This window comes from Streptococcus parasuis (genome assembly GCF_021654455.1).
GTDB lineage: Bacteria > Bacillota > Bacilli > Lactobacillales > Streptococcaceae > Streptococcus > Streptococcus parasuis.
Map to the genome: position 1 here is coordinate 1,730,147 of NZ_AP024276.1, position 57,671 is coordinate 1,787,817.

A 57,671-nucleotide genomic window follows, 5' to 3' on the forward strand; every position below is an offset into this window, starting at 1 on the left:
GTACATTTTCCATCCATTGCAGGAAGGTATCGTTGAAACGTGGTGGGTAAAATTCTACCTTGTCAGCTGTGTCTTGGTTGGCAATGGCATTCTTAGCTAGTTGGTCCATCTTAACAAACCACTGGGTTGACAAGCGTGGCTCAACTACCACACCTGTACGCTCCGAGTGACCAACGGAATGCACACGGTTTTCGATTTCAACAAGGGCACCCAGTTCTTGTAACTTAGCAACCGTTGCCTTACGAGCTTCAAAGCGGTCCATACCTGCAAATTCACCTGCCAACTCGTTCATCGTACCGTCGTCGTTCATGACATTGACTTGTGGCAAATTGTGGCGTTGACCTACGAGGAAGTCATTTGGATCGTGAGCAGGCGTGATTTTCACAACCCCTGTACCAAATTCAGGATCGGCGTGTTCATCCGCAACGATTGGGATTGGCTTGTTTACGATTGGCAGGATAACGTTTTTACCAATCAAGTCCTTGTAACGTGGATCTTCTGGATTAACCGCCACCGCAACGTCACCGAACATGGTTTCAGGACGGGTGGTCGCAACTTGAAGGGCACGAGAACCATCTTCCAACATGTAATTCATGTGGTAGAAGGCACCTTCGACGTCCTTGTGAATAACCTCGATGTCAGAAAGGGCTGTGCGAGCCGCTGGATCCCAGTTGATGATAAATTCGCCACGGTAGATCCAGCCTTTTTTGTAGAGTTCTACAAAGACCTTGCGAACAGCTTTTGACAAACCTTCATCAAGTGTGAAACGTTCACGTGAATAATCCACAGATAAACCTAGTTTACCCCATTGCTCCTTGATGGTTGTAGCATATTCATCTTTCCATTCCCAGACTTTGTCGAGGAATTTTTCACGACCAAGATCATAGCGTGTGATACCTTGCTCCCGCAAGCGTTCCTCAACTTTAGCCTGTGTGGCAATCCCCGCATGGTCCATACCTGGAAGCCAGAGGGTATCAAAGCCCTGCATGCGTTTCTGGCGGATAATGATGTCTTGAAGGGTGGTATCCCAAGCGTGTCCCAAGTGCAATTTACCTGTTACATTTGGTGGCGGAATGACGATAGAATAAGGCTTCGCCTCCGCATCGCCTGACGGCTTAAAGACATCTTGGTCCAACCAAGTTTGGTAACGACCAGCCTCAACCTCGGCTGGATTGTATTTTGGTGATAATTCTTTTGACATTAATTTTTCTCCTGATGTAAATAATTCAAAATCTTAAAAATTTGTTCTAGTTCTTGCTTTTGCATGTACGATTTCATATAGTCATAATCTGGTAGTCCAGCCTCAGTAACTGGTAACATAATCTTCTGGCGCTTCATCCGTTCACCATTAAATTTATAACCATAGGCATATTTGATTTTTTGAGATAAAATCATCTGTTTTAAGAAAAGATAGGTATATTTATTGCCAATTGTCCCATCTTTCCAATTTAAGCGTTTGACATCGTCTGAAAAAATAGCTTGGTAAGGGTGATAGAAATTTTCGACAACACTGCCATTATAATTAACACCGAGTACATTTTCATCAAGACTTTTATTCGTATTAGATACAAATGCCGTCACTCCGTTGTCGCTATCACTGGCACCAATGAAAGGGCGTTCCCCAGCCTCTTGATTACCTTTGGTCAGACGAACACCAGATTTAACGTCACAAATATATTCAATCCAGAAATCTTTCCAAGAAATTTCACAAACTTTTTCTTCAAGTATCGTCTTCATTTTAATATATATATATATATATTCAAGCACTTCTTGAACTTTATCAAGTTCTAATTTTTTCACAAAGTCCGACATATATTGGAAATCAGGATTGCCGTTTTTGTCAGCGGGTAGTGTTAGAGTCTCTCGTTTCAATCTTTCTTGATTTCGTTTATATCCAAAATTATATTTTCCCCTAACTTGATCAGCTACTGTGGTTATAAATTTAGCATTATATTCATTCAGATTTTCATTATATCCAACTGTTATATCCTGTGATGCAACGAAGTCTTCTTTTTTATAGACGCTATATCCCATTGAACCTTCTCCGTTCCGAATAAAGGCAATAGCATTTCCGGAGTATATCAGGCTTTCTTTTTGTTCAACAAAATCCAAAACGCCATTATTACGATTGGTTGCTCCTACATAACTGATTCCGTCGGATATCCCTTTTTCTAAATGATTAAGACCTTTACTACCTTTTGTAATTAAATCAAATACTTCTCCTAAGCAAAACGTTTTCCACTCAACCTTATCCAAGCCCACCACTTCGCCAGCTAAATCAACCAGTTTACGCTCATAATAGTCAATGACTTGCTGAGCTTGTTGCTGCTGCTCCTGTTTGATATAGTCTTCCATAAATTGCCAGTTAGGTTGACCATGAGAATCAATAGGAAGCATGAGTTTATTTTTTATTACTCTATTCAGTCCAACGGGGTAACCATAACCAAATCCTTTTGAAGTCAAATAATTATCAATAATTGAAATTAAAAACTTGCTAATATCTTTATTCAAGAAGTCATTTCGTAAAACTAAAATATTTTGACTACAAGTAAAGTCATAAGGTTGATAAAACGATCTCGGCTCTCCAACCATACTTACTGTAATACAATTTTTCTTAACAATTTTATCTTTGGAAACATAATAAAGACCTTGGAATCCATTATTAACTGAACTTCTTCCAATGAATGGCACTTCTCCTTCGCTGAGAGCATTTGAGTCAGATGATTTTGCTATAAAGATCTCTGGAAAAATATCTGGAAATAAAAACTCTTTCCACTCCACATCTGTCAACTTTAACTTACTCATCTTTCTCACCTGCCATCAGTTTCTGGATTTGCTTATCAAAATCTGACACAATTTTCTGGATGCGATTGAATTTTTCATACTCTTGATTAGCTTTTTCATCTGCCTGTTTTTTAGAAATGGTACCTTTGCCTTCTAGAATTTGGTATTCATTGAAAGATAGGAAGCGGTCAATACTTTCTGCCAAGGCCTGCATGGTAAAAGTATTTCGGCGTTCAACCAAGCCTTCAATATAGTCAAAATAAGCGGTTACGGTCCGTTCAAGCTGACGAATTTCTGCTTCTTGTAGATAATTTTTAGCCACAATCACATCCGATTTCAGCACGCGACCATCTGGAGCATTCTTCCAAGTTGTCAGCCCCATCTGCTCCTTATCAGCATCTGCCTTATGATAAATAATTTCCGCAGCGGTATTGCCCGTAATAGCAAAATGAAATTTATTTTGCACCATAGCATAGAAATTCTTAGTGATTTCTGAATTTCTGTCATAATCAATCGCACATTCTGCAAAAATATCAGTCACCTGCTGATAAATGCGGCGCTCACTAGCACGGATAGATCGGATACGCTCTAAGAGTTCACGGAAATAGTCCTGTCCAAAGACTGTCTGCCCTTGTTTCAAGCGTTCATCATCAAGCACAAAACCTTTGATAATAAACTCTTTCAAAGTATCAGTCGCCCAAATCCGAAATTGTGTTGCCTTTGATGAGTTGACACGATAGCCAACTGAGATAATAGCGTCAAGACTGTAGTATTCTAGTTCACGTCGAACTGCTCTATTACCTTCTTGTTGAACTATTCGGAATTTCCGAACAGTTGCTAGTTTGACCAGTTCTCCATCATTATAAATGTTTTTTAAATGTTCACTTACTGTTGATTTTGCAACACCAAACAACTCTGCAATCCCTTTTTGCGTCAGCCAGAGATTCTCATCCTGTAAAAGAATATCCAGATGTACCTCACCATTAGGTGTTGTGTAAAGGATAAAATTAGAAATTTCATTCATACTTATCACCTTCTTCCGCTACCATCTGAAATTCATCAGTGTCACTCATTTCTTGATAATTCTCTTTATCTTCTATCCCAAAAAGATATCCGCGTCCATGTGTAATCATATTTACTTCAAAAGTGAGGTAATCTGCAATGGTTTTTTGGAAATCTTCTTCAGTTGGGATCTCATCATTGAAATAGTAGAAAGAATGGAGCCACTCATCATCGGCTTCAATTGTCGTACTAACACAGAATTTCGTTTCCGCATCTGTACGATTAAACCAAACATCCAGCAAATGCTGTTTTTTATCTTTAGCAGTAGCCGTTTCAACGAGACCAATATGCTTAGAAACCTCAAACCCATCATTTTCAAAATTGATAAACTTACATTCCTTTTCTGGACGATGGGGAATGCCAGCTGTAAACACTGCAATACAAGGGTTTGTCCCCACTCCGTAAAAGGTATTTTTATTGAGGGTAATAACACCTTCCAAAGTGTGATATTTTAAGATATTTTGTTTCGCTTCTTTTTCAAACTTTGTTTTTCCTGTAAAGGTTGACTGAGGTACAATAACAGCAGCCTTAGCCCCTTCAACTAAGGAATTTAACAAGTGTTCTGTAAAGTTAATTTCATATAATTCAGTATTTGTTTTTGAGCCCATTGAATAGGGTGGGTTCATCATACCAACATTACATTGCTTTAATTGTAGTTTACTAGGATTTTGGCGCAGAAAGTCTTGATTTTCAAGATTACTCTTCCCATCACCTCGTAGGATCATATTGGTGGTTGCAATGGTAAACATATAAGATTGCTCTTCAATACCAAAAAGCTGGTGCTTACGAATCTGCTCACGTTGGTAATCACTCTCTGCTTTTGTCAGCATATCATGCATAGCAGCAATCAAGAAACCAGCCGTTCCGCAAGTTGGGTCAAAGACCTTATCCGTTGGCTTCAAATCAACTAAATCACAAAACAGCTCAGTAATATGCTTTGGTGTCAAAACAATCCCTAAGTTCTGTCCATCTCCGCCAGAATAAGACATAAATTCGCCATAAAAGCGACCAAGATAATCTTCCGCAGAGCTATTGTATCTTAGGCTTTGATATATACTTTTATAAAGAAATTCTGTAAAGTGCTTAATTGGTGTTTTCCCTAACGTGCTATTGTTCTCATTAATTTTAACATCATCTCTGATGATCGCAAACTGGCTAAGTAGTTTGTCTTTTTTCACCTCAGGCGAAACATTAGCACGCTGAAGATTAGCTTTAATAGCAGCATAAATCTTTGAACCATCCGTTTTTACAGTATCACCTGTTAAACTTTCCAGTGAAAAATTCCCGTGTTCTGTCTCTCTCAAAGCTAAGAGAATTCCTGAAACAATTAACGGTTTGTTCTTCTCTTCAATATTACCATAATTTCTAAGGTCATTATGCAAAGTCGCCGCATCTTTTAAAATTTCAGCAGTTTCTTTTTCAAAATTGGTTTTTTCTTGCAGAATTTCTTTAACATAATACTCATCAATATTATCAACTGAAAATGAGATTAAAGTTTCAATATCAGCTAATTCAAAGTACTCCCCGCGTTCATTTACAAAAACTGGTGTAATACGATGCTTTTTTTCATTACCACTAATTCCTAGTGCGATAATTTTTTTATAACTAACTTGACCTGCCAAGTGCTTAGCATAAAAGACAGCACCATTTACTGCATAGTCTGTATTTGATTTGACATCATCTGCAATTAGGTCATTATCGGTATAGTTTATGTGTTTTGATAATTCTGGCTTGTCCTCAATAATTATCAAGAAATCTTTAACAACTCCTACATATTCTGGAAAGCCTGGTTTACCAGTTCCTTTTTTAGAAGCCGTTTTTAGGGAATCGTCTAATTCCTTGATATTACTTCCTTGAGCATCAAATTTATCCCGGATACCAGCTTCTTTTAAAAGTTCATGTACCCATAGATCAGTATTTACTTCTTTTTTTGCCATATTCCTATTCCTTTAGTATTCTTTAAGAAAATTGTTTTATACTATCTTCAAGCTAGAAATAGCCCAATTCTTTTTCATATAATCTCCTAGAAAACAGTCGATTTGGTTGGCTGTTTTCGTTTTTAGATTCTCTCATTACGAATCGTATATTTCTCCACTTAGATGGATTATGCTTTCAGATTCATTTAAGTTTGAAGAGATATACTAACTATATAGCTAAGAATAGCAAATAAATTCTCTTTGAAATAGTCAGTCCTCTGGGCTGGCTATTTCGTTTTTTCTTGCTCAAGTTTTCTCATTATTTGGATAATCAATAGAGCAACCTCATTGGCAGTAAGTTGGGTATTATTAATTTTATGATAATGGTAGAGTTGCTTAGGAGCAAATTCTGGATTAAAGTTTGCAAACTTCATAGTATCTAGAATATCTTTTTCAGACCACTCAATATTTCTTTTCCAAGGTTTATGTTGCAAACGATTTTCGGTCACATTTCTTCTTAAACGTTCTTGCAGCTCTGTTTCCAATTCAATAAACAGAACAGCTTGATTCCTACTGTGATAAATCTCTTGAATATTCTCTAAAAAAGAAATATCTGCTGGATCATTAAAGTCAATAACAACTGTAAAAATCAAACCCAAATCAGTTTTCGCAGAGGTTTCAAAAAACTTCATACGAATATCATTAATAAGTTCTCTCGCTTCGTCAGACATTGGAAAAAATTTTGTTACGAAATCGATTGATTCATGATTATGAAACAAAACCAAATCTGTTAATCTTTCAACCTCCTGCCCAATGGTCATCTTGCCAGAAGCTTGTGCTCCAATAATAATTAGATTCATCTTGCCTCCCCCACCAACTCTATCTTGATCCCATCTGGGTCTTCCAAATAGAGAGCATAGTGATCTGGTCCTCCAGCGTGGGGATAGCGGTCATCGTAGAGCAGTTTGACTCGTCTGGTCAAAAATTTCTTCCGCCATTGGTCAACATCATCAGGTGTTCCTGCATGAAAGGCTAGATGATTGAGACCTATACGGCACCGGTGATAGCCTGCTCCTAGGAAGTCCTGTGGCGTTTGGACAAAGACCAGGTACTGCTCTGCTTTTTTATAAGATAGCCCGTCCTCCCACTCCTGATAGAGCGAGTAGCCCAGCTTGGTCAGGAGAAAGTCGTAGAATGCCCGTGAGGTTTCCAAGTCTGAAACATATATTTCAACATGATGTAACATACCTTCTCCTTTCCAAATAAAAATCCCTGCCTAGACTTGCTAGACAGGGACGAAGTTATTCCGCGGTACCACCCTTGTTCAGATAATTTATCTGCACTTTGCTTATTCGATTCACATCATCAGCAACCAGTTTTGACATTTGTGCGGATTTCTCAGTACCACCGCTTCCTGTGACAAATGGGGCTCAAAACACCTCTGAATGGCTTTATTGTAACAAATTGCACCTTGAAAAGCAAGGGATTTAAGCTTTCAACTCAATCCCTTTTTCTTTCAACTGCTTGATAGTTGCAGGACCGATGCCTTTAAGAGCCAAGAGATCCTTTTCTGTATGGTTTGCAAAATCAGCTACAGATTGAATTCCTGCTTCGTAGAAGGTTTCCAAACGTGCTGCCGCAATGCCTTCCAACTCAGGAAGTGCCAAAAAGTCTTCCAATGAAGCCGCTGAAGAAGTCACCTCTGCTACAACTTCTTTCACTTGTTCCACAGCATGTTCTACGAAAGTTTCAGCCTGATGTGCGACTGTCTCAACAGCTCCGCGAGCAGTTTCAAGACCGACACGCCCTGCTCGTCTCAAGTCTGCTAGTTGTTTTTTCAATTGTTTTTTACGATTTGCTTTTTTCTTTGACAATGCTAAATCCTCTCCTTAATAATTCCGTTGACCAAGCAATTCATCTGGTAAATCATGAAATCCTTTACCAGCATGGTAGTTGGCAAATTTTCCTTGAATAAAGCGATAAGCATCCAGCTTGCTCTCGTAACGAATATATGCATCCGCAGCACGCTCATCCTTATCTTCTTCCAAGACACGGCGACTTTCTTCAACAGCCATTTCATTGACCATGACTTGTGTATTCACCCAAGCTTCAAATTCTTTTAAAAATTCTTGTTCTTTTGTCATTTTTTCCTCTTTCGTCTGTTCAATAATAAACACACCGACATATTATACCATAAAATCACCATTTGGAAAGCACAAATATTCTGTCATTTTTTACACAAATATAATTATACTCTTATCAATTGGTGATGAGATAGCATCTAATTGAAAAAATAGGAAAGAGGAATCCACTGAAACCTTGTATTCCTCTTCAACATGACAGTTATTTGTTTTCAATCGCTGCCGTAACAAAAGCTGTATACAAACCTTCTGGACGATTTGGACGAGATTGCAGTTCTGGATGGTATTGACAAGCTACAAAGAATTTATTTTCAGGAATTTCAACAATTTCTACCAAACGGTTGTCAGGTGATACTCCTGAGAAGATAAATCCTGCTTTTTCAAATTGCTCACGGAATGCATTATTAAACTCGTAGCGGTGACGGTGACGACGTTGCACAACCTCTTGGTTATCATAAGCAGCAGCAGCCTTTGAGCCACGTTTGAGTTTACTTGGATACAAGCCTAAACGAAGTGTTCCGCCAAGGTCTTCTACTCCAATTTGGTCACGCATGATGTCAATGATCGGATATTTAGTTTCTGGGTCTAATTCAAAGCTATTAGCACCTTCCAAACCTAGAACATTCCGAGCAAACTCAACACAAGTCAATTGCATTCCCAGACAAACACCTAGCATTGGCACATCATTTTCACGCGCATATCGAATAGCTTGAATCTTACCTTCTGTTCCACGTTGACCAAATCCACCAGGAACGATAATCCCTTGGGCTTGGCTAAGACGCTCCTCTACATTTTCAGCTGTTAAATCATTGGCATTGACCCAGTCCAATTCGATAGCAGCATCATTAGCATACCCGGAATGTTTCAAAGCTTCGACAACTGAAATATAGGCATCCTGAAGTTCAACATATTTACCAACTAGGGCAATTTTTACCGTTTTCTTCAAGTTCAATACCTTATCTACCATTGCAGTCCACTCTGTCATATCTGCTGGTGGCACATCTAATTTCAAATGGTCGCAAACGATTTGATCCATATTTTGGGCTTGCATATTCAGCGGAATTTGATAAAGATGCTCAACATCTAGTGATTCAATCACAGCTTCTGGAGCCACATCACAGAATTGAGCTAATTTATTTTTAATTCCTTGACCAGCTGGTTGCTCAGTACGAATCACCAACATATTTGGTTGAATCCCCAGACCACGCAGTTCTTTAACAGAATGTTGGGTTGGCTTTGTTTTCATTTCACCAGCCGCCTTAAGGTAAGGTAGAAGTGTTGTGTGGATATACATAACATTATCTGAACCCACCTCCGCTTTCATTTGACGAAGCGCTTCAAGGAAAGGCAAACTTTCAATATCACCAACTGTACCACCTACTTCCGTGATGATGACATCCGCATCTGTAGTACGCGCAGCTCGTTTAATTTTATCTTTCAAAGCATCCGTAATATGTGGAATAACTTGAACAGTTGCGCCCAAATACTCACCTTTACGCTCTTTACGAAGGACTTCGCTATAAATTTTACCAGTTGTAACATTTGAATATTTATTGAGGTTGATATCAATAAAACGTTCATAGTGACCTAAATCCAAATCAGTTTCTGCACCATCATCCGTCACAAACACTTCCCCATGCTGGTAAGGACTCATGGTTCCTGGATCAATATTGATATATGGGTCAAATTTTTGAATGGTTACCTTCAGTCCACGGTTTTTCAATAGTCGACCAAGGCTGGCTGCCACGATCCCTTTACCAATAGATGAAACCACACCACCTGTTACAAAAATATATTTTGTCATGCAAACTCCCTTTCTACAAATCAAGCTAATCGAAAGATCTTGGGGAAGACCCTTTTACTAACCTGACGAAAAAACAAAAATAGCTCCCTATGAACTAGGGAGCTCCGACCTCAAAAGAGGTGCCCGATATTATCTTATCTCAATTTGGCTATCTTGTCAATGGATATTAATCTTCCAAATTTTCGTCGTCGGAATAATCATCATCATCGTCATCTTCAGCCAAATCAACATCCTCATCAACTAAGTCGCCTTCCGGAATGATTTCATTTATTTCAGAATCGTATGATTCCACTTCATCTTTTTCATCATCAGGATTTTCATCGTCATATCCTGATTCATCCGTATCTTCGTAACCATCTTCATCTTCTGGATCATCATTACCATAATCAATGGCATCATCATCTCCATCCATGAAGGCATTGACACGTTTTTTCTTACGTTTTGGTGCATCATCATCTTCTTCAAGAGTAATCACTTCTTCGTCGATCTCATCGATAGCATACCATGAACGAAGACCCCATTTATTATCCCCAAGTGGGATAAAGCTACCATCCACATTCAAATCTGAATAGAAGATTGGTAGAGCTGTACGAATTTCGCTATTTGATTTTTCAAGGTAATTTTGAATTTCATTGACCAAGTCGTTGAAATACATTTCATTGTCACGTCCACGTTCTTCCAAAATAGCACGAGCTACTTCAATCATGGAAAGTTCGCTTTTTTCTTGTCCTGCAAATACGTTAAGTTCCAAGGCTTTTCTCCTTTTTTGTCTTTCCTTTCTATTTTACGCTAAAAAAAGCAAATAGTCAAAGATAATCTTTATCGTTTTTCTGTAAAAAAATACCTGCAGAGCTGTTCAGTTCACAGCGCTACAGGTATTTTTTTACTATACTTGTTCTTCTAAACTTGGAAGGGAAATGGTCCGTTTGACCCCATCCTTATCTACAAGTCGAACAACTTTGCTTGTTGCATCATATTCGAAAGCTTCAAAAGAAACTTTGTAACGGTCTGAGAGCGTGACCAGACTTTGTTCAAAGGTTTTGAAGTCCATGCCAAACTCTTCTGCTCTTCGTTTTAATTCTTCTGTAAACTCGTCAATTTCCTCAGTTTCTTCAGAAATAATTTCTTCATCACTTTCTTCCGTCTCTGTTTCTTCTGTTGATTCAGATGGTGTACTTGGTGTAAATACTCCCCAGCTATCGTCTGAAACAGGGCGTTCTTGTGGATTAGTCATGTAGTATTTAACCGTTGCTAGGAAATCTTCTAGACTATACCCTTCAGGACTTCTTGCACTGCCTTGGTCAAACCATTTAAAGGATACATAGTGATAGTGATCTTGATGCGGAATCACTAGAGTCCCGTTGCGTACTTCGGTCGCATAGCCAGCATTGTAGGTCAGTGCTTCAAAAGGAACGACTTTCTTCGCTTCAACTCGGTTGTAAATTTCCTCTGCTGTTTCTTTGGCAACTTGTGGCTGTTCTGGCGTTGTTGTCTCGCCTGCAGTTGTTCCTGTTTCAGTTGGTACAGGTGTTGACGGTGAACTAGAATTAGATTTCTCACGTTGAGCTACCATAGCCTCTGCTGGGATCAGCTCGCTTAAGTAATTCAAATCACTCTTGTTAATCCGACGGTAACCATCTGTAATCACACGTGGGATGCGATAGTTATCCGTACCTATTTTCACTTTTGGATCTAATAGGTCTGCCGGGTCAAAAATATAGCCGTCTTTCGTTGTATATTTTCCTGCTGCCTTAGCTTCTGCCAATTCTTCTGCCGAGTGAACAATTTGCCAATTTTTCAAACCTGCACGTTTCTCAATTGGTGTGACATTTTTCGCCAATTCTTCAGCGTCTCGTTTATCAAGAAGAGTTTGTACAACTTCCAATTCTGCCTTGGACAAATCTTTCTTCGACACTGAACGGAGTGAACCACCCGTTGCTCTTGGTAAGCTAAAGGCTTGACTAAAGACAAAACTTGCTGGATCCAAGACGTCTTCCGCTGTAAAGATATACCCATCATTGGTTGCAAATTTTCCTTGAGCACGCGCAGCCATCACTTCTTCTGCTGTATAAATAATTTGCCAGTTTTTCAAACCTACACGATTGGTTTTTGGTGTTGCATTTAAAATAGGCGGCACAATGTCTGTTGCTTCTCCATCACCATGTCCACTTGATGTCCAGGCGGACGGACGAATGTCAGGATGTTGCATGATATAACGGATAGTAGCAATTTGCTCTTTGCTGAGCCATGTGTAAGGCAGGACATGTATGTGGTCGATGTGTGGAATAATAAAGGATTGACCCGTATCATAGGTTGCATTAGCACCTTTCATCGGAATGTGATCCATACTAACCAACATAGCCGGTTTAAGATCTCCCTCTGCAAGCGGTGCAACATCAAATACATACTGCTTATCTTTTTCTGCCAATGTTAATTCAGCAAATGAAATGTTCATTAAATCCAATTCATTTCGAGAATATGAGTAGGTTTTGCCATTTAACTCAACATCATAAATCACTTTTTCATCTTGACTGCGTTTCGCAATGACATGCTTGTATTCAAACGCCGGTCTATCTGCTTGTATTGTATCATCAGGTTTTACAGGAGTCTCTTGAATAGGCGTTGAGGGCTTAGACTCATTTCCTTGAGCAGAATCCGTTGGCTTAATGTTACCACTAGCTTGTTCAGTAACCTTGGTCGGATTCTGTTTCCCAGCTTTCTCATTTACCCATTCTTCTACCTGCTTGATTTCGAAATCTTCTAGCTCTCCAAATCCAACATAATGGAAATGATCACCATGACTAGCCACCAAACCTTGGTCATCAACTGAGGTAATAGATTTTTTACTAAAGACATAACCGTCACTAGTGAAATATGCCTTACCATCCAACCCTTTCCCATAAGCAGGAATCTGGCGTCCCATGTAAGAAACCATTTTCCCTGTTGTCTGCTTGGGTTTAGTTGGTGATACTGGTAATGTTGGAACCGTCCCAATTGGTCTGACTGGATTGGTTGGTTGTGTCGGTGTATGCTGAGGCTGCCTTGCTTGTTGAGTAGAAGAAACCCCTGATCCATTTAATCCAATCATTCTGGAAATTTTCTCCTCCAGAGGAGACATCTGGCTATAGGGAACAAAATGATAATGGTCGCCATGTGGAACGATAACACCTGTTGCTGTTTTCTTGGTGATTGCTCTCGGATCAAAGACCAGGCCATCAGCCTCTACATGGCGCTGAGATAAAGGTGTGGCATCTAATTGAGCCAGCAAACTAGACAAATCTTGTCCTTGCACTACCTGAGTGGTAGCAATCTGCTCTTGTTGACGACTACCCCCACCATATTGATGACCACTAGCTGTATTGACAGTTCCCTTTTGATTCCAGTAGTCTTGTGCAGCCTTTAATTCCGATGCAGAAAGATCCTTTTTCGGAATGAAATGAAAATGGCTTCCATGAGGAACAATAAATCCATCACCTGTATCCTCAATGACATCCGTCGGGTTAAAGACATACCCGTCATCAGTTCTATAGCGACCATCCGCACCAGCCTGACCTGTGGCTTGTTTTTTACTATCTGCTGACGAAATTCCCTTTTGTCGCTCTACTTCCTCCTTACTACGGACATTTTTATGCTTATTGGTATCTTTCAAATAGAGGTAATATTTTCCGTCAACTTTTATAACATAGCCATCTTGCACTTCATTGACAATGTGACTATCTTGAAGGACATAATTTGGATCCTTCATAACCAATTCTTCACTAAAAATTGCATCGAAGGGAACCTTTCCATTATAGTAATGAAAATGATCTCCATGTGACGTCACATACCCCTGATCAGTAATCTTAACAACAATCTGTTCCGCATCGATATTTTCCTTGGCAGAAATTTGATCTGGCGTCAGTTCCTCCGCAACCGTACTTTGTTCACTCTGACCGCCTTCAACATAGGCCACTCGGTTCTTCTGTTCTTCCATAGCTTGGAAACGACCAAGCTGATAACTACACAGACTCATCCCTAAAACAAGGGTTGCAACAGAACCAACAACAACTTTTTTCTTCATATTCTCCCCTTTCGGTTATTTAAATCTCTTATTTCAACTCCTGAGCCAAAGTTTCTAAAACCTGCTCTAAATTTTCTAAATACGTCGCATTATTTTCAGGATCTGCTTCAAGAGGATCCAATACTTTCAAATCCACTCCAGTCGAACTGGCCAATGCTTGAGCAAGCTTATTTGAAACACCTTTTTCCGTAAAAATCGTTTTAACGTGGTAGGTATCCACAAATTCTTTGACTTCTGCCAGCTGTCTTGGACTCGGTTCTTCCTCTGAAACACCGGCTATTCCCAACTGATTCAACCCAAAACGTTGTGCAGTATAAGAGAAAGCCGTATGTTGGGTTACAAATGTTTTTGAACTTGCTTTAGAAAATACAGTAACATATTTATCAGCTAACTGTTGAGCCTCTTTCTCTAAATCCTTAGCATTTTTTCGGTAATAATCTGCATACTCAGGGTCACTTTCTGCTAACAGTTCCCCAATCGCAACAGCTTCTTGTCCCACCAAAACGGGATCCAACCAAGTATGTGGATCATATAGACTCGCCTCATCAATCCCTTGACCAGCTTCTACATCTTCCAAGCCTGGAACCTTTTTCAAGGGTAGAGTTGTTGAAGCCTCTAAGACTTTGACGGATGACCCTTGTAAATTCGGTTCCAACCGATTCGCCCACGACTCCAGAATCCGTGAGTGATAAATAAAGACATCGGCGTCATAAATAGCCTTAATATCTGCTGCCGATGGTTCATAAGAATGAATCCCCTGCCTTGAACCAATCATTCGGACATCATTCCTTTCACCAGACACTTCCTTAACCAGTGAATAAATTGGGTAAAATGAAGTGACAACCTTCAATCCAGACTGAACCTGACTTGACTCCTTCTGAACCGAACAAGATGCAAGAAGAAAACCAAGCATCGTTAAGATGCCGCATTGGATTATTTTCTTTAGCATAATCTCCTCCTTTTTCGTTAACTAGTTAACTATATCATAAGATAATTAACCGGTCAAGTATTTATTTGGATTTTTTACATCAACCAATCCAACATCAAACTATTGCTCAAGAACGAACAAGCCCAGTATTCCTATCTCTTATAGAGTTGAGTTAGATCCATTTCATTCCTATTTGCAAATGGTATTTCCTAACTCTCTACAGTTTCCCAAATAAAAAACCCGACCATAGGTCGAGTTTTATCATAATCAATTATTTTACAGTTGCAGTGCTTGTGATCACTTCTACTGCTTTCTTCACAGCGATATCATGTTTAAGCATTTCTGATGAAAGCAAGTTGCGAACTTGTTCCACTTCCATGTTGTAGGTTACTGCCAAGTCTTCGATTTCTTTGTTGATTTCTTCTTCAGTTGCTTCAAAGCCTTCTGCTTTAGCTACTGCTTCAACAACCAAGTTTGTCTTAGTACGTTTTTCAGCATCAGCTTCGTATTGTTTATGCAAGTCATCTTGAGTTGTACCAGTGATTTGGAAGTACATATCAGGTGATATACCTTGTTGTTGCAAACCACCTAAGAATTCGTTGATTGCACGATGAACTTCTTCGTGAATCATTTCTTCTGGCAATTCAACGATTTCAGCGTTTTCAACTGCCAATTCAAGAGCTGCTGATTCAACTGCATCATCAAATGCAATTTCTTTTGCTGTTTCTAATTCTTTACGGTATTTCGCTTTCAACTCATCAAGAGTTTCAACTTCTTCGTCAATATCTTTAGCTAATTCATCGTCTAAAGCTGGAACTTCTTTTGCTTTTACTTCATGGATTTTTGTTACGAAGAGTGCTGGTTTACCTGCAAGGTCAGCTGCTTGATAGTCTTCTGGGAAAGTAACTTCAACATTTACTTCTTCACCAGCTGCATGACCTACCAATTGTGCTTCAAATCCTGGGATGAATTGACCTGAACCAAGTCCAAGTGAGAAGTTTTCACCTTTACCACCGTCAAATTCAACTCCATCAACAGAACCAACAAAGTCGATGACAACAGTGTCACCTTCTTCAGCAGCACCTTCTTTGATAACCAATTCTGCCAAGTTATTGCGTTCACGTTCGATTTTCGCATCTACTTCTTCATCAGATACTTCTTTAGTTGCTTCTACTGAAACTGTCAAGTTTTTGTAGTCACCCAATTTTACTTCAGGTTTTGTTACAACTTCAGCGTTAATAGTCCAGTCTTGACCTTTTTCCATAGATACAACGTCGATTTTTGGTTGTGCAACGACTTCAAGACCTGCTTCAGTAACTGCTGCTTCATAAGCTGCTGGTAAAAGAGCGTTAACTACATCTTGGTAAAGTGCTTCTTCACCAAATTTTTGGTTGAAAACGGCACGTGGCAAGTGACCTTTACGGAAACCTGGAAGATTGATATCTTTCTTAACTTTGTTGAAAACGCGGTCCAATTCTGGTTTAATCGCATCTTGACCGATTGTGAAAGTCAATACACCGCGGTTTGTTTCTTTTGCTTCAAATGATACAGACATTCTGTCATTCTCCTTAAAATTTTATTGCATACTCTTCATTATAACACAATTAGCAAGGATTTCAACGATTTTATGATTGAGTTTTGGGGAATTGGCAGAGCTGGAAGCTAATCTTCTAATCTGGTTGTTGTCCGTCATGGGCCAACCACTTGCAGTCTGTCAAACTCATTTCGGAAAAGACCGCTTCAAAAGAAGAATCTTCTGGCGAACAGGCATAGATTCCAAAATGGATTTTACCACTGCCTTCATGTAGGTGACAGATCCGCATCTGCTCAAAATGGACACCGTCTTTAGAGTTTTCGATGCAGAAATCACTACCCCGTCGGCTCAAACGGTAATAAATAGACTTGACCGAAGCAGGGATTTCCTGAGTTGCCCAGTCTGAAAAGCCATGATTGGTCACGACGCTACCTAGGTGCTGGAAATCTTCATTTTCATACTCAATCGAGCCCTTGATCCAGTTTTCCGAATCCTGATAAACCACGACACCACACTGGTCAAAGCGGGTATGACTATTGGAAAAATCTGTCTTAACCGTAAAGGAGAAATACTCTTCCTCCGTATCCATCAAGAGCAAGGGAGCATTGTCATTGACAAAATGATAATAGGTTTTCTGCCACAAGTCCGTATGGGCTTGGGTTGTGATTCTGATTTCCTTGTCTGAAATCTGGTAGTTTTCTGGCTCTCGCACCCAGTAAAAGTTCTTTGTGTCCATGTTACTCCTTAGTTCGTTCATCTATAAAAGCCAACATCCGCTCAAATGCTTTGGCAGACACAGGGTCTGTTCGTAAATTCGCCACAAAACCATGTGGCTTTTCAAGCCCTTCTTCTGCTAAAGGATCGACCAATTCATTTTCAACTCCCGCTTGCTTCAAGGCCTTATTGAGCGACACCATATCTGTCCGATACTCGCTTCCCAACAGGAAACTAGCTGGGTAGTCCTTGTTCACATGGGAAATCGGGTTATAGGCATTGATTTCTTCCTCACTTAGATAAATGGTTTCTGAAACATAATTTCCAACCAAGAGCTTCGTGCTTAAGCTAAACTTGGCGTAATCTAAGGGAGCGTCGTCGATAACCAGAACCTTGACATGTTCTTTTGCAATACTTGGTTCAATGTTCAATAGCTGAGCGTAATCATTGTTGGCTAAGAGGCTACCGTATTGTGCTACCATGATGGCACCTGCTGATGAGCCCATTAAGACGACATTGTCCATGTTCAAATGGTATTCTTCAGCGTGTTCCTTTATATAGGCGATAGCCTGATTCATCTGAATCACAGGCGTTGGGAAATGGTGATCTGGCACAAGCGCATAGTCAACATTGACAACATTATATCCTTTTGACACGATATCGTCAATGAGATAGGTGGCTTGGCTGGCAGCCAGAGGGTCCCCCATATTTTTACTCCCTCCAAAGAATCCACCACCGTGGAAATAGAAGAGGGTTGGACGGTCAGCTTCAAGATTTTGGTCTGGATAAGTAATATCTAAAAAGCTGTTAGGGTAGTCCTTGCTATAGGCAATCTCACTTTTCAAATACTGACCATTTTCTTTCAAGCCGTCAATGGAATCATAAAGGGGACTGTAAGAGTTCGGTGAACTCTCCTTGTACATAAACGATTGAATGACTCCGACTACCAACTGCGGATGATTGGTAACGGACACATAAGCAATGATACCAAGACTAGCTACAATCCCAAGGATCCATAAGATGATTTTTTTAATTTTTTTCATTTTGTTCTCCTAATCTAATAGTTCTAATCCATAGCTGTTTACTTGTCCATTGACAGCATCATCCAGCCATTCTGCCACACTCTTATCTTGAGCCATTGGTGTGAAAAAAGTTGAAAAGTTAATGGTTGTGTGCTGAGTAGCGGTAGTTTTTTCATCTTGCCCATGGTTCCAGATAAAAATACCCACTCCCTCAATCTGAGTTTGAAGCTCTTGTACCATCTGTTTGAGCCTGATTTGAAAGTCATCACTGCTCGCTTTTGTTGCATCAGCTAGCTGCCCTTGGTCAATATAGGCCTGATATTGCTGAAGAATCCCATCTCGATAGGAAATATCAAACAATATCTTAACCCGATCCCCTCGCTTCTCATGGAGGGCTACTAAGCTATCCAAAACAAGATTGTCTGAATGCAGACGGTCACTAATGGAAGTCGGTGTTTTCCAGACATTTTCCGCAATGCTTTTCCAATTATCATGTCTCAAAAAGGCACTGTCAACTGCAACCGTGATATTCTCTGCAGTTGGAAATTGTGAAATCACTCCGTCCGCAAGCAATGACGTTGCAAACCCGCCAGCTGAAAATCCAGTTACCAGAAGCGTATCTGGATTACCTATGTGAGACTTGGCAGCTGCTAAAATGCTCATCAGATTGGAATAACCTTGGTGATGGACTACTTGCTCTTTTCCGTTATCATCTATATAAGAAAAGTTTTGGGTCCCTGCATGAAAATCTCCTGTCCCATACGGAAGCACAATCATAGTCCAGTCCTTAAATGGATTGTCTTCCTGCGGACTTCCAATTCCCCAAGTTGCGACATAATCTTGATGGCCAGTTGTGGTCGCAAAATAACGTGTGCCACCACTAGCAGTCTCTTCATTGATACTCACACCACCACCGAAGAAATAGACCATCACCTTATCCTTCTCTTTACCGATACGAAGCAGGCCATGTGCCTGATTGCCCTGAGAATCTACAACCCCTTCGGGACTGAGGCGGTACCATTCATTCACTTGTGGGGTCTGGTCAACAAGCTCAGGAGCTGACCAGCCAAATGTCTTTTTGTAGGCAATAAAACCAAGCAAGGCTAGAACAACTGTTACAGCCGCTACTATTTTCCAAACTTTTTTCATACTTTCTTTTTTCTGTCCTTTATGGTATATTTTTAGAAACAAGTGTTTCGTTTTTTATTAGTATAGCAGATGAACAGTGGGAAAACTAGTCCCAGCTCTGCTATTTGCCCAAAAGGAAACAAAGGAAAGGAAGTGTTTCGCATGGAAAGAGTGAAGCGGAAAGAGTCATTATTTGTGGAGAGTGTCGTGGAGGCTCTGTGGGAGTTGCTGGAAGACAAATCTTTTGAAAAGATTAGTGTGTCTGAGTTGGTGGAGCGAGCGGGCATCGGTCGAGTTACCTTTTACCGAAACTTTTCTAATAAGGAAGAGGTGCTCAAACGGTCCTTCAACTTGGAATTGCTAGCCTGGTTGACCGAGCGACAGATAGACTTGTCGGATTGGTCAGATGCTCATCTCTTACTAGCTTTACGGCAATTTTTTGACTTTTGGAATGAGCAACAAGATAAGATTCGCTTATTGACAGCCAACCACTTGGACTACTTGCTCGAGGAGGTCTTGGACAGCTACTTCAAAGAGAGGCTGGGGGACTTGACCGATGATTTTCACCTGCAATTTATAGTAGGTGGATTTTTCCGAGTGCTCAAAACCTGGGTTGCTAGAGGCTGTAAGGAAAGCCCTGATGACATCATGCAGTTGATGGGAGAGCAATAGAGCAAGCTTGTCAGCATTCCTAACCAGACCAAGCAAAAAAAGACTTAGACAACTGTTTTTAGTCACTCTAAGTCTTTTTTGTATATAGTGGCATTGTGAAAAGATGACAATTTAAGTCCTTTTCACTTTTTCTTCAATGGCTTTTTCTAGGTCAACCAGAACATCAGACATGTACATGGTTTTCAATTCTTTCTCCATAGCTGTCTGGACCTGGACTAGTTTGTCGTCCACAGCAGCATGGATATTCCCCCCCACGATACAGTCGGGATGGGGATTTTCATGAAAGTTGAACAAGCCTTTCTTATCAATATTGTCAACCGTAACAAAGATGTCATAAAGGCTAATGTCATCAAGTGGCTTTGCTAAACGAAAACCGCCGCTGCCCTGCTTGGCATCTACAATTCCCGCATCCTTCAAACCAGATAAAACCGAGCGAATGATAACAGGATTGGCTTGAATGCTGTTTGCCAAAACCTTACTGGTAACACGTTGCTGGTCTTGAAAGAGATGGATAAAGGCCAAGGCGTGAATGGCAATGGTAAATTTATTTGAAATCTGCATAAAAACCTTTTACTCGCTGACAAGGCTGATACGTGCTTTGAGATGATCGCCTGATGCAATCTCGTCAATCATACCAATAGCATAATCTGCATAGGAAATAACACTTTCTCCCTTGCTGTTCAAGACCAACTCTTCACCGCCAAGAATATAGCGACCTGTCCGTTCGCCGTCTGCTTGGAAATCACCTGCCGGGCTTACATAGGTCCAGTTGACATCATCTACTTGACGAAGGGCCTCAAGTGCTTCCTTGTGAGCATTTAGCACAGGCAATACTTCCGCTGGAAACTCTGTCACATCTGCCACAGTCAAGGTACGCTCTGGATTAACATACAGGCTTGCTGCTCCACCAACCACCAGCAAACGTGTTTGTGAATCTTTTAGGATAGACGCCAAATGTTTGGCTGCATCAGGAACCATATGCACAGTGTCTGCTGTCCAGGCACCTACTGCATCCACTACCGCATCAAAACCAATCACATCATCGGCTGTCAGATCAAAAACATCCTTTTGAAGAACCTGCTGTGCGACTGTCTTATTTTCACCACGAACGATAGCCGTTACTTCAAAACCACGTGCTACCGCTTCTTTTACAATCAAGCTACCTGCTTTACCATTTGCTGCTACTACTGCTATTTTCATTTTCTTTTCCTCCGAAATGTTTTTTGTTGTAAATTATTTTGTTACAACTTTTTTTTGAAATTGTTGGCAGGTTCATTTATTGTTGAATATCACTGAGGGCTACACGGAGCTTTTCGCTATTTCGCCCGTGCAAGATCACTTCACGACCTTCACCAGCCAGTTTCATGGCTAAGTGTTTGCCGATTCCATCCGTCGATCCTGTGATTAAAATGGTTTTAGGCATTGGTTTCCTCCAAAAAGGCTAGTAAGGCTTTCGAAAACTCTTCTGCATTTTGGAAGATCGAGCCGTGTCCTGCATTTGGATAGATGATCAGTTGGCTATTTTTGATCTTCTCATGCATGGTATAAGAATTTTCTGTTGGAACCTGCATGTCCTTATCACCGTTGACGATAAGAGTTGGTTGGGTGATAAAGGTCATATCATCTTGCGGCTCTCTTCCCCAGCGTTTGATAGTTTTCAGCTGTGTCAAAAATCCTGGAACATTCATGTCCTTGTCTGCATGAGCAGCACTTCTTTGCCCCATACGACCCAAGACTTTTTCTGCCTCCAAGCGACCTGCTTCATCATGATTGTAGAAAATGTAGCGTTTTGGATCCACACGCTCCAAACCAGCCTTCAGCATATAGCGGAAGGTTTTCCCAGTCACCTTATCGACTTCAAAACCACCACGAGGACCTGTACCTGCTAAAATCAAGCGGTTTACCAATTGACTATCCAGACGAACGATTTCTTGAGCAATAAAGCCACCCATAGACAGACCGAGCAAATTGATTTTCTCATGTCCCAAAGCCTTGATAATAGAAACAGCCTGCTCAGCCATTCCTGGAATAGTCGGAGCCACCTTGCCTTGACTAGCTCCTACGCCAGGAAGGTCTAGGACAATCACATGATGCTGTTCAGCCAGCAAATCCAGCAATTTGGGATCCCAGTTGTCCAAGGTCGCCGCTAGGTGAACTAGCATGACCAAAGGGATGTCAGACTTGCTCTTGCTGAGCTCACGGTAGGCAATTTTATTGTTTGAAACGGTGACGTATTGGTTTTTAGTTGTAATATATGACATGATGTTTCCTTGTATATTCTATTGTTTTAGTTGAAACTGAGGACGGTTTTTCCGCGTGAACGACCATTGGCAACCTTATCAAGTGCTGCATTGACTTCTTCAAATGGATAAACTGTATCGATAGATGGTTTGATTTCGAGCTTGCTGAAAATGTCTGCTACTTCTTGCAGTTGGCGACCATTGCTCTCTACGAAAATGAAATGGTAGTGAACACCGTATTTCTTAGCCATTTTGTCAAATGAACGACCAGCTAGGCCAAACAAGATTTGTTTCCATTTTGGCAAATTCATACGTTTGGCAAATTCACCATTTGGCATGGCACGAAGGGAAATCAGCTGTCCACCTTTTTTCATAATGGACATTTGTTTCTCTGTTTCTGCACCACCAAGTGTGTCCAAGACGTAGTCAACATTGCTAAGTGTTTTGGTGTAATCTTCTGTCTTGTAATCGATAAACCGGTCTGCACCCAATGACAACACCCGTTCTGCATTTGCCCCATCACCATTTGTGATAACGGTCAAGCCCTTGGCTTTGGCAATTGGAATAGCCATACCGCCAACACCACCAGTTCCGCCTGAGATGAAGATGGTCTTGCCTGCCTCAGCACCCATGAGGTCAAGGGCCTGCATGATGGTCAAGGCTGTCAGAGGAACAGCTGCCGCTTCTTCATCTGTCAAGTAGGTAGGAACCTTAGCAAGAGCCTGAGCGTCAACCGCTACATACTCAGCAAAAGCACCGATACTATCAAGCGGAAGTCGACCGAAGACACGATCACCTGCTACAAATGTCGTCACGCTTGAACCTACTTCTTCAATCAAGCCAACTAGTTCATTTCCAGCCGTTTGTGGCAATTTATAAGGAACAATCAATTTCACATCTCCGCGTGAAATCATGTTGTCCAAGGGGTTAACGCCTGCTGCGGTTACTTTGACAAGGACTTGGTTAGGCTTGATTTGTGGTTTAGCAATTTCTGTAAGGTTAAGGGTGATGTTGTTTTTGTTATAAGATGTGTGTTGTGCTGCTTTCATGGTTTACTCCTTTTATTTTACAACTTGTATCTGATACAAGTATAATTGTTGTTTTTAGAAAATCTGACACTTGGTCAGATTCGTTCTTGATTGGCTGATTGATAGAGATTAGTAATCACATTATCTAAGGATTGACGACTGAGTTGATGTTCCAGTTCTTGTTCAACGCTGGAAAAGATGGGAACCATTGCGCCTTCTATATGCTGCCCAACTGGACAAGAAAGATTGGCATTCTGGTGTATCTGAAATAGGCGAATATGCTCCACTTCTTGCGTCGCAAGGTAGATTTCCAATAAGCTAATATCCTTAGGGGACTTGCTCAATTGGTAGCCCGATCGTCCTTGGTGCGAAGTGATTAAGCCTGCATTTTTCAAAAGTGCAATCACCTTGCGGATGTAACTGGCATTGGTGCCAACGCTCTCAGCTAAGGCTTGCGAGCTAAGTATTTCCTTACTCTCACTGATCATGGTCAATATATGAAGGGCTACTGAAAACTTTGTATCCATTAGGTCTCCTTTCTGTCCTTGTATCAACTACAGGAACAAGTTTATCACAAGCCAGACTTCTTGGCAAGGATTTCGCTCAAAAAAATCACAACCTTCTGGCTGTGACTAATTTTTCCGTATTTTATCCTCTACATATGCTGCACGAGCTCCACCAATCAATTTAGGTCGGCTAGCAAGCGCCGTAACATGTGCTTGCCCAATTTCCCGAAGTCTTGGTCTAACTGGAACCTGTACATGTTTGATATGCATGCCGATAGCCGTATCTCCGATATCCACACCTGCCTGAGCAGTAATAAATTCCACTTCGACTGGATCTTTCATATACTTGAAAGCCGCCAGCTGTCCAGAACCACCTGCATGAAGACTAGGCAAGACATTGACTATTTCCAAATCTTTCTGAATTGCTAATTCTCTCTCCACGACTAAGGCACGATTGAGGTGTTCGCAGCCTTGGACAGCTAGATAGATACCTTTTGGCTCCAGAATTTCCAAGATAGTTTCAACAATCACCTCACCGACTTCCAGACTGGAGTTTTTGCCAATATGCCCACCGATGACCTCACTAGAAGACAAACCTAGGACAAATATCTGACCCTTTTGAAGATTGCTGAGTTCTAAGACTTCTTGCACAACTTGCTGGGTTTGAACTTTGATTTTATCGAGTGACATAGTTAATAGCACCGCTTTTCTCAACTAATTTAACCACTGCAAACCCTAAGCCCATCCCGACAAAGTTTTGCATGCTATTGCCAAAAACACTTTCAATGGCTTTGAGGTCATTAAAATAAATCCGAGATGCCAGGTAGTAGCCCCCAACCATAGAGAGTGACGCCAAGACTAGACCGAAAATCCGTTTCTTGCCTGTCCAACCCGCAAAATAACCCTGAGCTCCGTGAAAAACTAGACTAAAGAATGCCCACTGGGGATAGCCCAGCAAGAAATCTATCAAGAGTCCAGATAAACCGCCGACAATAGCTCCTTCTTTCTTGCCTAAGTAAAAGGCTGTAAAGTAAACTCCCACATCCAAAAGTGTGAAAAAGCCGGATAGGGTCGGCATATGGACATGGGCCAAGACCAAGGTCAAGGCTGTTAAGATGGCTAATAATACTAATTCCTGTGTTTTCTTATTTCTCATATTGAACCACTCCATAATCATCAGACGTCTCGATTGCCCGATAGACAAACTCTTTCGATAACCGAACAGCCTCTAAGGGATCCTTGCCAAGTAAAAGTTGACTGGCAATGCTTGAAGCAAAGGTACAGCCCGCACCGACATTATTACTGGTCAAAATTGGTGATTCCAACACCTCAATCGTTTGCCCATCATAATAAACATCAATTGCCTTATCTTTGTCTAAACGATTACCACCCTTAATCACCACATGTTTAGCCCCTAACTCGTACAAATCACGCGCCGCCTGCTTCATTTCTTCGACAGTTTTAATGTCTCTTTGGATCAATAGCTGAGCTTCTGCCAAGTTTGGAGTGATAATAGTCACATATGGGAAAAATTTCAAGAGTTCGTCACGTAATTGGCTAACCTCTGTATCATGCGTTTCCTTGCAGACCAAAACAGGGTCTAGCACCACAGGAATATCTTGGTGGGCCTGAATGACTTCCAAAGCCTGCTCTGCAATTTCAACATTTGGAAGAAGTCCAATCTTAATTGCTGAGAACGGAACGTTCTTCAAGCTAGCAAGCTGATGAGCAAAAATAGTCGAATCTGTCGGAAATACTTCAAATCCTTTTTCTGTCATCGCAGTCAAGCAAGTGACTGCAACAAAGCCATGCAATTTATGAACAGTATAGGTTGTTAAATCTGCATGGAGTCCCCCACCGCTAAAAATATCATTACCCGAAAGTGCCAAAATATAATTAGTCTTCATAAATAATCTCCTTTAAATACAAGCCATTACCAGCAGCGGTAGGTCCAGCCAAATCGCGATTTTTTTCTTCCAAGATTCTCTTGATTTGGTGAACAGGCATACGACCATTCCCAATTTTTAGGAGGGTGCCTACCATATTTCGAACCTGCTTATATAAAAAGCCATTGCCCGAAAAAGTAAAAATCAAAAATTGTCGTCGCTGGTCATATTCTAGTGTTGCAGACGTGATGGTTCGCACCTTATTTTCCACTGAAGTCCCAGAAGCTGTAAAACCAGTGAAATCATGTGTCCCCTCTAAGTCTTTGATGGCTTCTCTGATCAAAGAAAGGTCCAGATCATAAGGATAAAAGGTAGCATAATGCCGCATCATGGGATTTTTAGGTCGACCGATATCCACTAGAAATTCATAAGTTTTACTATGTTTGGCATAACGACAATGAAAATCATCCGCTACCTGCTCCACCTTGACCACATCGATATCCTCCGGAGTTTGCGTATCTAGGGCAAAACGAAGCCTTTCCTCATCTCGAGCACCCAGCAAGTCAAAATGTATGACCTGCCCATAAGCATGCACACCTGCATCTGTCCGACCTGCACCATGCACTGTTACTGAGTGCCCACTGTTCAACCGTTTCAAGGTTTTCTCGATTTCTTCCTGAACTGTCCGAGCATGAGGCTGACGTTGAAAACCAGAAAAATCATGCCCATCGTAGGAAATAATTGCTTTATATCTTGTCATGTTCTGATTGTAGCATAGGTGTATAGGATGAACAATACAGAAAAAACTCAACTGTCCTATCACAGATTTAATCTCATCTATTTTGACTTTTCTAAAATACGCATAATAATGAAGTCAAAAGAATGACATACTGTTCATCAATTTTTCCTGATACCTAGGTGCCTCTGTTGAACAACAAATCATAACACTTCAGGAACGCCGCATTACAATAAATTAGGTTGCTCACTTCGTCCACAACCGAGTCCATCGTTGACACCTCTTGTAAAAAGGATTATAATGAAATTGCACTTGATTAGAATTATTCTTAAAAAGAGGAGGAGGTACGAATGGAATTACATTCTCATCTTAATGCAGAACACCAGACCGCCTTTGAACATGTTATTCAACATCTAAAAGAAAAAAGAATTCGGATAACCGAAACCAGGAAAGCTGTTGTTGCCTATATCATTGAAAGCGACGATCATCCTAGTGCGGAGATGATTTATTCGGATCTTTTACCTAACTATCCGAATATGAGCTTAGCGACAGTATACAATAACCTCAAGGTTTTGTTAGAAGAAGGTTTTGTTACTGAGCTGAAACGTGCGAATGACACTACTACCTACTATGATTTCATGGGACATGAACACCTCAATGTTATTTGTGAAAAATGTGGAAAAATCACGGATTTTATGGATGTGGAAATTCCTAGCCTCAAGAAAGAAGCACATGAGCAAACTGGCTATAAAATAACTAAAGAAGTCTTATCTATTTATGGAATTTGTCCAGAATGCCAACAGCTAAAAAAATAAATAGTGAAGTGACCATATCGCACTTCTCATTCAGACAAGCATTGTAATGATGTTTGTCTTTTTGTTTTCACCAATCATCTTTGACGAAAATCTTATAATTGTCAGAATTTTGTTATTTAGAATTATTATAATTAAGCTTGACAATTTAATTATAATTGTTATAATTAAAATATAAATAACAATTCTTCTAATTAAGGAATTACGATTATGAAACTAGTAACCCTTTTTAAAAACAATATACATATTCTAACGACCAGTCTTTGCCTACTCTTTATTTTGATTGGTGTCTTGTTACTTCAGATTGATCTAGAACCATTTGCTGCACCAGCATTCATTCTAGCTTTTCTAATTGGTGGGTATCAGTCCGCCAAAGATGGTCTTTCTGAACTTATTTTTGATAAACATTTATCAGTTGATGTTCTGATGATTTTAGCTGCTATTGGATCTGGTATTATTGGTTACTGGATGGAGGGGGCACTTCTCATCTTTATCTTCTCTCTTTCAAATACTTTGGAAGAATTGGCGATGGAAAAAAGTAGAAATGCCATCGCTTCACTGATGAACATGACACCACCCACAGCTCGTAAAATCGAAGAAAATGGGGACATTACAGTTTTAGAAACAGCAGATATTCACATCGGTGATTTCTTACAGGTTCGTAAAGGGGACACTGTTCCCTTGGACGGACGGTTGATGAGCGATCAATCTATTTTTGATGAGTCAATGATCACTGGTGAGCCTTTGCCTGCTGAAAAATTGATGGGCGCCACAGTTATCGGCGGAACCATTAACCAAGGTCCAACTGTAACCATTCAAGTAACAGCTGAAAAAGGTGATGCTTTGTTTGACAAAATTGTTCAGATGGTTGAAAATGCACAGGAATCAAAGTCCAAAGCGGCTACCTTCATTGAAAATATGGAAGATACCTATGTCAAAGTTGTACTCGTAGCAGTTCCCATTTTTATTCTCTTTGTACACTTTGCATTAGGATGGGACTGGTTGAACTCCTTCTATCGTGGTATGATTCTGTTAACCATTGCATCCCCATGTGCACTAGTCGCTAGCTCTTCACCTGCGACACTTTCTGCCATCAGTCGTGCGGCGCGCAAGGGCATGATTATCAAAGGCGGTGATATTGCGGATAACATTGCCAACTTAGAAGCTATTGTTTTCGATAAAACAGGTACATTAACCATTGGGAAACCAGAAGTTGTCGGGGCAACCTATCTTGGCGATGAAAAGCTAATCAATGAAATTGTTCAAGCAGTTGAAAAACAATCTAGCCATCCTATCGCTCAAGCTCTTCAGAATTATACTGTTGACAGCTCTGCTATTGTCCTCCAAAACCTTAAAGACCTAACTGGTAAAGGTTTGGAAGCCGAGTACGAGGGAAATCGCTGGAAAATCGGTAAATCTGGATTTGTAGTAGAAACGCTGGTCAAACCACTTTCTACTGACTTGATTGCAGACATTGATCAAGCAGAAGGCACGGGTAAAACGTTGGTCTATGTCAGCCAAAACAATCAACTAATGGCTATCTTTTTCATTGAGGATCGTGTAAAACCAGAGACTAAAACCCTGATAAGTCAATTGAAGGACATGGGAGTAACACCTATACTCCTAACTGGGGATCAAGAAAAGACAGCCCGATATGTAGCTAGTCAAGTCGGTATCGAACGCGTCATTGCCAATTGCCTACCAACCGATAAGGCCTCAATCATCCAAGAGTTGCAAAAAGAGTTTTCTTCCGTTGGTATGGTTGGAGATGGGATTAACGATGCCCCAGCTCTTGCTCAAGCTAATGTCAGCTACGCTATGGGAAGCGGTACAGATATTGCGATGGAATCAGCGGATATCGTACTCATGGAAGACCTGACGAGAATTCCGTATTCTGTCCGCCTATCTAAAAAAATGCGTGGAATTATCAAACAAAATATCATTTTTGCCCTCTCAGTCATCGCAGTTCTCATCATCTCTAACCTCTTCCAATCAATTAATCTCCCACTCGGAGTGGTTGGTCATGAAGGCTCCACAATTCTTGTGATTTTGAATGGACTAAGACTCCTATATTTTAAATAGCTTCAAACCGCCAGGTAGTTGGCGGTTTTCTTATTATTCTTTTTTAAAAAAACGCTTGCATTCCAAAAATTATTGTTTTATAATAATTTTGAAGATAATATTATCATAAAACAATAATAATTGGAGGTTTGCTATGAAAACCAATCTACTCAAAACAGCTGGACTATTAGCTGGTTGTGTTCGCTATTTCTTCTATTTCACGATTGCTCTTTATACCATCTTTACATTGGCTGGTCTTGGAGGCGACTCATTTGTGATAGACTCTTGGGAATACACCTTTAACAAACCCATTGACCAGATTAGTGTTTGGCTCATTCTTTTAACGACTGGATTGATTCTAGTTGTCTTAGTAGCACTCAGTCACATTGCCTACCTGATTCAAAAGCTATGCAAGTTATTTCTGGAAGAAGATTATTTCGCTTCAGCTAGTCTGGAACTTTATCAGAAACTCTTCATCAGTTTGCTCATCCTGACTGCTGGGCAATTTTGCCTAACCAGCTTGATCGCCTTGACAAATGCTGCTGGAGCAAACAACTTCCTCAATCTGCGTTGGTCAGATTTCATCCTCAATGCCCTCTTTATCTTCCTGACATATTTTGTCTGGACCTTAGTACAAAAGGGGCAACAACTAGCAACTGAGAACAGCGAGTTTATCTGATATGGAAATGATTCGCGTAAACTTAGACAAGGTCCTCAAAGATCGGCAAATGACTTCCAAGGACCTAGCAGAGCAAGTCGGCATCACCGAAGCCAACCTGTCCATTCTCAAGACAGGCAAGGCAAAAGGTATTCGTTTTAATACCTTGATGAGCATCTGCCGCATCCTAGATTGCCAACCAGGAGATATTTTGGAATATGTGAATGAGGGGGAATAGCATGAACAAAAAGATATTTTTCAACATCGTCATACAGTTGCTAACGTTTATTCGTTATGGATTGATTGCCTTAACGGGACTGATAATGTTGGCACTTCTTATTCTACTTATAGGCGGGAAACCTATTCAAAATAGTCTACAATTAGATGTCCCCTTGCCTATCATTGTTATTATTCTAATCATAAGTATCCTATTGGTAGCCTGCTTTATCTACATGGCCACCATACTCAAAAAATTGCTCATCAACTTTCAAACAGGAACTATTTTCTCAACTGAAAATGTGGTCTATACAAAGATAATTTTAGGAACCTTAATCGTATGGACGAGCATACAATTTGCAAGTGCTTTTTTCCTATCTTACCTAGATTTAAAGAATGTAAGTGATCTATATGATTTTTCACTTAGTGACTACTTCATAAATGGTGTGCTGATTATTATTGCACTACTAGCAAAGATAGTGTTGGAAAAAGGTGTGCTTTTACAAGCTGAAAATGATGAAATTATATAAAGGAGCCCATGATGAAAAAGTATATTTCCCTCATTGCACTCTGCATGATGATACCTTGCTTAAGTGCTTGTCACTCTGTCACTTCAGAAGTGAATAAAGAAGTGCAAAAAGAGCTAACAGCAGCTTCCATTGAAACAGAAAAAGCTCTAAAAACAGATGAACATCTGGCTAAGATTGAGAACTTTCAGCAAATTTTCGAAATCACCGCATCCAAAGGAGAGTTCTCTCTTGAATCTCTTTTCTCTGGTAAGGTCTATTTAATGGCAACAAAAGAAAATCTTGAGAAACTCTCAAAAGAAGAGTTTACTCTGAATGAAAAGAGCTTCTCAACTATCGATGCTGGTAGTAGCAGCGATTTTAATATCCGCTACAAAAATCAAACTTACTTTACTGTTCAAAGCTTATCCGTGCAAGATCTGGAGGATTTCGAATACACCAGATCCTCTTCCACTTCTGCTATTCTTGTCTTCTATCCAGACTAGCAAAAATTCCTCGGTTCTCTTGAATCGAGGAATTTTTTTAATAAGTCGCCAAGCGTTTTTCTAAATGAACTTGCCCAACCGCATAGAGGGTACAAATAAGCCAGTAGATAAGAGCCACACAGATATAGACTGTCATATAATCAGACTTGGCTCCTCCGACAATTTTTGCCTTATTGAAAATCTCCGGAACCGTAATCATAGCAGTTAGGGAAGTACTCTTCACCATGTCTAATAAAACATTACTTAGAGGTGGAAGAGCAATCCGAAAGGCTTGAGGAATGATGATTTTTCGGTAAATCACATTTGTTCTCAAGCCAAGCGACTTCGCTGCCTCCCATTGTCCTTTATCTATTGCTGAAAGAGATGCACGAATAATTTCAGAAATATAGGCACTAGACATTGAGGTAAAGGCAATGATAGAGGCAGAAATTGCATCCAATTGTAGTCCCATAAATGGGAGACCAAAGTAAATGAAGAAGAGAAGAACCATAAGTGGGATACCACGCATGAGTGAGATATGCAGCATCGCTAACCAGCGTAATGGGGTAATCTTGGACATTCGTAACAATGCGACGAAAAAGCCACAAAAAGTCCCTAATGCAAATCCAATCAATGACAAGGAGAGTGTATAAGGTAAGCCTTCCAGAATCTGCGGGATTGCTTCCCACGCAATTTCTGCATTAAATACTGCCTGCCAATTGATATTCATCTTTTCCTCTCTTTTCTTAAAACCTTAAACTGAAACTTAACAATGATCAACATCGACAAGATTGTTGAAGGTTAGCTACTTTTGCTTTTCATTGGGAATTACTCTACATCGATAACTGGCAATTCATCCGCATTTTCAACTGGCACTGTCAAGTCTTGACCACCATAGTATTTCTCAGAGATAGCTTTTAAGGTCCCATCTGCTTTCATAGCCTCTATGGTTTCATCCAGTTTTTCTTTCAAACTATCATCGGATTTGCTCATCACAATCCCTTGTTCTGTAGGGTTGTATTGGGCATCTCCCATTTTCACTTTAATGTCCGGGAAGTTCAATTTCACCCATTGAATCGCCATAACCTGAGTGAAGTAGTCATTTGGAATAAAATCTGTACGACCTGTCGATACATCGCGGAGATACACATCATTTGTCACATTGTCATAAATAACTGGCTCCGCACCTTGTTTTTCAGCAATTTTCATATACTGAGTACCAGCTCCACCACCTGCTTTTTTACCAGCCCAGTCACTTAAGTCTGCAGCTTCAATACCAGAAGATCCATCTTCACGAACGATGTAGCCGCCAACTGAATACTTGTAAGGGATAGAAAAGTTGTACTTTTCCTTACGAGCTTCTGTCATATCAAAGTTATTCACAGAAATATCAACCTTGCCACTATCTACAGCAGTGAATGCTTCTGCTACACCAATTTCTTGATATTCGATTTCAAGATCCAATCGCTTACCAATTTCGTTGATCATGTCAATTTCATAACCAACTAGTTCCTTATTATCATTATAGTATGATGTTGGGAACAAAGTACCTGGTGTTGCTACTTTCAAAACACCGGCTTCTTGCACCTTTTCCCACTGCGTTTGTTCAGCAGAGGAACTATTTGTACTCGAACTACTACTAGAGCATGCTGACAATGCCAGAGCAGAAACCAGAAGCGCTGAGACCAAAATTTTTTTCAACATAAACAATCTCCTTTGGAGCCATTGCCCCTATAATCTTTTTTGGTGTTACCTCACCAACTTTTATAGGTTAACATTTAGAAATCGTTTTTGCAAATAATTGAACCGAAAAATGTATTCCCTTACATTTCCCAACACTTTGAGACCTCCAGAGTTTCAGCCACTTGAAGTAAGATATCTTCTCTTCCTTTTGCAGCTGTCAATTGAACACCTATTGGTAGCCCATTTTTAGCGTAGTAGGTTGGTAAACTGATTGAGGGTTGACCTGTAATATTGGCGTGTTGGGTAAACGGTGTCCAAGCTAAACTATCCTCGAACATGTCCCAAATTAACTGTTGTTGTTCCGACATTGATAATTCTTGCGAATGCAATAAGCGATTTACCATCTGATCTGAGGAAATAAATTGCTCTAAGGTTGGTGCAATATCTGCTACTGTTGGTGTCAACAATAGATCATAGGATTCATGAAAAGTTGCCATTTTTGCACTGTATTGGTCCCAATCTTGCAAGACTTTGGAGTAAAGTTTAGCTGGAATAGTTTGTCCACTTTGATAGATAGCCCATGTCATTGGTTCCATATCCTCCACCGTCATAGGCCGTCCGATAAATGCTTCAATATCGTCAAACATTTGGGCAGTCTCCACGCTATTCATGAGATAATAGGCTTTCATCACCTCAATGCCATCTAAAATTGGTGTTTTTAGCTCTTCCACCTCGTATCCAAGTGCCTCTAACTGTGGTAAAAGCTGGATAACAGCATTTTTTGCATCATTTGAAACTAACGTTCCAATTGGAGCTTGAAGGCTAAAAGCGATTTTAATCGGCTTTGTCATCGGACAAAACAGGGAATCTTTGACTAAGGGAGCAAGTGGAAAGGGAGCCTCAACCTGATAGGTTTGTAAGTGAAAAAGAAGACGCTTGGTATCTCTTATGGATTTGGTCAAAGCAAAATTGCTGGAAGCTCCCTGCCAACCACGATAGGAAGAAGGTCCTACAGGAACTCGTCCTCTACTTGGTTTGAGCCCAATCAAGCCATTAAATGAAGCTGGAATACGAATGGAGCCTCCTCCATCAGAAGCTGCCGCAATTGGGACCATTCCTGAAGCAACTGCTGCCGCTGCACCACCACTAGACCCTCCTGCATTTCGTGTCCTATCAAGTGGTAACCGTACAGGTCCATGAAGACTTGAATCAGAAATATTTTTAAAACCAAATTCAGGTGTATTTGTGCGCCCCAAGATAAGGAAACCCATATTTTTAAGGGCTTGTACAAAATAATCTGTTTGGCTAGCAATGCTAGCTTTAAACAAGCGAGATCCAGATGTAGAAGGTTGACCACTTTCATTTTGCCCCAAATCCTTCAATAGGAGAGGAACACCCAAGAATGGTTTATCTTCACCACCATGACGATCAAGGCTATCTGCTTCAGCTAAGGCAGTTTCATACTGTTTTGAGACAACCGCATTATAAAGAGGATTCAATTTCTCAATGGTTTGGATAGCATCCTCAACTAATTCTCTTGAAGAAATTCGTTTTTCTCTGATTGCTTGGGACATGGCTGTCGCATCTTTAAATTCCATTTGTTACCTCACTTTTCCCTTTAAGGGTAACATGGATAGAAAAAATCAGCAAGTATTCCTTACTGATTTTTCCAATTATAAGTCATCAAATGCATCTTTTACTTTATCAAAGAAGCCTTTTTTCTGTGGTTTTACATCAATATTCCCAGCTGTAGCGAATTCTTTTAGAGCAGCTTTTTGACGATCGTTTAATCCTGTCGGAGTCACAACATTGACAGTAACATACTGATCGCCCATCGCTCCACCACGAATGCTAGGCGCACCTTTTCCTTTTAGACGGAATGTTTTACCAGTCTGGGTACCTTCTGGAATAACCATGTCCACATCACCGTGAACAGTTGGTACATGAACAGTGTCACCTAAAGCTGCCTGAACAAAGTTCAGATTCAATTTATAGTGAATCGTTGTTCCCTCACGCTCAAACTTGTCTGAGGCTTGAACCTGGATAACGACATAAAGATCTCCATAAGGACCGCCATTAAAACCAGCTTCCCCTTGACCTGCTAAGCGAATACGTTGACCTGATTCAACACCCGCAGGGACTTTAACTGTTACTGTATGAGCTTGTTTTTCATGACCAGTACCATGACAAGTTGTACATGGGTCTTTGATTTGTTTCCCACGACCGTGACAGACATCACAAGTCATTTGGCGACGCATGGTTCCAAGAGGTGTTTGTGTATCCACATTAATGACACCAGAACCATGACAGCGACCACAGGTTACTGGACTAGTTCCTGGTTTTGCACCAGAACCTGAACAGGTCCGGCAGGTTGCTTCACGATTGTAGGAAACTTCTCGTTCCACACCAAAAATCGCTTCTTCAAATTTCAAGTTGACTGCATACTGCAAATCATCCCCTTGACGAGGTGCATTAGGATTACGGCTTGCACCGCCTCCACCAAAGAAGCTTGAGAAGATATCTTCAAAACCGCCGAAACCAGCTCCATCAAATCCACCAAAACCACCTGCTCCACCACCGAAGCCACCATTGGCTCCTGCAGGACCATATTGATCATAGGCAGCCCGTTTTTGAGGATCGCTCAAAGTTTCATAAGCCTCTTGAACTTCCTTATATTTATCCTCCGCACCCGGATCCTTATTAATGTCTGGATGGTATTTTTTTGAAAGCTTCCGATATGCTTTTTTTATCTCGTCCTGAGAAGCATCCTTAGAAACCCCCAGACGATCGTAAAATTCAGTATTATTCATAATTTATGATACAAAAGGCGTTAAGAAAACCGTATGAAAATAGGAAACTGATGACGCAGTGTGTAAAACATACTAGGAAGTTTATCTTTTTCACTAGGTTTTTAGCCTGTGTTCGAATAAACGAACTTGTATTCCTTTCTTTGAAATGTTGAAAGTAGCCCGTGTTCGATTACGAACACTTTCCTTTTTATAAAACTTAGACCAAGTGAAAATAGGGAGTGAAAGTGCCCAGTGGACACTTTCAGCCCTGTCATACAAAAACAATAAGCGACAGGTATTTCTCAAAAAGTCTATCCCCAGACTTTTTGACTTTTTCACAGAGTCGTAGACGTATTCAATTCTGTAAAAGTTAGAAGGCTATTTACCCAAAAACAGAGGCTGGGTTGCAACCTCTGTGATCGGAAATTTTATTGACGAATGATTTCTATTTTCTAGAAAATGAGAACTGAGTTCGAGCTAAGAACCTTAGCCGCAGTAGCGGTAACCGTTAACTGATGAGCTACTTTTAGTAGCCAACAGTTTTGGTGTCCTCACTTCCGAATTTCCATTCTCGAGAAGATGAGAATTGAGTTCGAGCTAAGAACTTCGGAAAAAAGATAACTTTCCTTGAATGCAAGCATTCAGCGTCAAGTTCCTATTTTTCTGTCGTTCTTTTAACGCTCTCACATCTTATTTTTCAGTAAACTCGCCGTCTACGACATCATCGCCTGCGTTATTAGCTGTTTGGGCACCTTCTTGGCCTGCGGCTGCTTGTTGTGCTGCTGCAGCTTGCTCGTAGAGTTTCACTGCAAGAGCTTGAGCTTTTTCGTTGAGGTTTTCAAGTTTAGCCTTCATGTCGTCCAAGTTGTTAGCTTCTTGAGCTGCTTTCAACTCATCAAGAGCTGCTTGGGCTTGGTCGCGTTCTGCGTCAAAGCCTTTGCCTTCAGTTTCTTTAAGAGTTTTCTCAGTCGCAAAGATTGCTTGGTCAACATCGTTACGAAGATCCACTTCTTCCTTACGTTTCTTATCTGCTTCAGCGTTTGCTTCTGCATCTTTCATCATGCGGTCGATTTCTTCATCTGTCAAACCTGAGTTAGACTGGATAACGATGGTTTGTTCTTTTTGTGTACCAAGGTCTTTAGCTTTTACAGAAACGATACCGTTCTTGTCGATATCAAATGTTACTTCGATTTGTGGAATACCACGAGGTGCTGCAGGGATGTCAGTCAATTGGAAGCGACCAAGAGTCTTGTTGTCCGCTGCCATAGGACGCTCACCTTGAAGTACGTGGATGTCAACAGCTGGCTGGTTGTCTGCAGCAGTTGAGAAGACTTGTGATTTAGAAGTTGGGATAGTTGTATTACGGTCGATGAGTTTTGTAAATACGCCACCCATTGTTTCAATACCAAGTGATAATGGTGTTACGTCAAGAAGGACAACGTCTTTCACATCACCAGTAATAACACCACCTTGGATAGCCGCACCCATAGCAACGACTTCGTCAGGGTTTACTGATTTGTTTGGCTCTTTACCTGTTTCAGCTTTAACAGCTTCTACAACAGCTGGGATACGAGTTGAACCACCGACAAGGATTACTTCGTCAATTTCTGACAAGCTAAGGCCTGCATCTGAAAGGGCTTGACGAACAGGAACTTTTGTACGTTCTACAAGGTCATAAGTCAATTCATCAAATTTCGCACGAGTCAATGTCATTTCCAAGTGAAGCGGACCAGCTGCACCTGCAGTGATGAACGGCAAGCTGATTTGAGTTGATGTTACACCTGAAAGGTCTTTCTTAGCTTTTTCAGCCGCATCTTTCAAACGTTGAAGAGCCATTTTGTCAGCTGACAAGTCGATGCCATTTTCTTTCTTGAATTCTGCTACCATGTGGTCGATAATCTTTTGGTCGAAATCATCACCGCCAAGTTTGTTATCACCTGCTGTAGCAAGTACGTCAAAGACACCGTCACCGAGTTCAAGGATAGACACGTCGAATGTACCACCACCAAGGTCGAATACCAAGATTTTCTCGTCTTTGTCAGTCTTATCCAAACCATAAGCAAGGGCTGCTGCAGTTGGTTCGTTGACGATACGTTCTACTTCAAGACCAGCGATTTTACCAGCGTCTTTTGTTGCTTGACGTTGAGCATCGTTGAAGTAAGCTGGAACAGTGATAACGGCTTTAGTTACTTTTTCACCAAGGTATTCTTCAGCGTAGCCTTTCAAATATTGAAGGATCATAGCTGAAATTTCTTGTGGTGTGTATTCTTTGCCGTTTGCTGAAACTTTTTCAGAAGTTCCCATTTTTGATTTGATAGAGATGATGGTATCTGGGTTGGTTACCGCTTGGCGTTTTGCCGCATCACCAACGATGATTTCACCATTTTTGAAAGACACAACAGACGGAGTTGTGCGGTTTCCTTCTGGGTTTGCGATGATTTTTGATTCAGTTCCTTCAAGAACTGCAACTGCTGAGTTTGTTGTACCTAAGTCAATACCGATAATTTTAGACATATGTTTTACCTCTTTTTAATTTACTTTCTTTTCAAGTAGTTTAACGACTTTTCGGTCAAGTTTTTTATTATTTTGGAAAATAGCAGAGCGACCTTAGTGTTTCAGTTTGCTTTTAGTACTAGGCAACGAGCCGAAGACAGTACTGGAGTACGGCAAGGCGAGTTCAAATAATCTCTTTTATTTGAAGTTGGAAATAAGGAAACGGAGTTTCCTCTGCCGTCGAAGTAATTAAAGATAAACTGGAAAACTAAGTTATTCTGACACCACCACCATAGCCGGTCTCAACAGACGTTCATGCAACTTGTAGCCTTTTTGGAAGACTTGTGCGATGCGTTCTGCTGGGCAGTCGTCTGTAGCTGGGACTGTTTGAATGGCCATGTGAAGATTTGGGTCAAAGACATCTGTAGCGACTTCTTCCACCCCTTCTTCTTTAAGGGCTTGAATCAAGCTTTCCTGCACCATTTCCAAGCCTTTTTTGACATCATCAGTCAATCCTTCGACTTGAAGCGCGCGTTCCAAGTTATCCAAACTTGGCAAGATTTTCTTAGCTAAATCTTGCGAACGGTAACGTTGAATGGTTTGGCGTTCCTCGTTGGCACGACGTTGGATGTTTTGCATTTCAGCATGGGCACGGAGGTACTTGTTTTCAAATTCCTCTGCACGCTCGTTTGCCAAGTCCAATTCTGATTTTTCAGGAGCTTCGACAACTTCTTCTGTTGTTTCCACCTCCTCAACAATTTCTTCATTTTTGATTTCTTCTGACAAGTTGTTTACCTCTTCACTTTCTATTATTACTTTAACAAATAATAAACCGAGTTCGGGCTAGAAACTGAGAAAAAGATAGATTTTCTTGTGTCTGATGACACCGTGTCAATCTCCTATTTTTCAATCGTTTCCTTCACGCCGTCACATCTTAATTAACTTCATAATGATTACTACTCAAATATCTGTAGTAATCAGTTAATTTCATAAATAGGACGCGGCTGATGATGTTGATTAGGCTCATCTGCCTACGATAGTCCATGTCAACAGGACCAAGCAAACTCATCTGAGCCATACCCCGATAGGGGATAGGAAAGCGATGATGAATCACCGTTATGTCTGCAAGAGCTGGATCTCTGTGCTCGGCTATCACAATGCTGGACTGCTGATTCGGTGCCAATCCTTGTCGTAGTTCTGGCGCCAGAAGTTGTGGGCTATCCAATAATTGGTAGGTAGCAAGATTTCCATAAGTTAGCGAAGCAACTTTGCCACTAATAAAGACTGTTTCTTGAAATAAGTTTGAAAAAATGTAATCCATCAAATCTAAGACATTGTCCGTTGTAGTAAAGTATCGCTGTACCACTTGAGGTATTTCCGTCCGCAATTTATAGTGAATAGACAGAACTGTCTGTCCAACAAATCGTTCATCAACTAGGCGTTTTAGTACTTCCAAATCCCTTGATAAAAAGTTCTTCGGAATCGCAAATTGGACAGTGACTGGCTTGGACTGATCTAGTGTCAAAACTGCCAAAGCATCGTGATTACTTAGCTGTACTATATCAAAGGAAGTCAACTGTTGACTGGTCGGCTCCACATCTAAAATAACTGATGTGTATTCTGTCAAATCTGCTAAAACCTGACTGGCCCGCTCCAATATATCTTCTAGTTTAAAAGCTTCAAAATCGAAAGCCTTAACTACCTGATAGACATCTTCCTCATCAATATACTCTAAATTCAGTGAATGATTTACAAAATATTGAAAACCAGCTCGACTCGGTATCCGTCCACTAGACGTGTGTGCTTTTTCCAAAAGGCCTAATTGCTCTAACTTAGCCATATCATTTCGAATCGTTGCTGAGCTAGAAGAAATCATCTCCTGCAGAGCTTTAGAACCAACGGGCTCATGATAGCGCGTAAACAATTCAACAATCAAGTTTAAAATGTCATTTTGACGTTGGGTAATCATCTTCGCTCCTTTCATGAACACTGTTTTAGTTACGATCAATGAAAATCGACAGTAGCCTAGGAAGCGAAGCCGAATGTAGAACTGAGGTTCACAAAGGCAAGCAGACAACGGATAGTGTTGACTTTCGAAGAGCGTTAGCACTCTCTTGTAACGAGTGCTAAGCTATATACTCTCATTATACGCTGAAAAAATAGATTGTCAAGAGAAAAAGACAAAAAATTAGCACTCTTTTGCTTAGAGTGCTAAAAATCAGTCTGAGGACCTAGTTGTTTTTTACAAGTCGATAAAAACGGTATCCAATCAACAGCACGAGAGGGATATAGATAGCGGAAAGAACAAGCGTAAATACATCATTATGCTCATTCAGATTCATCCCTATCAAAATGAAATAAAGTCCTAAGGATAGTAGAAAGCGTCTTTGGATGATTGTTTTAACAAATACCAGCTTGCTTTCCCTATCACCGTATATCTCAAGATCTCCCTTTACAGCTGCCTTCCTAAAAATAACGAAGCTTTGGCATGATGTGACAAATTCCCAACCATAGTCCTCGTACATGCGTAGATAGGATTCTCTATCCTTGTTTTTTCTTTCTTTAAAATCAACTTGGTAGGCGACATCTTCTGGCTCACATTTTTCAAAATGATAAAAGAAGTTCCAACGAATTTTAGTTAGCCTCCACCCTTTCCGATGCATTTCAGTCAGATACTGCGCCTGCTGATTGAAATCCGTGATAAAAAATACTTTACACTCTGTCTTAGTCTCCATAACTTTCCCCCTTACTATTTCGATAGAGCCGTTCAATTCGAGCCAATTCTATGTCTAAAATTTCTCGACCTGTTTCTGTTATTTGGTAAAACTTTCGCTTGTCTTCTTCTCTGACAAAGGCAATCAATCCATCTTTCTCCATTTTCGACAGGGCGCCGTACATGGTCCCAGGGCTAATCACAACCTGACCTGCCGTGACTTCCTTGGTCTTCTGGGTAATATCATAGCCATGCCGTTCTTCCTGTAAATGAAAGAGAATATAAAAGGCTGTCTCTGTCATGGGAACATAGATGCGTTTTAACTTATCGTTCATAAAACTCCTTTCGCACTACGATACATCGAACTTCGATGTATTTATTATATCGCACCTCGATGCACTTGTCAAGAAAAAAATCAGAGAAAACTCCCTGATTTCATTTCTTGATTATTTTAGAAAATGGTGTTTTATGTGTCGTAATAAAGTTTTCAAGCCAGCTAGCATCATCGCTCTCCGTCGCTACTTCTTCCCTTTCCTCATCCGTGTCTTGTTCTTCATCGTCTGAAAAATCGACTTTTCCAAACAGAACTACCTTGCCCTCCGTTTCAGCACTTGCTGAACTGCTATTAGTTGTTAGAAGCCCAAAAGTTACAAAACCTAGCATTGCAAGAGCACCTAAAACAAGTAATTTCTTCATCATTATTTCCTCCAAGATAATTAAGAACCTGTATTCACAGTTCAGCACTTCTAACTAGGCTAGTTTTTCAGCTACTCACCGCTCGTTTTTTCAAAATACAGTTAGTATTCCCTCAAAAAACTGCCTTGATTAGCGAAAAACCATCTCTTCTCTAAAAGCACTTTTCTTGTGAATACAGTTTCTAAACATTGTTTTGTAAAGTTGTAAAACTTACAAGTATTATCTTACAGGAAATGACGAGCCACTTAAAATTCATTACATATCTGTAACTTTCTCAATTTCCTTATTGATCTGGTGGATTAAATCATAGCAATCTAAAAATTTGGCAATATGCAGGCATTCCTTCATTATTTCTAGGCCACCATCATTTCCATTCATGTAGGACAAGCGTGCTTTTAGAAGCTTAAGCAGCAAGCGATCCCGCATATTCTTTTCCATGATATTGACAGAGTCAAGAATTTTGAGAAAGCGAATCGCAGCAATCTCCTCTCCCCTATCTAACAAACTGCTCGAAATATTGATGAGTACCTTATAGACATTATCTCTGTTTTCTGTGATATCCATATAAAACTTTGTTCGATTGAGAACTTCCATTCCCAGAACTTCCAACATCTTGCTAGGAAGACCTCTGCTACAATTTCCGAAAATCCAGAGTTCAAATTTCCCCCAATCATCTATGGACATTAAGTAGTCTGATAGAATTGCTTTTTCATCCTCAGAAACATCATAATCAGGATCGCACCATTGTTGCTTAAAAATATGAAAGGCCGCAACCATCACCCTATCAAACGGACGTCCATCCCTATCATACTCTGCTTGATGGTACAAAATTCTATCATCCATATACTGAGCATTATGACTATAAACTGCACGGACAAATTCCTCTGATGAAAACAAATTATCTATCTGAAAGTAGGACTGGTAGAGGGTAGAAAATTCGCCCTCTACCACATTCATCCGTCTCAAGCAATAAAAAAATGTATCTACAGAAAGATTGCTCTTTCCATTTTCAAAGCGTGATAACTGAGCAGGTGTCACGAAATCCCCTGCCACTTCTTTTAGAGACATATTTTTTGATTCACGAATGATTTTAAAAATTTTTCCGTAAGTTCCCATTATATTCTCCACGCGTTACATTTATGTAACGAAATTCGCTAACTTTTGAATCTAGTATATCATAGATTTATCATTTTTTATAGAAAGGCAGGTAGTTATGGCATCTCTCTTATCTACCCAACAATTATCAAAGCAATATGGAAAACAAAAGGCCGTTCAGCAGGTTTCTTTAACGATTAATAAAGGAGAAATCTGTGGCTTAGTCGGTGAAAATGGTGCTGGGAAAACAACGCTTCTCCGAATGATATCGGGCCTCATTTCCCAAACTTCAGGTACCATTACTAGTTCAAAAGATTGTCGTATTGGAGCTTTAATTGAATCCCCTGCTCTACAACCCAATTTATCTGCAATCGATAATCTTCGTTATATGGCTCTGCAATTAAATCTCAAGCAAGCTGATGAAAAAATATTAGAGACATTAGCAATTGTTGGTTTAGAGGATGTGGATCCTAAGAAAAAATCCAAAGATTTTTCACTGGGAATGCGTCAACGTTTAGCCATTGCCTTAGCTATCCTAGATGACCCTGATTTTTTAATCCTAGACGAACCGATTAATGGTCTTGACCCTGTTGGAATCAAAGAGATGAGAAGTATTATTTTAAATCTTCGAAATCAGTATGGGATGACCATCCTTATCTCCAGTCATATCCTATCAGAGCTTGAGATGGTGGTTGATCGATACATTATTATGCATAAGGGCCTTATCGTCAAAGAATTCTCAAAGCAAGAGCTTGAACAAACCCTAGAAGAACAGCTCTATCTACAAACGAACAACCATCCTAAGACATTTACTATCCTTGAAGAGCAGGGCATCGCTTACAAAATAGATAAGGATTATATCAGTCTGTCATCAGATACGAATGTTATGAGCCTCATTCATCTCTTGATAAACCATGAGATTGAGGTCAACGAAATTTTTAAACAACAAATGTCATTTGAAGATTATTATCTGACATTGCTTCAAGAAGGAGAAGAGCATGATACATTACTTTAAAGCTGATTTATTTAAGATTCAAAAAGAACAGAGATTAACGGTTTCATTGGGAGTCTTGGCTTTACTGTCCTTTTTATCCGCTTTTTTGCTGCATGGCAACGAAGACTTCACTAGCTCTCTGATTCAATTGCTTTCTCAATTTATCACACTATTTTTTATCGTTCCAGCCAACCTATTCTTTGGAGAAGATTTTACTTACCGTACCATCAATCATATTATTATCAAGCAACAAACAAGAAAAGGAGTATTTTTCTATAAAGTCTTAGCAACCCTTGTCCTAGATCTCGCTTATATCCTTCTAGCCTATTTATTGAGTAGCAGTGTTGGCTTACTTCTAGGTGATCCTGTTGATGTTGCAGTGATAATACACAGTTTCATTGTTCAAACACCTTTATTTATCTGTATCTCTCTGTTATCCATCCTGATATTTGTCAAGTCCAATAAGGTCAATCAAGCCTATCTTGCCTTTAGTTTAATTAGCCTTCTTTTTGACAATATCACGAACCTCATTACTAGTAACCTACTCCATATGAAATTACCAACAGATTATTTTCTATTTTTTTCGCTTCAACAAGGAGAACATATTACACGGCTATCCATGGGTGTTAGCTTTATGGCTACTATACTATATCTCTATCTGAGTTACTTTATCTTCAGCAGGAAAGAGTTAAAATGATGTAACTTAGATTTCATATATAAAAAACAGGTATGTCACACATCCGAAAAAACGTATGACATACATGTTTTCATTTCACATTTATTTCCCTTGAGCTATTAATTCTGCTCCTCGCTGGCGATAGGACATGTCCCCAAATGATTCAATGGTGAATGATCCATTCTCATACTTGAGAACTGTAATTGAGCCATTATCCAACACAACATTTGCCCCCCTCTCAGGGTCGAGTAGATGAGCGAGTGTGGCTATCGTCATACCATGACTAACAACCAAGGCATTGCCCCCACCTTGCTTTTCCAAGTCTAGAGCAATCGATTCAAAACCTGTCAAAATACGATTGCTGAGCACTTCCCATGATTCAGACCAACCAGCTGTGTCTGCTTCTTGAATCCCTGTCGCTATTTCTGCAAATGACATTCCATTCGTATCCACAGTTCCTTTCAAGCGAGGAAGAACTCCTTGAAATAGTTCAGCATCATACATACCCTCAAAACTACCAAAACACCATTCACGGATGCGTTTGTCCTGATAATATGGAATTTTCCCTAATTTTTCCAATTCCCGCAAAGCAATGGTCATCGTTTGAACTGTTCGTCCTAAGTCGCTTGACACAGCTAATTTGAAATCAACTCCGGCATCTTTCAGTCCAAGGCCTAACTCACGAATACCTTCTTCTCCCTTTTTGGTAAGAGGCGTATCACACCAACCTTGTACCCGACCAATTGTATTAAACATCGTTTTTCCATGACGGGAAATGTATAATCTTACGTCTGCCATAGTATTCTCCTTGTCATTTCTTACTATATAGTATAACAAAAAACCGACTGCTTGGGCAATCGGTCTACGTTTTTTAATTCTTAAAACTATGAATTGGCGCAGGAATCTGACCACCTCGGTTGATAAAATCAACAGAAGATGCTTGGTTGACTTTCATAACAGGAGCTGTTCCTAGAAGACCTCCAAATTCGATCATGTCACCTTCCTTACCCAATGGAATAATACGGACTGCTGTTGTTTTTTGATTAATTACCCCAATGGCTGCCTCATCTGCAATCATTGCAGCAATGGTTTCGGCTGGAGTCGTTTCTGGAATGGCAATCATGTCCAAACCGACAGAACAAATCGCAGTCATAGCTTCTAATTTTTCAAGATTGAGCGATCCACTTTGTACCGCTGCAATCATCCCTTCATCTTCAGATACAGGAATGAATGCGCCTGATAAACCACCTACTTGGTTACAAGCCATAACGCCACCTTTTTTCACCGCATCATTTAGTAAAGCAAGTGCAGCTGTTGTTCCATGTGTGCCAACGGTTTCCAATCCCATTTCCTCCAAGACACGCGCAACAGAGTCCCCGACAGCAGGTGTTGGAGCAAGTGAGAGGTCAACGATACCAAATTTGACCCCCAAACGTTCGCTCGCCATATTGCCCACTAGCTGACCGATACGAGTTATTTTAAAGGCTGTTTTCTTCACTGTTTCAGCTACTACATCAAAGCTCTCCCCGCGGACTTTTTCCAGAGCACGCTTTACTACACCTGGCCCAGAAACACCCACATTAATAACGACATCTGCCTCACCAACACCATGGAAAGCGCCAGCCATAAATGGATTATCTTCAACCGCATTCGCAAAAACCACCAACTTAGCAGCACCCATCTCAGAAGCTTCAGCTGTTTCCTTGATAATTCTTCCCATATCTCTCACAGCAGTCATGTTGATACCGGACTTTGTCGAACCGATATTAACCGATGAACAAACCTTTGAAGTCTGTGCTAAGGCTTGTGGAATGGAGTTGATCAGAATTTCATCACCTTTTTGATAGCCTTTTTGAACAAGAGCTGAAAAACCTCCGATAAAGTCAATTCCGATTTCATTAGCTGCCTTGTCCAAAGCATGAGCCAATGGGAGATAATCGGTCGCATCAGTCGCCGCACCAATTAAGGCAATCGGCGTTACAGACACACGTTTATTGACAATAGGAATCCCTAATTCTGCTGCTATTTCATCCCCAACCGAAACCAAATTTTTTGCCTTGGTCACAATTTTAGAATAAACTTTCTCAGCAGCTTTTTCAATGTCAGGATCAATACAATCTAAAAGAGAAATTCCCATAGTAATCGTCCGAATATCGAAGTGCTGTTCCTCGATCATGGCAATCGTTTCAGTTACCTGTCTAATATCCATATAAAAATTACTCTCCTTATAGATTGTGCATCGCATCAAAAATTGCTGCACTTTGAATATTGATTTTAACGTTTAAAGCCTCACCGTAAGCTTCCAATTCTGCACGAAGCTTCGTAAAGTCCTTCTTTTCTTCGGCAGATACCAAGGCCATCATAGTGAAATACTGGTCTAAAACGGTTTGAGAAATATCATCAATATTCAGTCCTAATTCTGCAACTTTTCCTGCTACACCAGCTACAATACCCGATTTGTCTTTACCAACAACTGTAATAATTGCTTTCATTTGTTTACCTCGATATAATTTTTTATTATTCTACCACAAATCTCATAAAATCGAAAGAAATGTTAAAAAAAAGGACAGAATATCCGTCCTTTGCTAACATTCATCTATTTTTTAGAACGTTGACCGTACAACTGCCAGTCAATACCACGTGCTTGACACCAATGTTGTACAGATGCAGGCAAGATAAGATCTGTCTTCCTCAACGATGCAATATCTTTTGCACCTAGGAGAGTCATAATATCACGAATTTCACCGTTCATAACCGACAAATCATAAAAAGCCTTCTCCATTTGGTCCATTTTACCATCTTTTACATATTGTAAGATACGGTTAGATAATCCGACTAAATCAGCTCCCAAGGCAAGTGATTTCACAATATCAAATGGATTTTTTATTCCTCCAGACGCTATAATTGCTGGACGCTGTTCGATTGGAAGACTAGCTGCTTCTATCAACGATTCAACCGTAGACTGACCCCATCCTTCCAAATATGTAAACTCATGAAAAATGCGGCGCGCATTCTCAATCTTAGCAAAGTTTGTCCCACCTGTACCAGAGATGTCAACTGTTTCGACTCCGACTGACTTCAATTGCGCTATGGTTTCACGACTCATACCGAAGCCAACTTCTTTAACAATAACAGGAACCTCTAAGCCTCTTACAAGCGACTCAATATTCTTCAACCACATTGAAAAATCGCGATCACCTTCTGGCATAATTACTTCTTGAGGAGCATTGATATGAATTTGAATAGCATTTGCTTCTAAGAGATCAATTGCGCGTTTAGCACTTTCAACATCATGGTGAGCACCTAAATTTGCAAAGATAATACCATGTGGGTTTTCACGACGCAAAACCGAAAATGTCTTTGCTACACTTGGATCCTTAATCGCTGCACTCACTGACCCAGAAGCAATTGCGATTTTACTGACATGTCCAATAATTCCCAGCAATTGATTGATTTGACCTGTTTTTTCACTCCCGCCTGTCATGGCATTGATAAAAAATGGTCTGTCAAACTCTAAGCCTGCTACCTGTGTCTTTATTGAAACATCCTCAATCGCCATTTCAGGTAATGAATGGTGAACAAAACGTGTTTGGGCAAAATCCGCTGCAGATGCATCATTATATTGCAAATCAGCTAATGCAACATGCTGATCTTTACGGTTTAATCCTTCAATTCGTTGATAGATCATATTCTCTCCTAATTTCTTTCTGCAATCGTTAAGGGAAGTGGAAAAATTCCTGCCTGCTCCCAAATAATTTGGATAGCTTCTTTTTGCTCTTGGCTGTCAACTAAACAAATACCACAGTCGCCACCTCCCGCTCCTGATGACTTTGCTACGGCACCATTTGCTTCTGCACTATCACAAAGTTCCGTCAACAAAGGAGTTTCAATGGTCAGACCCATATCTTCCGAAAATTTTCGCAATAAATAGCGATTGCGAGTAACGGCCTGTTTTATACAAGGTATATCTTTATTTTGGCAAGCCCATACCAACTGCTCTACACATACTTTAGAATCATTCAAAAACTGGGAATGAATTTCTTCCTTAGACTGCTGCGTTTTTTTGCTCTCCATATGCGATACTAGGTGCGTTGTCGAGGCAGCAGATCCTGTCCAACCAACTAGTAATTCCAATGGTGCTGGCAACCCAATCTGCTTAATCTGCAAATCTTTCCAATCACTTGCAAGAAGATTACTCAAACCTTGCACAGACATCTGCTCCGATAACCAGGATTTATCAAGAGAATAGTAAGCGACAAGTCCGCGAAAACTAGACGCCGCCAAATCTCCATGCGAGCCCGTCATATTCAATCTTGCCTGAGTCAAAACAGACAATTTGAAAACCAATAAAGGATCCAATTCGTAACCATAATAGAGCAGTATGGCTTCAACAGTCGCAACCGTTACAGCACCTGATGAACCTAGACCATATTTAGTCCCAGAATCTTGGTCATCCAATTCTGATTGAATCGTTACACTGTAGTAGCCCTGACATGATATGCCTTGTTCACGCAGGAATTCTTCTGATACTTGTAAAGCTGTCGAAACAATCTGATAAGGATTTTCTTCCGAAACAAGAATCTGTTCATTTGTGCGGTGCCATATTAAAAACATATCAGACTGCTGGGTAGAGTGAATCATTCCACTTTCAGCTGACTCAATACTAACCGTTAAATAACGGTCAACTGCTGCTATCACTGCTGGGTTTCCTGACTCAACCACCGCATATTCTCCAGCCAAAAACAATTTACCTGGAACCTTGGTCACTACCTTCATGTTCTAAACTCTTTTCAAAATTTTTTTGTGATGCGTGCCACTCTTCCTCGCTTAAAATATAGGCAGCAGGACCTGGCTTACTGGTAATGATTTTTTCTCTTGGAAAAATCTGAGATAGTTCATTGACAAATTCATCCATCTCACTTTCACGGCAGAGAACTTTAACATTTGGTCCAGCATCCATCGTCATATATGCTGACAAACCAGTCTTTTCACGAACCTGACGAACAGCCTCTTGAGCAAGCAAACTATCTGCCGTCCAATAGGTAAAAGGGGGATTCGCGGAAAGGGTTGTTGCATGCATTTTCATACCATTGTGTTCTGTAATTTGACCAAGTGTCTCAAAATCACGATTAGCAATGGCCACTTTGATATCTGCCAAATCTGATTGGGCGGTCTCCACCCAAGCGGAATAAAAAGGCGAAGTAGCAACTGTATGGTCCATTCCTTCTCGACTTGCAATTTTTTTAGGTCCGGTATTTACAGCCAAGACAATCATGGCAATATCCCAGTCAGCATCATCAATTGGGCGAGCCATGGAATCTTCAGATTCAGTACCCATATCCCACTCGACAAAGCCACCAAATAGGCTACGTGTGCTTGACCCAGACCCTCTCCTTGCAAAGGTTGAAAGCTGAGCTGGTGACAAATCGAGATGTAAAGCAGTTGACGTTGCAAGTGCCAGAGCCGCAAAGGCCGATGCAGAACTTGCCAAACCAGCAGCAGTAGGAACAAAATTTAGACTTTCAACTCGAGCAAAATTCCCTTCACCTATATATTCGCGAAATAAATCCAAAAAACGAGAAATTTTTAAAATTTCTTTTTCATTTTGTACATTTCCATTGAGATAAAATTCATCACCTGTCAATTCTGAGTCAAAAACAACTTTTGTATCCGTATAAAAAGCATCCAGTGTCAAGGACAAACTGGAGTTCATAGGTAAAAATAGCTCCTTATCTCGTTTCCCCCAGTATTTAATCAAAGCGATATTTGTATGGGCGCGGGCAATTCCTATTTTTTTAGTCATTGATTTCTCCTAAATATTGTATCCATGTCTGGCGAGCACCAGATCGCTCTAATGTTTGAGCTATTTTTTGAGCGTCTTCTGCATTTTTTGCCAATGCAATCATGCAACCTCCTCGACCACCACCAGTTAATTTAGCCCCGAGTGCTCCGGAATCTTGAGAAATGCGTACTAGTTGATCAAGACTGGGATCAGATACACCTAATTCTTGCAGAAGAACATGAGCTTGATTCATTTTACTTCCTAGAAGCTCTGCTTGGTCAGTTGCTAAATCTTCTTTAGCCAGTTTCGCTAAGCTTCCGAGTTCCTCAACAAACTTCATCGCCTCTGGCTTTTTCTCCAACAAATCCGCGACATCTGAAATAGCTTCTAAGGTATTTCCTGTCACACCAGTATCTGCCACTACTAGATAGGCACTGAGTTTGAGTTCTAGTGGCTCTATAGGCTGATTTTTAATAAAAAAGACAGGTGACTTACCACTTGTGGTTGCTGCGTCTATTCCCGACGGATTTCCATGAGCTATTTTTTCCGAGGATTGAACAATTTCCCACAACTCCTTATCGGTCAATATTTTTTCATAATGCGCAAATAGAGCCCGTGCTACAGCAACTGCCACCGCTGCACTTGAACCCATTCCTCTTTCAGCAGGAATAGTCGAGCTAATTTTAATGTGAATGGCCGGATCTGTTGGCGCTCCGATACGATATAGTGAAAATCGTATAGCATGTTTGAGGCTTTCCCATATTTTGGGCATCTTATGGACAAGGCCCTTATAAAAATTACAGTCGACACTTAGAGCCTCTCCCTGAGCTGTTACTTTGGCAATAATTTCTACAGCAGAAAAAGGCATCGCAATCGCTGGCTGCCCATAAACCACTGAATGCTCGCCCATCAATATAATTTTCCCAGATGCTTTTCCTATTGCCGACATTTTATTCTCCTTATACAATCAGTTCTATTATACCATTTTTACAAAAGAATTGAAGATACGAAAACAGCCGACCATTGCCGACTGCTTTCTAGGAGATTATATGAAAAAGAAGTTGTTTGCTATTTCTAGCTTGAAGATAGTATAGCTCGGGAATTTGACAGTTTGAATGACGCAAAAGTGCTCTAATCGTTGATATAGCGCTATTTTTTTGTCAAATTTTTGTACATATTTCTTGCGTACTTTCTCGTACAGTGGTATAATAGAGTGAGGTGCGAATCTATGAGAGTTAAAAAATCAGTATCTAAAAACACAATCAATTACGCCATTATCAAAGATATTAAAGTTGGAAATAAAAGAACTTCCACCATTGTTGAAAATCTTGGCAATCATGAAACTCTTCAACAGCTACATCCCGAAATGGAACCTATGGAATGGGCAAAATTGCGGGCTAGAGAGTTAACCGAACTCGATAAAGAAGATAAACAAGAAATATTAGTCAAACTACATGAGAATAAACAGTTGAAACAAAATCAACGAAATGAATATCATGGGGGATATTTATTTCTACAGAATATCTATTACCAGTTGGGATTGGATAAAATCTGTCAAGATATTCAGAAGAGGTATCACTTTAGTTTTCACTTAGATACCATTCTGTCTCGTCTCCTCTACGGCAGAATCCTATTCCCATCCTCTAAACGGTCTACCGCTCATTTTTCACAAACTCTCCTAGAACCTAAAACTCTGGAACTCCAGCACCTCTACCGAGGATTAGAAATCATTGCCAAAGAAACTGACTTTATTCAAGAACAACTCTATAAAAACTCAGCTGCTCTTTCCTCTCGCAAAACTGATGTCCTCTATTACGACTGTACAAATTTCTATTTCGAAATTGAGGAAGAAGATGAAGAGGGACAACTGAGACAATACGGTTATTCGAAGGAACATCGGCCGAATCCAATTGTTCAAATGGGGCTGTTTATGGACTCTCAAGGAATTCCATTAGCTTTCTCCATAACACCTGGTAATACGAATGAACAGACGACCATGAAACCTTTAGAGAAGAAGATTATCAAGGATTTTGAAAAAGCTCAATTTGTGGTCTGTACAGATGCTGGACTTTCTTCTATTGGTAATAAGCGCTACAATAATATCAGCGGGAGAGCTTTTGTCACAACTCAATCTGTCAAAAAGTTAAAGAAAGAAGACAAAGACTGGGCAACATCTTCTACAGGTTGGCGGTTGATGGGGGATAAATCTGATACATTCTATGATATTTCTGCACTAGACGAGAGCAACCCAGACCTTCTCTATAGACAAGTCTTTTACAAAGAATGTCCTTTACCACAAGATGGGCTAGAAGATCAGAGACTGATTGTAACTTTCTCAGCTAAATACAGAGATTACCAAAGAAACATACGCGAACGCCAGATTCAACGTGCTTCAAAATGGATTGGAAAACCAGCTGACTACAAGAAGAAACAATCTACAGATCCTAAGCGTTTCCTCAAAGTAACAGAGACAACAAGGGATGGGGAAATAGCTGAGAAAACGTTTATTGAGTTGGACGAGGAACGTGTTCTTTCTGAAGCAAGATTTGATGGAATTTATGCGGTGACGACAAACTTAGACGATTCCATTGAGACCATTGTGTCCATTAATCAGAGACGATGGGAGATTGAAGAATGTTTCCGTATTATGAAACATGAATTGAAAGCTAGACCGGTTTATTTAAGTCGAGAAGATCGCATTTCTGCTCACTTCACAACTTGCTTCCTTGCTCTTATAATCTATCGCTACTTAGAGCTGGCAGTGCAGAAGCAATTCACATGTACTGAACTCATTGAAACCTTACGGTCATACACCTTTAGGTACCTTCCTGGTTTTGGTTACCTACCAAACTATACTCGGACCGCTATTACTGATGAATTGCATCAGACATTTGGTTTCAGAAGTGATTATCAAATTATTAGCGAAAAAAAGATGAAAAAAATTTTACAAGCGTCAAAATCGAGAAAAAGTACGCATTTTTAGGAGAAACAAAGTATAAATTTCTAATTATCTTTTTATATTTTCTTAAATGCTCGTAAAGCCTTATTCTATGTGCTTTCGAGTATTTTTACTGTAGGAAGATACTTCACGTTTCTTTGCATATTTCCTCATGTCTTAGCTGTCAGAAGTGGTAAATAAGTAGTAAATTCATTTGTACTACTAAGCAACAAGACGCTCCTGTTGCTTCTCTTTATTCAAGCGTTTCATTTCTGCCATTGCAGAATCGAATGTTGCATGTGCGTAATAGTTCAGCGTCATGGCTATATTAGCATGTCCCATAATGTACTGTAATGCCTTTGGATTCATTCCTGCATTTGCATAGTTGGTACAGAATGTATGTCGCAAACTATGTGGAGTGATGTGTGGCAATTTATCCTCGTTATACTTATTGTATTTCTTAACAAGACCTTTCATCATGCCGTTGTAATCACTTGCCACTTTTGGATAGTTCTTTCTATTAAGAAAGAGGAAATCACTATATCCATCAATCTCAACACGCTTATCATTCTTTCGATTCGCTAACACTCGCTTAAATGCTTGATAGGCTTCTTCAACCATAGGAACTTGACGTTCGCCACTTTTGGTCTTTGGTGTTTCAATGTAGTACCCAATTTCAGTATCTCTCAATAGCTGATGGTCTATATTGACAAGACGATTCTCAAAATCTAAATCTGGAAGTGTCAAACCACCAAACTCTGAAATACGAAGACCTGTTTTTAAGAGTATCAGAATTTCATCATAATTTTTGCTGTAGGTTTTATCAGCTTTTGCAAAGGCTAACAGTTTTTCTTCCTGTTCTTCTGTTAGTACGGTCTTAGGGACAGTATCATCATCAAGAACTGCTTTCAGTTGAAAGTCAAATGGATTCTTCCGAACACAATCATCTTGTATAGCAATATAGAATGAAGCCTTTAAAGAACGTTTGTAGTTATTGATGGTTTGATAAGCATAACCATTTTCACTCATTCTAATAGCCCATTCTTTAGCGTCTGATGGCTTAATACTGTCAATACTTCTTACACCTAACTTGTCTTTCTTCAAAATATCCATAAGATATTTGCGTCCAGTTTCAGTGTTTTTTCTAACCTTTGGTCTTTGAGCGTTCTGTTTTGCGTAAAGCTGGCAGAGTGTCATTTTCTTTCCTACAACATCAATACCATCATGAATGTCTTTCTGTAACTCTGCGATTTTCTCTCTAAGTGAGATACAATCACGCTTTCCTGCTGGTACTCGGTCTGTAGCCACAAGTTTCCACGAGTAAACAAATTGCGGTTCTCCAAATGAATCTATATATTTGTATAAGTATCTTCCGTCTTTTCGTTGGCTCTCTCCAGTCTTTAAGATTCGACCTTTATTGTCACGTCTTTTTTCTGACATGGCATTTGCTCCTTTCCTTTATGGAAAGAGCCTTGATACGACTTAATACTATTTTATCATATACAAGACCCTTTGGCGACGCTAGATTGCGTCCAATGTATCTATAATTTTTTCAAATTGTTTTCGTTTAATCTGAATACGATTGCCATTCATAATCAGCCAATTTGCATTTTTATTTTCCTCTGCCAAGCGTCGTAGCTTGTTTTCGCCAATACGAAAATATTTTGACGCTTCTTCAATGGTTAGGGTATAACGTTCCCAAATAGGAATGTCAGTCTGCTTCATAAAATCCTCCTTTCCAAATCACTTATTTGGATTTCATAAAAGTTGTTTTACCAGCAATCGAACAGCTTTAGCAAAGCTCACGGGAGTTCCACCCCTGCATGGTTCTCATGTAGCCATACTCATTGCCTGCGACGGTTTTATCACGCTCGGACTATTGACTGTATGGGAGTATCATTATCACGATAAGAATGTCGTTGCAGGCAATCCTGCTAAAGATTGCTTCTCGGATCACTAACATGAATCGCTCGCTATCTTTATAAGATAGGTCATGGCGGTTAGTTCCGTTGGCTCTTTTCTTATCGAAACGTATTCGATTACTTTTATTCAGTTTTCAAAGAACAATGGCTCGTTAGCCTATCAAAACACATTGAAAGCTCAATATGCTTTGGTGGAATAACAAACCTCCCTGTTCGGGAAGCGTGGAATGGTTTAGCACGCTTCCACGAAAGGAGAGAGGATATTACTTAATTTCAAATGACAAAATCTTTGTAATCAGTCTGGTTTCCATTCTTCCACGTAAGACTTCATCAACGACCATACTTTGATTGCCATATTCATCTTTCATAAGTCGTAGGGAACGCTTCGTTATGTACCCTCTGTAATGATGTAGAATCTGGTTAATCGCTTCGGTATCGCCATCTGTTGCCTTTACAATGAGAGGAAAGGGAATCATAGGATATTGTGTTTTCATTCTTCAAATTCCTCCATAAACTTTTTAATTAAGGCTAGTCCACTGGTTCTATGCCGATAGACAGTAGAACGGTTCAATTTCAACAGGTCTGCAATTTCTGAATCGCTCATGTCCATAAAGTAAAACAGCAGTAGAATTTCACGTTTCTTGTCTGGCAACTCACGTAATGCTTCACTCAACAAATCATTTTCAACGCCTACTGATAACCCATTGAGTGTAAAAATCTGAAAGTCAGTTGAATAGTTATCTGTTGTCGCAAACTGGCTAACAAGATAATCGCCAACATCCGAAAAGGACACCTCACGCTTTGCAATCCTTGAAAGATAAAGCATATAATTCTTTCGCTCGTCTTCCATAGCACGTTTACAGATATAGTCAAACTGATTTTCTATTGTGGTCTGAAAAGAAGATGGTTTCATGTTTCTCACCCCCTTTCTGTCTAGGAAAGGAAGTGAGCCTTGCTCGTTTATCTCCTTTCACTCTTAGTCCCAATGTGAAAGGGGGATTTGTTGCATTACTGATAAATAAACTTTGTAAAAAAGTTCTGAATAGCCAAAAAAGCATATAAACAGATTTATTTCTCTGTTTACATGCTTCTGTTATTCTATCTATATGATTTATAAAACCACATTGGTGGACGTACTTATCTATTGCAGATAGACGACTTTTTTTGACAAGAACCCAATGTAAGGAAATTTATTGTATATGATGTACTTCATGGCGACGTTGACCTCCAACAAACCGCCATTTGGAAGTAATATACAATATTTTAACAGCGTAAATAGCACTACCATATAACGGTTTTTTTTATTGGCGTTTAGTAGTGCTTTTTATTAAATATAAACCTATAAACCATATAACACGTTTTTCTATACCTGTTTTTAATTCAGTAGGAACAATAAAATGTATAGAGGTGGTCTACTATGCGTAAAAAAGAAGATAAATATGATTTTAGAGCCTTTGGTTTAGCCATTAAAGAAGCTCGATTGAAACGAGGTTTAACTCGTGAACAAGTGGGAGCATTGATTGAAATTGACCCACGGTACTTAACTAATATTGAAAATAAAGGGCAACACCCCAGCATACAAGTTCTTTATGACCTTGTATCGTTACTTCATGTTTCCGTTGATGAATTTTTCTTACCTGCTAATAACTTGGTAAAAAGCACCCGACGATTACAGATAGAGAAATACATGGATAGCTTTACAGACAAAGAACTATCCTTAATGGAATCTTTAGCCAGCGGTATCAACGAAGCAAGAAACATCGAAGACTAATTAAAAGAATCCATACATAACGGAAAGAGCCGATAAAATGAGATTGTATTAATCTCATTTTATCGGCTCTGCGTCTTTGCGTCTGGCTCTGTAATCACAGTTACTTTGAACTGCTTTATTTCAATTAAATTTTCTTGTCTGCATTTCGGACAATAGAGGGGGAATTTTTTTAATTCAGTATCTTCCCTTATCTTTAATCGTGTTTTATTTCCACATACAGGACACAATATCCACTTGTAGTTTATAATAACTATCTCCTCCTTTACACTTTAATTCAAATCTTTATTAAAAAATATTTCATCTTATTTAACAAGAAACCATATTTATATAACAACATAAAATACACTAAGTTATTTTATTGAACATATATCGTACTTTATCTATCCGACTATTTGGACGACGGGGCTGGCAAACAGGTTCACCGGTAGTAACATGGTACCCTTTTAACTCTGTTAAACAAACACTACGTCCATTTGTAAAGAAAGTTAAATCACTACGATATTCTTGAATACACCGAGCAGGGATTTCTCCACTAAGAATGACCTCATTATTTTTCAATTGAGTGTCTACGATGTTCGCACAATATTTAGGAGCATCGTTATATGCTCGTGAAAGATATTCTTGTGGTGCATAAATTTTAAAACTAAGATATGGCTCTAACAATTCTGTTCCAGCTTTTTTTAAAACTTGTTCCAATACAATAGGAGCAAGCATCCGAAAATCTGCTGGGGTACTAACAGGGCTATAGTATAAGCCATACTTAAAACAGATTTTACAGTCCGTCACATTCCAACCATACAATCCTTGTTCACAGCCATATCGTATCCCTTCCATAACTGCATTTTGAAACGATTGATTTAAGTATCCAAGAGAAACCGAGCTCTCATACTGTACTCCGCTCCCTAATGGAAGCGGTGCTACAGAAAGACCAATGGAAGCCCAGAAGGGATTCGGTGGCACTTCGATGTGAATGGTATACTCTGCTTTTTTTAACGGTCTTTCCATATAAATGACTGTAGGCTTTTTTATTTTTACCTCCACATGATACTTTTCTTGCAATAGAGCACAAGTCACTTCCATTTGTACTTTCCCTAAGAAAGAAAGTATGATTTCATGTGTCGTAGAATCCACATAATATTGTAGAAGCGGGTCACTGTCGGAGATTTCTAAAAGTGCATCAAGTAACATTTCCCTTTGTTGAGGTTTGCTCGGTTCAACAG

Annotated in this window: 60 protein-coding genes and 1 pseudogene (2 of these 61 running past the window's edge); 11 read left to right on the top strand and 50 right to left on the bottom strand. The window is 40.0% G+C overall.

Annotation, left to right across the window (positions count from 1 at the left end; genetic code table 11):
- The 16 genes from L6410_RS08685 to L6410_RS08760 form a co-directional block, all read right to left on the bottom strand.
- Positions 1-1,201 carry the start of a valine--tRNA ligase gene (locus L6410_RS08685; protein ID WP_237395336.1) on the bottom strand. 1,451 nt of this gene lie to the left of the window's left edge, so 1,201 of the gene's 2,652 nt are visible here — the first part of the coding sequence; its start codon is at positions 1,199-1,201; its stop codon lies beyond the left edge, outside the window.
- The gene (locus L6410_RS08690) at positions 1,201-2,805 is read right to left on the bottom strand and encodes a restriction endonuclease subunit S (protein ID WP_237395337.1); all 1,605 of its coding nucleotides are present in this window, start codon (positions 2,803-2,805) and stop codon (positions 1,201-1,203) included. Before L6410_RS08690 ends, L6410_RS08685 begins: the two co-directional genes overlap by 1 nt.
- Entirely contained in the window at positions 2,798-3,808 is a 1,011-nt protein-coding gene (rhuM, locus tag L6410_RS08695; protein ID WP_237395338.1) for a virulence RhuM family protein, read from the bottom strand. The genes L6410_RS08690 and rhuM overlap by 8 nt, the downstream gene beginning before the upstream one ends.
- The gene (locus L6410_RS08700; RefSeq protein ID WP_237395339.1) at positions 3,801-5,783 is read right to left on the bottom strand and encodes an HsdM family class I SAM-dependent methyltransferase; all 1,983 of its coding nucleotides are present in this window, start codon (positions 5,781-5,783) and stop codon (positions 3,801-3,803) included. The genes rhuM and L6410_RS08700 overlap by 8 nt, the downstream gene beginning before the upstream one ends.
- Positions 5,784-6,049: 266 nt before the next feature.
- A complete protein-coding gene (locus L6410_RS08705) occupies positions 6,050-6,622 on the bottom strand; it encodes a shikimate kinase (RefSeq protein ID WP_237395340.1) in 573 nt (190 codons plus the stop codon).
- Positions 6,619-7,008, bottom strand: coding sequence for a VOC family protein (locus L6410_RS08710; protein WP_160863702.1), 390 nt, complete (start codon positions 7,006-7,008; stop codon positions 6,619-6,621). The genes L6410_RS08705 and L6410_RS08710 overlap by 4 nt, the downstream gene beginning before the upstream one ends.
- Before the next feature lie 241 nt (positions 7,009-7,249).
- Positions 7,250-7,636, bottom strand: coding sequence for a helix-hairpin-helix domain-containing protein (locus L6410_RS08715; RefSeq protein ID WP_172075486.1), 387 nt, complete (start codon positions 7,634-7,636; stop codon positions 7,250-7,252).
- A gap of 15 nt (positions 7,637-7,651) precedes the next feature.
- Positions 7,652-7,906, bottom strand: coding sequence for a DUF1912 family protein (locus tag L6410_RS08720; RefSeq protein WP_172075484.1), 255 nt, complete (start codon positions 7,904-7,906; stop codon positions 7,652-7,654).
- 199 nt (positions 7,907-8,105) lie between these two features.
- Positions 8,106-9,707: a CTP synthase gene (locus L6410_RS08725; protein ID WP_172089768.1), complete on the bottom strand. Its 1,602-nt coding sequence runs from the start codon at positions 9,705-9,707 to the stop codon at positions 8,106-8,108.
- A gap of 166 nt (positions 9,708-9,873) precedes the next feature.
- Entirely contained in the window at positions 9,874-10,458 is a 585-nt protein-coding gene (rpoE, locus tag L6410_RS08730; RefSeq protein WP_237395341.1) for a DNA-directed RNA polymerase subunit delta, read from the bottom strand.
- Positions 10,459-10,593: 135 nt separating this feature from the next.
- Positions 10,594-13,767, bottom strand: coding sequence for a pneumococcal-type histidine triad protein (locus tag L6410_RS08735; RefSeq protein ID WP_237395342.1), 3,174 nt, complete (start codon positions 13,765-13,767; stop codon positions 10,594-10,596).
- A 28-nt stretch (positions 13,768-13,795) separates the two neighbouring features.
- Positions 13,796-14,716 (bottom strand): metal ABC transporter solute-binding protein, Zn/Mn family, encoded by a 921-nt coding sequence (locus L6410_RS08740; protein WP_024396397.1) that lies wholly within the window; start codon positions 14,714-14,716, stop codon positions 13,796-13,798.
- A 250-nt stretch (positions 14,717-14,966) separates the two neighbouring features.
- Positions 14,967-16,250, bottom strand: a complete 1,284-nt coding sequence (gene tig, locus L6410_RS08745; RefSeq protein ID WP_237395343.1) for a trigger factor — start codon at positions 16,248-16,250, stop codon at positions 14,967-14,969.
- Between the two features lie 115 nt (positions 16,251-16,365).
- Positions 16,366-16,965: a DUF1349 domain-containing protein gene (locus tag L6410_RS08750; protein WP_237395344.1), complete on the bottom strand. Its 600-nt coding sequence runs from the start codon at positions 16,963-16,965 to the stop codon at positions 16,366-16,368.
- A gap of 1 nt (position 16,966) precedes the next feature.
- Positions 16,967-17,986, bottom strand: a complete 1,020-nt coding sequence (locus tag L6410_RS08755) for an alpha/beta hydrolase (protein ID WP_237395345.1) — start codon at positions 17,984-17,986, stop codon at positions 16,967-16,969.
- A gap of 9 nt (positions 17,987-17,995) precedes the next feature.
- Entirely contained in the window at positions 17,996-19,114 is a 1,119-nt protein-coding gene (locus L6410_RS08760; RefSeq protein WP_237395346.1) for a pectinacetylesterase family protein, read from the bottom strand.
- 141 nt (positions 19,115-19,255) lie between these two features.
- On the opposite strand from L6410_RS08760, the gene L6410_RS08765 reads away from it, so the two are divergent.
- Complete coding sequence (locus tag L6410_RS08765) at positions 19,256-19,765, top strand: TetR/AcrR family transcriptional regulator (protein WP_237395347.1); 510 nt, start codon at positions 19,256-19,258, stop codon at positions 19,763-19,765.
- A gap of 111 nt (positions 19,766-19,876) precedes the next feature.
- Here L6410_RS08765 and L6410_RS08770 read toward each other — a convergent pair whose 3' ends face one another.
- The 10 genes and pseudogenes from L6410_RS08770 to truA form a co-directional block, all read right to left on the bottom strand.
- On the bottom strand, positions 19,877-20,326 hold the full coding sequence (locus L6410_RS08770) for an Rrf2 family transcriptional regulator (RefSeq protein ID WP_029187645.1): 450 nt from the start codon (positions 20,324-20,326) through the stop codon (positions 19,877-19,879).
- Between the two features lie 9 nt (positions 20,327-20,335).
- On the bottom strand, positions 20,336-20,965 hold the full coding sequence (locus L6410_RS08775; RefSeq protein WP_237395348.1) for an NAD(P)-dependent oxidoreductase: 630 nt from the start codon (positions 20,963-20,965) through the stop codon (positions 20,336-20,338).
- Positions 20,966-21,047: 82 nt separating this feature from the next.
- Positions 21,048-21,188: pseudogene (locus tag L6410_RS08780) on the bottom strand (SDR family NAD(P)-dependent oxidoreductase); the annotation flags it as partial.
- Entirely contained in the window at positions 21,181-22,026 is an 846-nt protein-coding gene (locus L6410_RS08785) for an alpha/beta fold hydrolase (RefSeq protein WP_237395349.1), read from the bottom strand. The gene L6410_RS08785 and the pseudogene L6410_RS08780, both read right to left, overlap by 8 nt.
- Positions 22,027-22,052: 26 nt before the next feature.
- Positions 22,053-23,054, bottom strand: coding sequence for an NADP-dependent oxidoreductase (locus L6410_RS08790; RefSeq protein ID WP_237395350.1), 1,002 nt, complete (start codon positions 23,052-23,054; stop codon positions 22,053-22,055).
- A 74-nt stretch (positions 23,055-23,128) separates the two neighbouring features.
- Positions 23,129-23,560 carry an Rrf2 family transcriptional regulator gene (locus L6410_RS08795; RefSeq protein WP_024405223.1) on the bottom strand — a complete coding sequence of 144 codons (432 nt, stop codon included), beginning with the start codon at positions 23,558-23,560 and terminating at the stop codon, positions 23,129-23,131.
- A 105-nt stretch (positions 23,561-23,665) separates the two neighbouring features.
- The gene (locus L6410_RS08800) at positions 23,666-24,229 is read right to left on the bottom strand and encodes a TIGR01440 family protein (RefSeq protein ID WP_172040682.1); all 564 of its coding nucleotides are present in this window, start codon (positions 24,227-24,229) and stop codon (positions 23,666-23,668) included.
- Entirely contained in the window at positions 24,216-24,695 is a 480-nt protein-coding gene (locus L6410_RS08805) for an ECF transporter S component (protein WP_172040680.1), read from the bottom strand. The genes L6410_RS08800 and L6410_RS08805 overlap by 14 nt, the downstream gene beginning before the upstream one ends.
- The gene (locus L6410_RS08810) at positions 24,685-25,446 is read right to left on the bottom strand and encodes a bifunctional hydroxymethylpyrimidine kinase/phosphomethylpyrimidine kinase (RefSeq protein WP_024403507.1); all 762 of its coding nucleotides are present in this window, start codon (positions 25,444-25,446) and stop codon (positions 24,685-24,687) included. The genes L6410_RS08805 and L6410_RS08810 overlap by 11 nt, the downstream gene beginning before the upstream one ends.
- On the bottom strand, positions 25,436-26,185 hold the full coding sequence (gene truA / locus L6410_RS08815; protein ID WP_024391080.1) for a tRNA pseudouridine(38-40) synthase TruA: 750 nt from the start codon (positions 26,183-26,185) through the stop codon (positions 25,436-25,438). The genes L6410_RS08810 and truA overlap by 11 nt, the downstream gene beginning before the upstream one ends.
- A 326-nt stretch (positions 26,186-26,511) precedes the next feature.
- Here truA and perR point away from each other — a divergent pair, with 326 nt between their 5' ends.
- The 6 genes from perR (at position 26,512) to L6410_RS08845 (ending at position 30,920) form a co-directional block, all read left to right on the top strand.
- Positions 26,512-26,976, top strand: coding sequence for a peroxide-responsive transcriptional repressor PerR (gene perR, locus L6410_RS08820; protein ID WP_024391081.1), 465 nt, complete (start codon positions 26,512-26,514; stop codon positions 26,974-26,976).
- Between the two features lie 207 nt (positions 26,977-27,183).
- Positions 27,184-29,055, top strand: coding sequence for a heavy metal translocating P-type ATPase (locus L6410_RS08825; RefSeq protein WP_237395351.1), 1,872 nt, complete (start codon positions 27,184-27,186; stop codon positions 29,053-29,055).
- 133 nt (positions 29,056-29,188) lie between these two features.
- On the top strand, positions 29,189-29,713 hold the full coding sequence (locus tag L6410_RS08830; protein WP_237395352.1) for a hypothetical protein: 525 nt from the start codon (positions 29,189-29,191) through the stop codon (positions 29,711-29,713).
- Between the two features lies 1 nt (position 29,714).
- On the top strand, positions 29,715-29,930 hold the full coding sequence (locus L6410_RS08835) for a helix-turn-helix domain-containing protein (protein ID WP_024397039.1): 216 nt from the start codon (positions 29,715-29,717) through the stop codon (positions 29,928-29,930).
- Between the two features lies 1 nt (position 29,931).
- Positions 29,932-30,438 carry a DUF2975 domain-containing protein gene (locus L6410_RS08840; protein ID WP_237395353.1) on the top strand — a complete coding sequence of 169 codons (507 nt, stop codon included), beginning with the start codon at positions 29,932-29,934 and terminating at the stop codon, positions 30,436-30,438.
- 8 nt (positions 30,439-30,446) lie between these two features.
- The gene (locus tag L6410_RS08845) at positions 30,447-30,920 is read left to right on the top strand and encodes a hypothetical protein (protein ID WP_237395354.1); all 474 of its coding nucleotides are present in this window, start codon (positions 30,447-30,449) and stop codon (positions 30,918-30,920) included.
- Between the two features lie 37 nt (positions 30,921-30,957).
- Here the strand turns inward: L6410_RS08845 and L6410_RS08850 are convergent, their stop codons facing one another.
- The 11 genes from L6410_RS08850 to L6410_RS08900 form a co-directional block, all read right to left on the bottom strand.
- Positions 30,958-31,629, bottom strand: coding sequence for an amino acid ABC transporter permease (locus L6410_RS08850; RefSeq protein ID WP_024397036.1), 672 nt, complete (start codon positions 31,627-31,629; stop codon positions 30,958-30,960).
- A 98-nt stretch (positions 31,630-31,727) separates the two neighbouring features.
- Positions 31,728-32,603 (bottom strand): transporter substrate-binding domain-containing protein, encoded by an 876-nt coding sequence (locus tag L6410_RS08855; RefSeq protein WP_237395355.1) that lies wholly within the window; start codon positions 32,601-32,603, stop codon positions 31,728-31,730.
- A gap of 119 nt (positions 32,604-32,722) precedes the next feature.
- Complete coding sequence (locus tag L6410_RS08860; RefSeq protein WP_237395356.1) at positions 32,723-34,180, bottom strand: amidase; 1,458 nt, start codon at positions 34,178-34,180, stop codon at positions 32,723-32,725.
- A 75-nt stretch (positions 34,181-34,255) separates the two neighbouring features.
- On the bottom strand, positions 34,256-35,392 hold the full coding sequence (dnaJ, locus tag L6410_RS08865; protein ID WP_172016887.1) for a molecular chaperone DnaJ: 1,137 nt from the start codon (positions 35,390-35,392) through the stop codon (positions 34,256-34,258).
- Positions 35,393-36,061: 669 nt separating this feature from the next.
- A complete protein-coding gene (gene dnaK / locus L6410_RS08870; RefSeq protein ID WP_002943084.1) occupies positions 36,062-37,885 on the bottom strand; it encodes a molecular chaperone DnaK in 1,824 nt (607 codons plus the stop codon).
- 252 nt (positions 37,886-38,137) lie between these two features.
- Positions 38,138-38,650 carry a nucleotide exchange factor GrpE gene (gene grpE, locus L6410_RS08875; protein ID WP_024397033.1) on the bottom strand — a complete coding sequence of 171 codons (513 nt, stop codon included), beginning with the start codon at positions 38,648-38,650 and terminating at the stop codon, positions 38,138-38,140.
- A gap of 148 nt (positions 38,651-38,798) precedes the next feature.
- Positions 38,799-39,833: a heat-inducible transcriptional repressor HrcA gene (gene hrcA, locus L6410_RS08880; RefSeq protein ID WP_160863720.1), complete on the bottom strand. Its 1,035-nt coding sequence runs from the start codon at positions 39,831-39,833 to the stop codon at positions 38,799-38,801.
- A gap of 262 nt (positions 39,834-40,095) precedes the next feature.
- On the bottom strand, positions 40,096-40,599 hold the full coding sequence (locus tag L6410_RS08885) for a DUF2812 domain-containing protein (protein ID WP_024397031.1): 504 nt from the start codon (positions 40,597-40,599) through the stop codon (positions 40,096-40,098).
- Positions 40,589-40,912 (bottom strand): PadR family transcriptional regulator, encoded by a 324-nt coding sequence (locus L6410_RS08890; RefSeq protein WP_024397030.1) that lies wholly within the window; start codon positions 40,910-40,912, stop codon positions 40,589-40,591. The genes L6410_RS08885 and L6410_RS08890 overlap by 11 nt, the downstream gene beginning before the upstream one ends.
- A gap of 100 nt (positions 40,913-41,012) precedes the next feature.
- Positions 41,013-41,276, bottom strand: a complete 264-nt coding sequence (locus L6410_RS08895) for a hypothetical protein (protein WP_024397029.1) — start codon at positions 41,274-41,276, stop codon at positions 41,013-41,015.
- A gap of 252 nt (positions 41,277-41,528) precedes the next feature.
- Positions 41,529-42,389: an Rgg/GadR/MutR family transcriptional regulator gene (locus L6410_RS08900; RefSeq protein ID WP_237395357.1), complete on the bottom strand. Its 861-nt coding sequence runs from the start codon at positions 42,387-42,389 to the stop codon at positions 41,529-41,531.
- A gap of 97 nt (positions 42,390-42,486) precedes the next feature.
- On the opposite strand from L6410_RS08900, the gene L6410_RS08905 reads away from it, so the two are divergent.
- On the top strand, positions 42,487-43,383 hold the full coding sequence (locus tag L6410_RS08905; RefSeq protein WP_237395358.1) for an ATP-binding cassette domain-containing protein: 897 nt from the start codon (positions 42,487-42,489) through the stop codon (positions 43,381-43,383).
- A complete protein-coding gene (locus L6410_RS08910) occupies positions 43,367-44,059 on the top strand; it encodes an ABC transporter permease (RefSeq protein WP_237395359.1) in 693 nt (230 codons plus the stop codon). Before L6410_RS08905 ends, L6410_RS08910 begins: the two co-directional genes overlap by 17 nt.
- An 81-nt stretch (positions 44,060-44,140) precedes the next feature.
- Here the strand turns inward: L6410_RS08910 and L6410_RS08915 are convergent, their stop codons facing one another.
- From L6410_RS08915 to mvk, 7 genes are all read right to left on the bottom strand, one after another.
- Complete coding sequence (locus L6410_RS08915) at positions 44,141-44,836, bottom strand: histidine phosphatase family protein (RefSeq protein WP_237395360.1); 696 nt, start codon at positions 44,834-44,836, stop codon at positions 44,141-44,143.
- Between the two features lie 73 nt (positions 44,837-44,909).
- Entirely contained in the window at positions 44,910-46,247 is a 1,338-nt protein-coding gene (locus tag L6410_RS08920; RefSeq protein WP_024391417.1) for a PFL family protein, read from the bottom strand.
- Positions 46,248-46,263: 16 nt separating this feature from the next.
- Positions 46,264-46,530 carry an ACT domain-containing protein gene (locus L6410_RS08925; RefSeq protein WP_024397024.1) on the bottom strand — a complete coding sequence of 89 codons (267 nt, stop codon included), beginning with the start codon at positions 46,528-46,530 and terminating at the stop codon, positions 46,264-46,266.
- Positions 46,531-46,634: 104 nt separating this feature from the next.
- Positions 46,635-47,726 (bottom strand): type 2 isopentenyl-diphosphate Delta-isomerase, encoded by a 1,092-nt coding sequence (gene fni, locus L6410_RS08930; RefSeq protein WP_172055583.1) that lies wholly within the window; start codon positions 47,724-47,726, stop codon positions 46,635-46,637.
- Positions 47,727-47,734: 8 nt separating this feature from the next.
- On the bottom strand, positions 47,735-48,814 hold the full coding sequence (locus tag L6410_RS08935; RefSeq protein WP_024403519.1) for a phosphomevalonate kinase: 1,080 nt from the start codon (positions 48,812-48,814) through the stop codon (positions 47,735-47,737).
- On the bottom strand, positions 48,786-49,841 hold the full coding sequence (mvaD, locus tag L6410_RS08940; RefSeq protein WP_024403520.1) for a diphosphomevalonate decarboxylase: 1,056 nt from the start codon (positions 49,839-49,841) through the stop codon (positions 48,786-48,788). The genes L6410_RS08935 and mvaD overlap by 29 nt, the downstream gene beginning before the upstream one ends.
- Entirely contained in the window at positions 49,834-50,769 is a 936-nt protein-coding gene (gene mvk / locus L6410_RS08945; protein ID WP_237395361.1) for a mevalonate kinase, read from the bottom strand. The genes mvaD and mvk overlap by 8 nt, the downstream gene beginning before the upstream one ends.
- 279 nt (positions 50,770-51,048) lie before the next feature.
- On the opposite strand from mvk, the gene L6410_RS08950 reads away from it, so the two are divergent.
- Positions 51,049-52,803, top strand: a complete 1,755-nt coding sequence (locus L6410_RS08950) for an IS1634 family transposase (RefSeq protein WP_172038813.1) — start codon at positions 51,049-51,051, stop codon at positions 52,801-52,803.
- Positions 52,804-52,980: 177 nt separating this feature from the next.
- Here L6410_RS08950 and L6410_RS08955 read toward each other — a convergent pair whose 3' ends face one another.
- From L6410_RS08955 to L6410_RS08975, 4 genes are all read right to left on the bottom strand, one after another.
- The gene (locus tag L6410_RS08955; RefSeq protein ID WP_001291561.1) at positions 52,981-54,198 is read right to left on the bottom strand and encodes a tyrosine-type recombinase/integrase; all 1,218 of its coding nucleotides are present in this window, start codon (positions 54,196-54,198) and stop codon (positions 52,981-52,983) included.
- Between the two features lie 81 nt (positions 54,199-54,279).
- Positions 54,280-54,483 (bottom strand): excisionase, encoded by a 204-nt coding sequence (locus L6410_RS08960; RefSeq protein ID WP_000814511.1) that lies wholly within the window; start codon positions 54,481-54,483, stop codon positions 54,280-54,282.
- 460 nt (positions 54,484-54,943) lie between these two features.
- On the bottom strand, positions 54,944-55,174 hold the full coding sequence (locus L6410_RS08970; protein WP_000857133.1) for a helix-turn-helix domain-containing protein: 231 nt from the start codon (positions 55,172-55,174) through the stop codon (positions 54,944-54,946).
- On the bottom strand, positions 55,171-55,593 hold the full coding sequence (locus L6410_RS08975) for a sigma-70 family RNA polymerase sigma factor (protein ID WP_000804885.1): 423 nt from the start codon (positions 55,591-55,593) through the stop codon (positions 55,171-55,173). The genes L6410_RS08970 and L6410_RS08975 overlap by 4 nt, the downstream gene beginning before the upstream one ends.
- Positions 55,594-56,097: 504 nt before the next feature.
- Between L6410_RS08975 and L6410_RS08980 the strand changes: the two genes are divergently transcribed.
- Positions 56,098-56,451, top strand: coding sequence for a helix-turn-helix transcriptional regulator (locus tag L6410_RS08980; RefSeq protein WP_001227347.1), 354 nt, complete (start codon positions 56,098-56,100; stop codon positions 56,449-56,451).
- Between the two features lie 59 nt (positions 56,452-56,510).
- Here the strand turns inward: L6410_RS08980 and L6410_RS08985 are convergent, their stop codons facing one another.
- Both L6410_RS08985 and tet(M) read right to left on the bottom strand, forming a co-directional pair.
- The gene (locus tag L6410_RS08985) at positions 56,511-56,678 is read right to left on the bottom strand and encodes a cysteine-rich KTR domain-containing protein (protein WP_000336323.1); all 168 of its coding nucleotides are present in this window, start codon (positions 56,676-56,678) and stop codon (positions 56,511-56,513) included.
- A 118-nt stretch (positions 56,679-56,796) separates the two neighbouring features.
- Positions 56,797-57,671: the 3' end of a tetracycline resistance ribosomal protection protein Tet(M) gene (tet(M), locus tag L6410_RS08990; protein ID WP_105208278.1), read on the bottom strand. It continues 1,045 nt past the right edge of the window; only the last 875 of its 1,920 coding nucleotides appear in the window; the start codon falls outside the window, past its right edge; the stop codon is at positions 56,797-56,799.

Coding starts and splice junctions, on each gene's coding strand:
- L6410_RS08975 (WP_000804885.1), bottom strand. CDS start 55,593: ATGAAACCATCTTCTTTTCAGACCACAATAGAAAATCAGTTTGACTAT.
- L6410_RS08845 (WP_237395354.1), top strand. CDS start 30,447: ATGATGAAAAAGTATATTTCCCTCATTGCACTCTGCATGATGATACCT.
- fni (WP_172055583.1), bottom strand. CDS start 47,726: ATGATCTATCAACGAATTGAAGGATTAAACCGTAAAGATCAGCATGTT.
- L6410_RS08835 (WP_024397039.1), top strand. CDS start 29,715: ATGGAAATGATTCGCGTAAACTTAGACAAGGTCCTCAAAGATCGGCAA.
- L6410_RS08720 (WP_172075484.1), bottom strand. CDS start 7,906: ATGACAAAAGAACAAGAATTTTTAAAAGAATTTGAAGCTTGGGTGAAT.
- L6410_RS08920 (WP_024391417.1), bottom strand. CDS start 46,247: ATGGATATTAGACAGGTAACTGAAACGATTGCCATGATCGAGGAACAG.
- L6410_RS08860 (WP_237395356.1), bottom strand. CDS start 34,180: ATGGAATTTAAAGATGCGACAGCCATGTCCCAAGCAATCAGAGAAAAA.
- rhuM (WP_237395338.1), bottom strand. CDS start 3,808: ATGAATGAAATTTCTAATTTTATCCTTTACACAACACCTAATGGTGAG.
- L6410_RS08905 (WP_237395358.1), top strand. CDS start 42,487: ATGGCATCTCTCTTATCTACCCAACAATTATCAAAGCAATATGGAAAA.
- truA (WP_024391080.1), bottom strand. CDS start 26,185: ATGACAAGATATAAAGCAATTATTTCCTACGATGGGCATGATTTTTCT.
- L6410_RS08710 (WP_160863702.1), bottom strand. CDS start 7,008: ATGTTACATCATGTTGAAATATATGTTTCAGACTTGGAAACCTCACGG.
- L6410_RS08700 (WP_237395339.1), bottom strand. CDS start 5,783: ATGGCAAAAAAAGAAGTAAATACTGATCTATGGGTACATGAACTTTTA.
- L6410_RS08960 (WP_000814511.1), bottom strand. CDS start 54,483: ATGAAGCAGACTGACATTCCTATTTGGGAACGTTATACCCTAACCATT.
- L6410_RS08910 (WP_237395359.1), top strand. CDS start 43,367: ATGATACATTACTTTAAAGCTGATTTATTTAAGATTCAAAAAGAACAG.
- tig (WP_237395343.1), bottom strand. CDS start 16,250: ATGTCTGTATCATTTGAAGCAAAAGAAACAAACCGCGGTGTATTGACT.
- L6410_RS08830 (WP_237395352.1), top strand. CDS start 29,189: ATGAAAACCAATCTACTCAAAACAGCTGGACTATTAGCTGGTTGTGTT.
- L6410_RS08890 (WP_024397030.1), bottom strand. CDS start 40,912: ATGAACGATAAGTTAAAACGCATCTATGTTCCCATGACAGAGACAGCC.
- hrcA (WP_160863720.1), bottom strand. CDS start 39,833: ATGATTACCCAACGTCAAAATGACATTTTAAACTTGATTGTTGAATTG.
- L6410_RS08790 (WP_237395350.1), bottom strand. CDS start 23,054: ATGAAAGCAGCACAACACACATCTTATAACAAAAACAACATCACCCTT.
- L6410_RS08785 (WP_237395349.1), bottom strand. CDS start 22,026: ATGTCATATATTACAACTAAAAACCAATACGTCACCGTTTCAAACAAT.
- L6410_RS08810 (WP_024403507.1), bottom strand. CDS start 25,446: ATGAAGACTAATTATATTTTGGCACTTTCGGGTAATGATATTTTTAGC.
- L6410_RS08915 (WP_237395360.1), bottom strand. CDS start 44,836: ATGGCAGACGTAAGATTATACATTTCCCGTCATGGAAAAACGATGTTT.
- L6410_RS08765 (WP_237395347.1), top strand. CDS start 19,256: ATGGAAAGAGTGAAGCGGAAAGAGTCATTATTTGTGGAGAGTGTCGTG.
- L6410_RS08770 (WP_029187645.1), bottom strand. CDS start 20,326: ATGCAGATTTCAAATAAATTTACCATTGCCATTCACGCCTTGGCCTTT.
- L6410_RS08775 (WP_237395348.1), bottom strand. CDS start 20,965: ATGAAAATAGCAGTAGTAGCAGCAAATGGTAAAGCAGGTAGCTTGATT.
- L6410_RS08690 (WP_237395337.1), bottom strand. CDS start 2,805: ATGAGTAAGTTAAAGTTGACAGATGTGGAGTGGAAAGAGTTTTTATTT.
- L6410_RS08855 (WP_237395355.1), bottom strand. CDS start 32,603: ATGTTGAAAAAAATTTTGGTCTCAGCGCTTCTGGTTTCTGCTCTGGCA.
- L6410_RS08935 (WP_024403519.1), bottom strand. CDS start 48,814: ATGAAGGTAGTGACCAAGGTTCCAGGTAAATTGTTTTTGGCTGGAGAA.
- mvaD (WP_024403520.1), bottom strand. CDS start 49,841: ATGACTAAAAAAATAGGAATTGCCCGCGCCCATACAAATATCGCTTTG.
- L6410_RS08760 (WP_237395346.1), bottom strand. CDS start 19,114: ATGAAAAAAGTTTGGAAAATAGTAGCGGCTGTAACAGTTGTTCTAGCC.
- L6410_RS08980 (WP_001227347.1), top strand. CDS start 56,098: ATGCGTAAAAAAGAAGATAAATATGATTTTAGAGCCTTTGGTTTAGCC.
- L6410_RS08800 (WP_172040682.1), bottom strand. CDS start 24,229: ATGTCACTCGATAAAATCAAAGTTCAAACCCAGCAAGTTGTGCAAGAA.
- L6410_RS08925 (WP_024397024.1), bottom strand. CDS start 46,530: ATGAAAGCAATTATTACAGTTGTTGGTAAAGACAAATCGGGTATTGTA.
- dnaJ (WP_172016887.1), bottom strand. CDS start 35,392: ATGAATAATACTGAATTTTACGATCGTCTGGGGGTTTCTAAGGATGCT.
- L6410_RS08885 (WP_024397031.1), bottom strand. CDS start 40,599: ATGGAGACTAAGACAGAGTGTAAAGTATTTTTTATCACGGATTTCAAT.
- perR (WP_024391081.1), top strand. CDS start 26,512: ATGGAATTACATTCTCATCTTAATGCAGAACACCAGACCGCCTTTGAA.
- L6410_RS08840 (WP_237395353.1), top strand. CDS start 29,932: ATGAACAAAAAGATATTTTTCAACATCGTCATACAGTTGCTAACGTTT.
- L6410_RS08850 (WP_024397036.1), bottom strand. CDS start 31,629: ATGAATATCAATTGGCAGGCAGTATTTAATGCAGAAATTGCGTGGGAA.
- L6410_RS08735 (WP_237395342.1), bottom strand. CDS start 13,767: ATGAAGAAAAAAGTTGTTGTTGGTTCTGTTGCAACCCTTGTTTTAGGG.
- L6410_RS08805 (WP_172040680.1), bottom strand. CDS start 24,695: ATGAGAAATAAGAAAACACAGGAATTAGTATTATTAGCCATCTTAACA.
- L6410_RS08705 (WP_237395340.1), bottom strand. CDS start 6,622: ATGAATCTAATTATTATTGGAGCACAAGCTTCTGGCAAGATGACCATT.
- L6410_RS08970 (WP_000857133.1), bottom strand. CDS start 55,174: ATGAAAACACAATATCCTATGATTCCCTTTCCTCTCATTGTAAAGGCA.
- L6410_RS08825 (WP_237395351.1), top strand. CDS start 27,184: ATGAAACTAGTAACCCTTTTTAAAAACAATATACATATTCTAACGACC.
- L6410_RS08725 (WP_172089768.1), bottom strand. CDS start 9,707: ATGACAAAATATATTTTTGTAACAGGTGGTGTGGTTTCATCTATTGGT.
- L6410_RS08740 (WP_024396397.1), bottom strand. CDS start 14,716: ATGCTAAAGAAAATAATCCAATGCGGCATCTTAACGATGCTTGGTTTT.
- L6410_RS08900 (WP_237395357.1), bottom strand. CDS start 42,389: ATGGGAACTTACGGAAAAATTTTTAAAATCATTCGTGAATCAAAAAAT.
- L6410_RS08895 (WP_024397029.1), bottom strand. CDS start 41,276: ATGATGAAGAAATTACTTGTTTTAGGTGCTCTTGCAATGCTAGGTTTT.
- mvk (WP_237395361.1), bottom strand. CDS start 50,769: ATGTCGGCAATAGGAAAAGCATCTGGGAAAATTATATTGATGGGCGAG.
- L6410_RS08955 (WP_001291561.1), bottom strand. CDS start 54,198: ATGTCAGAAAAAAGACGTGACAATAAAGGTCGAATCTTAAAGACTGGA.
- dnaK (WP_002943084.1), bottom strand. CDS start 37,885: ATGTCTAAAATTATCGGTATTGACTTAGGTACAACAAACTCAGCAGTT.
- L6410_RS08950 (WP_172038813.1), top strand. CDS start 51,049: ATGAGAGTTAAAAAATCAGTATCTAAAAACACAATCAATTACGCCATT.
- L6410_RS08755 (WP_237395345.1), bottom strand. CDS start 17,986: ATGAAAAAAATTAAAAAAATCATCTTATGGATCCTTGGGATTGTAGCT.
- L6410_RS08750 (WP_237395344.1), bottom strand. CDS start 16,965: ATGGACACAAAGAACTTTTACTGGGTGCGAGAGCCAGAAAACTACCAG.
- L6410_RS08795 (WP_024405223.1), bottom strand. CDS start 23,560: ATGGATACAAAGTTTTCAGTAGCCCTTCATATATTGACCATGATCAGT.